Below are 54,858 nucleotides of genomic sequence, written 5' to 3' on the forward strand. Positions count from 1 at the left end.
CTGCGCTCGGCGTCAAGGACGCGGCGGCACAGGAAGCCGGCGAGCCGGTCTTTCGGCGTGCCGGCCGGGTAGTCGCGGTAGGAGATGATGTGGTTGTCGGCTGCGGGTGCTTCTTCTTCAAAGCGTTTCGCCAGCATTTCGCCGGTTTTGGCGTAGGCTTTCCAGGCGATGTGCTGCACGGGCATGCCGTCTTGGTGTGGCTGCAAATAGGCGGGTTCGTCGCCGCCCTGCGCGGGGCGGCGCTCCGTGCTTTCGCCGCTGTCGCGCGGGGCGGCGGCGGGCGGCGCGTGGTCGATGGGGGCGGGGTAGACGACGGCGTCGCTCGGCCAGTGCCACACGCATTGCGATACGGTGAGGCCGAAGGGGGCGACGGAGGCGGTGCGCAGCGGCGGCACGCGCAGGCGGCCGCGCAGCAGGGCGGGAATGCGCCACTCGTATGCGCCGCCGCTTTTGCCGATGCGCCAGGGCTGCCAGATGTTTTCAGACGGCCTCTGTGCCAGATAGTCGTCTTCGCTGCACAGCCAGAGGAAGCGGCTGCGGCCGCCGTGGTCTGCGGTGAGCCGCAATACGGCGTTTTGTCCCGCAAACACTTCCTGCGGCATGGCGACGTCGATTTGCAGGGCGAGGAGCTGGCGCAGGTTGAGCAGCACGCCGACCATCAGAAAACCAAACAGCCAGAAGGCGGCGACGTAGGCAAGGTTGACCTGATAGTTGACGCCGACCAGCCACAGCAGGCCGACGACGGCGAGCAGGCCGACGCCCGGCCGCGTCGGGCGGCAGCGGATGGCGGCGAGGGTGGGCGAGCGGCTGACGGAGGCCGCTTGAACGGGTTTACTGAACGGCCACATGGCTGAGGATGCCTGCGAGAAGTTGCGCCGAGCTTGCGCCCTGCTGCACGGGCTGCAAACGGTGGTTGGCAACGGAAACCCACACGGCCTTGATGTCGTCGGGCAGCACATGGCCGCGTCCGTGCATAAACGCCCAAGCCTTGGCGGCGTTTACCACCGCCAGCCCGGCGCGCGGGCTCAGGCCGGTGACAAACTGCCCCGGGCGGCGCGTCGCTTCGACGAGGCGGTAAACATAGTCGGCGGCGGCCTGGGCAAAACGCACATGCGCTGCATGCTGCTGCCAGCCGCGCAGGGTTTCGGCGTTGCAGACGGCCTGAATCTGCGGCAGGGCGTTGCGGCGGTCGCCTTGGAGGTAGAGCGTTTTTTCCGCTTCGGGCGCGGGATAACCCATGCTCAGGCGCATCATAAAGCGGTCGAGCTGCGATTCGGGCAGGGGGAAGGTGCCGAGCTGCTCGGTCGGGTTTTGCGTGGCGACGACGATAAAGGGCTGCGGCAGGCGGTAGGTTTTGCCGTCGGCCGACACCTGCCGCTCTTCCATGGCTTCGAGAAGGGCGGATTGCAGCTTGGGCGAGGCGCGGTTGATTTCGTCGGCCAGCAGGAAGGAATGGAACACGGGGCCGGGGTGGAACTCGAATTTGCCGTCGTTCGGGAGGTAGACGCTTACGCCCAAGAGGTCGGAGGGCATCATGTCGTTGGTGAACTGGACGCGGCGGTAACCCAGGCCCAGTACCGCCGCCAAACCGTGCGCCAGCGTGGTTTTGCCGACGCCGGGCACGTCTTCGAGCAGGACGTGGCCGTCGGCGAGGATGCAGGCCATCAGTTGTTTCAAAACGGCTTCTTTGCCTAAAATGAGCCGGTTGAGCTGCGCAAGCGCGGCCTGTATGTTGTCTGTCATATCCGTAATGCGTTCAATCGGTTGAAAAGGCGAGGATTGTAGCATGAAGGCCGTCTGAAACCCGTTTCAGACGGCCTTGTTTTTCAGACGGCCTTTCGGATGCGCGTTCTGCGGAATGGTTGAGGCCGTCTGAAAGGATGGTTTCAGACGGCCTCAAAGGTTCGGCTGTGTTTCACTTCGTTGAAGCTGAGCTTTCAGACGGCCTTTGGCATGAATTCTGCGGCAGAGAGGCCGTCTGAAAACGGGCGGCTAGCGGTAAATCTGCGCGCCGTTTTTGACGAACTCGACGGCCTTTTGCGTCAGGCCTTTTTGTCGGTCTGCGTAGTCGCGCACTTCCTGCGTGATTTTCATCGAGCAGAATTTGGGGCCGCACATCGAGCAGAAATGGGCGGTTTTCGCGCCTTCGGCGGGCAGAGTGGCATCGTGGAAGCTCTCGGCGCGTTCGGGATCGAGGCTGAGGCGGAACTGGTCGCGCCAGCGGAATTCGAAACGGGCTTTGGACAGGGCGTTGTCGCGCAGCTGTGCGCCCGGCCAGCCTTTGGCGAGATCGGCGGCGTGGGCGGCGAGTTTGTAGGTGATGATGCCGGTGCGCACGTCTTCTTTGTCGGGCAGGCCGAGGTGTTCTTTGGGGGTGACGTAGCAGAGCATGGCCGTGCCGTACCAGGCGATGTTGGCCGCGCCGATGCCGGAAGTGATGTGGTCGTAGCCGGGTGCGGTGTCGGTGACGAGCGGGCCGAGGGTGTAAAACGGGGCTTCGAAGCAGTGGCGCAGTTCTTCGTCCATATTGGCGCGGACGCGTTGCAGGGGGACATGGCCGGGGCCTTCTATCATGACCTGTACGTCGTGCCGCCATGCTTGGGCGGTGAGTTCGCCCAGGGTGTGCAGCTCGGCGAACTGGGCTTCGTCGTTGGCGTCGGCGATGCAGCCGGGGCGCAGGCCGTCGCCGAGGCTGAACGACACGTCGTAGGCTTTCATGATTTCGCAGATTTCGTCGAAATGCGTGTAGAGGAAGTTTTCCCGATGGTGTGCCAGACACCATTTGGCCATGATCGAGCCGCCGCGCGAGACGATGCCGGTGAGCCTGTCGGCGGTGAGCGGAACGTAGCGCAGCAGCACGCCTGCGTGGATGGTGAAGTAGTCCACACCCTGTTCGGCCTGTTCGACCAGGGTGTCGCGGAACAGCTCCCAGGTCAGGTCTTCGGCGATGCCGCCCGTTTTTTCCAGCGTCTGGTAAACGGGGACGGTGCCGACGGGCACGGGGGCGTTGCGGATAATCCATTCGCGGGTTTCGTGGATGTGCGCTCCGGTGGACAAATCCATAATGGTGTCGGCGCCCCAGCGCAGCGCCCAAACCATTTTTTCCACTTCTTCGGTAAGGCTCGACGTGACGGCGGAGTTGCCGAGGTTGCCGTTGATTTTGACTCGGAAGTTGCGGCCGATAACCATCGGTTCGAGTTCGGGGTGGTTGATGTTGGCGGGGAGGATGGCGCGGCCGGCGGCGATTTCGCGGCGCACGAATTCGGGCGTGATTTGGTCGGGATGAGCGGGAATGTTGGCGCCGAAGCTGTGGCCGGGGTGCTGTTTGAGCAGCTTTGCGTATTCCGGCCGTCTGAACAGTTCGTCCAGCCTCATGCGCTCGCGCAGGGCGGCAAATTCCATTTCGGGCGTGACGATGCCGCGGCGCGCGTAATGCAGCTGGGTGACGTTGCCGCCGGATCGGGCGCGGCGCGGACGGGTGATTTGGCTGAAACGCAGATGGGCTGTTTTCGGGTCACAGGCGCGTTCGCTGCCGTAGCGGCTGGAAAGCCGCGGCAGGATTTCGCTGTCGCCGCGTTCGTCTATCCAGGCGGTGCGTATCTGCGGCAGGCCTTTTTTGAGGTCGATGGCAGCGGCAGGATCGCCGTATGCGCCGCAGGTGTCGTATACGGGAATCGGCGGATTGTGCTCCGTGCCCTGCGCGGTGACGGTGTCGTCTTGATCGATTTCGCGCAGCGGCACGCGGATGTCGGCCCTGCTGCCCGTTATATAGACGCGGCGGGAGTTGGGATAGGGGAAACGGATGCCGATGTCGCGGCTCAAATCGGCCAAATCTTGTGCTTCACGGCCGGTGTTTTTGTTTTTGGCGGTCATAAAAATGCTCCTGTTTTCTCGCTTGAAGGGGAAACAGGAGCGTTTGTTTTTCAGACGGCCTCAGTCTTACCTATATATAAGGTAATACGGATGGAGGCCGTCTGAAAAGGCAAAACCGCGAAACTCCCCACGCAGGCATTATCCTGATCGGGTGTGAAGGGTGATTCTCAGCCGCCCGCACGCGGGCGGCACCCCTGTTTCATCGAAGGCGGAGATTAGAGCACGGGCGGCTTGTTTTGTAAAGATATGCAATCTGCCGCCGAAAAAGCCCTCGGGTCGCTTTCGGGCGCTTGACAACGTTCGGGGCGGTCTGTATAGTGCGCCAATTCTGACGCGGGGTGGAGCAGCATGGTAGCTCGTCGGGCTCATAACCCGAAGGTCGTAGGTTCGAATCCTGCCCCCGCAACCAGACACCCAAACCGCCTCGCAGCGGTTATTTTTTTATCCGCGTGAAAAGCGGCCGGCCAAAAGCCGCGTGCCGCCGTCTTGCGAAAAATTCCATCAGGCCGTCTGAAAACCGCCAACGCCGTTTTCAGACGGCCTCTGTCAAACAACGGCCGTCTGAAAATACCTTACCGATTATGCTGATTTCCAATCCCGTCTTTTTACAGGAAGCGCCGCCGCGCAAGGTTGTGGCGGCGGTGCTGCTGGCGCTTTTGTGGTCGTCGCTGCCGCTGCTGGCCGAACTGCCCGCGGGAGTGACGGCGGTGTTTGGCGGTTTGCTGCTGCTGCGCTTTGCCCTGTTGCGCGCGGGCGTTGCCAAGCTGCCTTTGGCGGCCGTGGTGCTGCTGGCGGCGGGGGCGGGTTTGCTGGTGTGGCAGCAGCTGGGTACGGTAATCGGCCGCGACGGCGGCATTTCCTTTCTGCTTTTGATGGTGATGCTGAAATCCTTCGAAGGCAATGCGATGCGCGACTGGCAGGTGTTGCTGCTGGCCATGCTGTTTTTAATCGGTTCGGCGGTGCTGTTTGGGCAGACGCTGCTGACGGGCTTGTGGCTGCTGGCGGCGTTGCTGGCGGTGGGGCTGTGTTTTGCAGTGCTGTGCGGGCTGGATGCGCGCAGCGCGTTGAAACAGGGTTTGCTGGCATTCGGTTTGACGCTTCCGCTGGCGGCGGTGCTGTTTGTCGTGATGCCGCGGCGCAGCGAACCTTTGTGGAGCATCCCCCAGCCGCAGCAGGAGCAGGCGAAGACGGGTTTGTCGGACACGATGCAGCCGGGCAGTATCGGCAATCTGGTGCAGAGCGACGAGCTGGTGGCGAATGTGACGTTTTCAGACGGCCTCAAGCCCGGTGCGGGGCAGCTGTACTGGCGTGCCATTGTGATGGCGGATTTCGACGGGCAGACATGGCGCGCCATGCCGGATTTCGAGGAAATGAGTGCGCCCGGGGTTTCAGACGGCCTCAAGTTGTCGTATCAGATGATTTTGCGTGATCAGAAAGGCGTTGTGCCTGCGTTGGATTATCCCGTCGTGCGCGAAGGCTCGGGCATGAGCGTGCGTTTGGGCGATGTGGTGCGCGTGCGCAGCAGGGAAGGGTTGCGCCGCGTCGTATTGCAGTCGCGCGCCGGCGGTATGCTGCCGCAGAAACTGAAGGAATTTGAAAAGAAACTGTATATGCGTCTGCCGCAGTCGGGCAATTTCCGCACGCGCCGCCTGGCGCAGACGCTGGCGCAGCAAAGCCGTTCGGTCGGAGAGTTTTCGCAGAAGGTGTTGGACTATTACCGTAATGGACGGTTTGCGTATACCTTGCAGCCGCCGCTGTATCGGGGAGCCGACAGCATCGACAATTTTATGTTCGAGGGCAGGCAGGGTTTTTGCGAACATTACGCGCAAAGCTATGTGGTGATGATGCGTGCCGCAGGTGTGCCCGCGCGGGTGGTGACCGGCTATCTCGGAGCGGATTATCAGGAAAGCGGCAATTTCTGGCAGATACGCAGCAAAAACGCCCATGCATGGGCGGAAATCTGGCTGGAGGGCGAACAGGCTTGGTTACGCGTCGACCCTACGGCAGCTGTGTCCGAGCAACGTATCACGGCTGGTTTGAGCGAAGCGCTGCCTGAAAGCGATCGGGCGATGGTTGCCGGAAACCATAACGGAAAAATGTGGGGCGGCTGGCTGGAAAGCGGCCAGTTTTACTGGCAGCAGTGGGTAGTGAATTATGACGAAAGCAGCCAAAACAATCTGTTCGCCGGGCTGGGGCTGGGACGTTTCCGATTCGGCACGGCTTTGCTGGCGGGCATTGTCGGCATTTTCGCGGCCTTGCTGCCCGTGGTTTGGTGGTGGAGAAGAGGCCGTCTGAAAGAGCGCGAACCGCTGGCCGAAGGCTTTGCGCTGCTGAAAAGCATCTTTATCGGCGATGAAGATGAAACAGCCGCAGCCGTTACTGCCTCCGAGCTGATCGAAATGCTGCGGCAAAACGAAGTGGAAGACCGGGAATTGCAAGACTTGCTGCGGCAATATGAGGACTGGCAGTTTGCCGCCGAAATCATGCCGGATAAAAGGACTCAGCGGGCGTGGTTTGGCCGGGCGGTTCGAATTGCACGGCGTTACAAACAATAGTGGTACGAGGTTTCGGTGGATGATGAGAAAACAAAATTTCTTTTCTGTTCATTGATATGACGATTTTGCATTGTTTTTTTCCGTTTTTCCTGCTTGACTGAAGTTTTCCGGGTTCTGTATAGTTCACATCTTCGCTGCTTCGGCGGCGCTGTTCTTTAACAAAACGATTACCGATAAGTGTGAGTGCGCGAGCCTCACACTGCGACAAAAACAGACAGAAGATGTTTTCATTGACTGTCGGTTTCTTTGAAGCAGACCAGAAGTTATAAGTTAGAGATTGAACATAAGAGTTTGATCCTGGCTCAGATTGAACGCTGGCGGCATGCTTTACACATGCAAGTCGGACGGCAGCACAGAGAAGCTTGCTTCTTGGGTGGCGAGTGGCGAACGGGTGAGTAATGTATTGGAACGTACCGAGTAATGGGGGATAACCAATCGAAAGATTGGCTAATACCGCATACGTCCTGAGGGGGAAAGCGGGGGATCTTCGGACCTCGCGTTATTCGAGCGGCCAATATCTGATTAGCTGGTTGGTGGGGTAAAGGCCTACCAAGGCGACGATCAGTAGCGGGTCTGAGAGGATGATCCGCCACACTGGGACTGAGACACGGCCCAGACTCCTACGGGAGGCAGCAGTGGGGAATTTTGGACAATGGGCGCAAGCCTGATCCAGCCATGCCGCGTGTCTGAAGAAGGCCTTCGGGTTGTAAAGGACTTTTGTCAGGGAAGAAAAGGCTTTTGATAATACCAGGAGCTGATGACGGTACCTGAAGAATAAGCACCGGCTAACTACGTGCCAGCAGCCGCGGTAATACGTAGGGTGCGAGCGTTAATCGGAATTACTGGGCGTAAAGCGGGCGCAGACGGTTTGTTAAGCAGGATGTGAAATCCCCGGGCTCAACCCGGGAACTGCGTTCTGAACTGGCAGGCTAGAGTGTGTCAGAGGGGGGTAGAATTCCACGTGTAGCAGTGAAATGCGTAGAGATGTGGAGGAATACCGATGGCGAAGGCAGCCCCCTGGGATAACACTGACGTTCATGCCCGAAAGCGTGGGTAGCAAACAGGATTAGATACCCTGGTAGTCCACGCCCTAAACGATGTCGATTAGCTGTTGGGCAGCTTGACTGCTTAGTAGCGTAGCTAACGCGTGAAATCGACCGCCTGGGGAGTACGGTCGCAAGATTAAAACTCAAAGGAATTGACGGGGACCCGCACAAGCGGTGGATGATGTGGATTAATTCGATGCAACGCGAAGAACCTTACCTGGTCTTGACATGTACGGAATCCTCCAGAGACGGAGGAGTGCCTTCGGGAGCCGTAACACAGGTGCTGCATGGCTGTCGTCAGCTCGTGTCGTGAGATGTTGGGTTAAGTCCCGCAACGAGCGCAACCCTTGTCATTAGTTGCCATCATTAAGTTGGGCACTCTAATGAGACTGCCGGTGACAAACCGGAGGAAGGTGGGGATGACGTCAAGTCCTCATGGCCCTTATGACCAGGGCTTCACACGTCATACAATGGTCGGTACAGAGGGTAGCCAAGCCGCGAGGCGGAGCCAATCCCAGAAAACCGATCGTAGTCCGGATTGCACTCTGCAACTCGAGTGCATGAAGTCGGAATCGCTAGTAATCGCAGGTCAGCATACTGCGGTGAATACGTTCCCGGGTCTTGTACACACCGCCCGTCACACCATGGGAGTGGGGGATACCAGAAGCAGGTAGGCTAACCGCAAGGAGGCCGCTTGCCACGGTATGCTTCATGACTGGGGTGAAGTCGTAACAAGGTAGCCGTAGGGGAACCTGCGGCTGGATCACCTCCTTTCTAGAGAAAAAAGAGGCTTGTGCATTCACACTTATCGGTAATCGAAAGAGCGTTACAAAGGGTTTGTAGCTCAGGTGGTTAGAGCACACGCTTGATAAGCGTGGGGTCGTAGGTTCAAGTCCTACCAGACCCACCAAAAAAACCGTACGGACAAAATCCGATGCAGCAAGACGGGGGCATAGCTCAGTTGGTAGAGCACCTGCTTTGCAAGCAGGGGGTCATCGGTTCGATCCCGTTTGCCTCCACCACATACTTTACAAATCAAAAAGGGTTGCTATAATGCGCAGCCCGTTTTGATTTGCGAAGTAGACAAAATCGAACGCATAGATCTTTAACAAATTGGAAAGCCGAAATCAACAAACAAACGAAGTAAGGTTTGTGTCTGCATGAAACAGCCGGAAGGCCGTCTGAAAGCAGGTAGTTTTAAATAACAGACAAACCGAATACAGAAATTTGGGTGATGATTGTATCGACTTAACCCTGAAACACAAAAGGCAGGGTTAAGACACAACAAGCAGTAAGCTTTATCAAAGTAAAGGCCTTAAGGAACGTAGCTAGTCAACGGCGAAACTCCAAAGTCAGAAAGGTGCTTCAAATGATAGAGTCAAGTGAATAAGTGCATCAGGTGGATGCCTTGGCGATGATAGGCGACGAAGGACGTGTAAGCCTGCGAAAAGCATCGGGGAGCTGGCAATAAAGCTTTGATCCGGTGATGTCCGAATGGGGAAACCCACCGCATTCAGTGCGGTATCCTTGTCTGAATACATAGGACAAGAGAAGCGAACCCGGAGAACTGAACCATCTAAGTACCCGGAGGAAAAGAAATCAACCGAGATTCCGCAAGTAGTGGCGAGCGAACGCGGAGGAGCCTGTATACGATAGCCGTCGGGATAGAAGAAAGAATTGGAAACTTCTGCCATAGTGGGTGATAGCCCCGTATTCGAAATTCCGGCGGTGGTACTAGGTATACGACAAGTAGGGCGGGACACGAGAAATCCTGTCTGAAGATGGGGGGACCATCCTCCAAGGCTAAATACTCATCATCGACCGATAGTGAACCAGTACCGTGAGGGAAAGGCGAAAAGAACCCCGGGAGGGGAGTGAAATAGAACCTGAAACCTGATGCATACAAACAGTGGGAGCGGATTTATTCCGTGACTGCGTACCTTTTGTATAATGGGTCAACGACTTACATTCAGTAGCGAGCTTAACCGGATAGGGGAGGCGCAGGGAAACCGAGTCTTAATAGGGCGATTGAGTTGCTGGGTGTAGACCCGAAACCGAGTGATCTATCCATGGCCAGGTTGAAGGTGCCGTAACAGGTACTGGAGGACCGAACCCACGCATGTTGCAAAATGCGGGGATGAGCTGTGGATAGGGGTGAAAGGCTAAACAAACTCGGAGATAGCTGGTTCTCCCCGAAAACTATTTAGGTAGTGCCTCGAGCTAGACACTGATGGGGGTAAAGCACTGTTATGGCTAGGGGGTCATTGCGACTTACCAACCCATGGCAAACTAAGAATACCATCAAGTGGTTCCTCGGGAGACAGACATCGGGTGCTAACGTCCGGTGTCAAGAGGGAAACAACCCAGACCGCCAGCTAAGGTCCCAAATGACAGATTAAGTGGTAAACGAAGTGGGAAGGCACAGACAGCCAGGATGTTGGCTTAGAAGCAGCCATCATTTAAAGAAAGCGTAATAGCTCACTGGTCGAGTCGTCCTGCGCGGAAGATGTAACGGGGCTCAAATCTGTAACCGAAGCTGCGGATGTACTTTTAGTGCATGGTAGGGGAGCGTTCTGTAGGCCTGCGAAGGTGTCTCGTAAGGGATGCTGGAGGTATCAGAAGTGCGAATGTTGACATGAGTAGCGATAAAGCGGGTGAAAAGCCCGCTCGCCGAAAGCCCAAGGTTTCCTACGCAACGTTCATCGGCGTAGGGTGAGTCGGCCCCTAAGGCGAGGCAGAAATGCGTAGTCGATGGGAAACGGGTTAATATTCCCGTACTTTGATTCAATGCGATGTGGGGACGGAGAAGGTTAGGTTAGCAAACTGTTGGAATAGTTTGTTTAAGCCGGTAGGTGGAAGACTTAGGCAAATCCGGGTCTTCATAACACCGAGAAGTGACGACGAGTGTCTACGGACACGAAGTAACCGATACCACGCTTCCAGGAAAAGCCACTAAGCTTCAGTTGGATCAGAACCGTACCGCAAACCGACACAGGTGGGCAGGATGAGAATTCTAAGGCGCTTGAGAGAACTCGGGAGAAGGAACTCGGCAAATTGATACCGTAACTTCGGGAGAAGGTATGCCCTCTAATGTGAAAGACTTGCTCTGTAGGCATAGGAGGGTCGCAGAGAATCGGTGGCTGCGACTGTTTATTAAAAACACAGCACTCTGCAAACACGAAAGTGGACGTATAGGGTGTGACGCCTGCCCGGTGCTGGAAGGTTAATTGAAGATGTGAGAGCATCGGATCGAAGCCCCAGTAAACGGCGGCCGTAACTATAACGGTCCTAAGGTAGCGAAATTCCTTGTCGGGTAAGTTCCGACCCGCACGAATGGCGTAACGATGGCCACACTGTCTCCTCCCGAGACTCAGCGAAGTTGAAGTGGTTGTGAAGATGCAATCTACCCGCTGCTAGACGGAAAGACCCCGTGAACCTTTACTGTAGCTTTGCATTGGACTTTGAAGTCACTTGTGTAGGATAGGTGGGAGGCTTAGAAGCAGAGACGCCAGTCTCTGTGGAGCCGTCCTTGAAATACCACCCTGGTGTCTTTGAGGTTCTAACCCAGACCCGTGATCCGGGTCGGGGACCGTGCATGGTAGGCAGTTTGACTGGGGCGGTCTCCTCCCAAAGAGTAACGGAGGAGTTCGAAGGTTACCTAGGTCCGGTCGGAAATCGGACTGATAGTGCAATGGCAAAAGGTAGCTTAACTGCGAGACCGACAAGTCGAGCAGGTGCGAAAGCAGGACATAGTGATCCGGTGGTTCTGTATGGAAGGGCCATCGCTCAACGGATAAAAGGTACTCCGGGGATAACAGGCTGATTCCGCCCAAGAGTTCATATCGACGGCGGAGTTTGGCACCTCGATGTCGGCTCATCACATCCTGGGGCTGTAGTCGGTCCCAAGGGTATGGCTGTTCGCCATTTAAAGTGGTACGTGAGCTGGGTTTAAAACGTCGTGAGACAGTTTGGTCCCTATCTGCAGTGGGCGTTGGAAGTTTGACGGGGGCTGCTCCTAGTACGAGAGGACCGGAGTGGACGAACCTCTGGTGTACCGGTTGTCACGCCAGTGGCATCGCCGGGTAGCTAAGTTCGGAAGAGATAAGCGCTGAAAGCATCTAAGCGCGAAACTCGCCTGAAGATGAGACTTCCCTTGCGGTTTAACCGCACTAAAGAGTCGTTCGAGACCAGGACGTTGATAGGTGGGGTGTGGAAGCGCGGTAACGCGTGCAGCTAACCCATACTAATTGCTCGTGAGGCTTGACTCTATCATTTGAAGGACTTTAAAACCTTTAAGATAATGCTTACATCGGACTTGTTCCGATACTTTCATCACAGTTGATTTGACGACGGTTTGTAACCGTCCGGCTTTACCGATTTGACAGTTTACGTCTGGCGGCCATAGCGAGTTGGTCCCACGCCTTCCCATCCCGAACAGGATCGTGAAACGACTCAGCGCCGATGATAGTGTGGATTCCCATGTGAAAGTAGGTCACTGCCAGACACTTATTCCGAACCCCCGCAAAAAGCGGGGGTTTTTGTTTGTTCATGCCGGAGTAAGAATTCGTGCCTGTTTGTTTGTGCCGTAGTAGGGGTTTGAGGCTTTATCCCGGGTATGCGTCATTCGGGCCGGGTATGCATCATGGTGTAGGTTTCGGTCTGCTGCTATCTTTATCTTAAGCTTCTTCTGTCGGATAAAACAGAATGTTGCTCCGGGAAAATGCTTGCCGATTCGGCAGTTTTTAATTATGATATCCGTTCTTGATTGTGCCGGCCCGTCCGGTGTGTGTGCCGGAACATTATTTCGGTTGTGTGCAAAAAGAAACCGGAATGGTGTGCCGCTTATGTGTCAGAAAGGAAAATTATGATGAAGAAAATCCTGTTCGGATTGGCAGCCTATGCGCTGGCGGCTCTGGCCGCCGCTGCGGTTAATATCAATACGGCAACGGTGGAGGAGCTGAAAGCCCTGCCGGGCATCGGCCCGGCCAAAGCCCAGGCCATTGCCGACTACCGTAAGGAAAACGGTGATTTCAAATCGGTTGAGGATTTGAAAAAGGTCAAAGGCATCGGCGAGGGTATCTTCGGCAAGCTCAAGGATGAGGCTACCGTCGGTTCCTCACCCAATGCCAAAGCAGCCAAACCCGCCGCACCTGCCGCCAAAAACGTACCGCCCGCTCCCGCCGCCAAAAAGTAGACAGACACATCCGTCCGTAACAAAAGCCGCCGGTGCCTGTCAGCATCCGGCGGCTTTGTCATTTGTAGCGATGGGAGCAATTCAGACTGTTAAACCGTCTGTGTAGGGCTAACCCAGACATACGGTTGTCTGAGTTGACCTTTTGGTGGAATTTATACGGGGGAGATGTCCTACGGTAGAAATTGTTCGTTCACAGGAATAATGGAATAGCCACCTCAGTGAAAATCAAATCGGCGTGTTCGTGGCGTTATGCAGTTGTTACCTGCTGTTTTATAGATTCGTTCAAAATTTAAAAACGTATAGGAGTAAGGAACTTTGGGTATTTTTCCTTACTGATATCCAAAAATTCAAAGATACGGATTATGCCGTTTTTCATGCCCGACGGTAGTCATGCGTCCGTGACCGGTGATGATTTGGGTATCGTCAGGGAGTGCGAAAATCTTTTCTCTGATGTTGCGGATCAAATCTTCGTGATTGCTGCGTTCGAAATCGGTTCGGCCTATGCTTTCGTAAAAAATGACGTCTCCCGCAATCAGTAATTCTGCTTCGGCGCAATAAAAGACGACATGACCGGGCGTATGTCCCGGAACATGAAGTACTTTGAACGCATATTTTCCAACTTTCAGAGTGTCGCCGTCGGAGAGCCATTGGGTTGGCATAAAGGGTTTCGCGGGGGGGAAATTATATTGTTTGGTGATGGAGGCGAGGTCGGCGAGCAGAAAGCGGTCTGCTTCGTGGGGACCGAAAACCTGAATTTCGGGGTTGAGCGCGGTGATTTCCGATACGCCGCCGATATGATCGAGATGTCCGTGTGTGAGCCAGACGGCTTTTGCTTTCAGATTCCGTTTTTCCGCTTCTTCCATCAGTCGGGGGATGTTGCCTCCCGTATCGGTGAATACGGCTTCCCCGCTTTCGTCGTCCCACATCAGCGTGCAGTTTTGGCGGAACAGGGTAACGGGTATGATTTCAACATGTAGCGACATTGTTTTCCTTGGCTGGATATTGTTATGGGTTTGCATGGCCTGCAATCTGCTGAATTATATGTGATAATCGCATGCAAACCAATTATTTGGAGGTATATGCGGTGAAAGACCTTATTTTCTGTGGGCTTTTTTCCATAAGCTGCGCTGCCCATGCCGCTCCGTCGCTGATGCTGGCCGAGGAGTACCGCAACCAAAACGTGGAAAACTGGGCGGCAAGCGAAAAATTGGACGGCGTGCGCGCCTATTGGGACGGCAAAAAACTGCTCAGCCGTCAGGGATACGCTTTCACACCTCCGCCGGGGTTTACCAAAAATTTTCCCGATTATCCGCTGGACGGCGAGCTTTATGCCGGACGCGGACGTTTTGAGCAGACTTCGGCCGCTGTCCGCTCCGCATCGGGCGATTGGTCGGGCATACGCCTGTATGTTTTCGATGTACCGCAGGCGCAGGGTAATCTTTACAAACGGTTGGCGGTTATAGAAGGCCGTCTGAAAAAATACCCCGCCAATATTTCAGTCGTCAGGCAGACGCCGGTAAAAGACATCGTCCAAGCGCGCGCCATGATGGAAAAAATCGTTGCGGAAGGCGGCGAGGGCGTGATTTTGCGCGATCCTGCCGCACCTTACGCGGCGGGGCGCAGCAGCAGCTATCTGAAACTGAAACCGCAGCAGGATGCGGAATGCACCGTCACCAAACATTACGAAGGAAAGGGCAAATACGCGGGCAAACTCGGCTCCGTCGGCTGCCGCAACAGTTTGGGCGAATTCAAAATCGGCAGCGGATTCAAGGATGCCGACCGCGCCAATCCGCCGCCTGTCGGTTCGGTTATCACCTACCGCTATCGCGGTTTCACACAAAAAGGCCTGCCCCGTTTCGCCACGTTTATGCGCGTCCGCAAAGATTGAGCGGAGGCCGTCTGAAACCGCTCTGCCATACCGAGGCCGTCTGAAAACGAAGCAGTCCGTTTTTTCAGACGGCCTCAACTGTTTTTCCGCGGCATTCAGCCCTGTTCCCGCCGTGCCGCCGCAATCAGTTCGCCAACCAGTTGCGGCACCCCTTCCGCCGCCTTTTTCGCCAACACCTCCGCCCGCACGCCGTTCAAATTCGGTTTCGGATCAACCAGATAAACCGGCGCGTCGGAGCGGGCATAATGAAGCAGCGACGCGGCGGGGTAAACCTGAAGCGACGTGCCCACCACCATCACAATGTCGGCACCGCACACCATGCCCGCCGCCTTGTCCATCAGCGGCACGGCCTCGCCGAACCAGACGATGTGCGGCCGCAGCGGATTGCCGTAGCGGTCGCAGTCGGACGGCTTCTGATCGCCGCTCCACGGCATCACGTCGGTTTCGTCGGCCGTGCTTCTGAGCTTGTCCAATTCGCCGTGCAGATGCAGCACCTTGCTGCTGCCCGCCCGCTCGTGCAGATTGTCCACGTTTTGCGTGATGATTTGCACGTCGTAATATTTTTCCAACTCGGCCAAAGCCTTGTGTGCGGCATTCGGTTTGGCTGCCGCCGCTTTGCGCCGCCTCTTGTTGTAAAAGTCGATTACCACCTGCGGCTGGCGGGCGAAGGCTTCGGGCGTGCAAACGTCCTCGATGCGCCAGCCCTCCCACAGCCCGTCGCTGTCGCGGAAGGTTTGCAGGCCGCTTTCGGCGCTGATGCCCGCGCCGGTCAGCGCCACGCATTTTTTCATTGTTTGTTCCTTTCGGTATTCTGTTTTGGCAAGCCACAATATGGGAAACCGGTATGCCGTCTGAAGACGTCTCGGATTTTCAGACGACCTTTTATATTTCGGAATCCCGCAGCAACGCGTCATCCCCTCAAACAGGCAAAAACGCGATGTTCAGATTGTTGGCAAGCACCAATTCTTTGAATTTCTCCGTAAACACCCAAACCAGATTGTCCGAATCCTCTTTGGCGCAATACTCAAACCCGCCCGCGTGTTCAAGGAAAACGGGCGGGTAGTCGATAAACCGTTCGCCGTCGATTTCGTAACAATCGGATTGTTCAAAATCAACCAAGGCAAGCGACGGTTTGATTTTGCCCAAAAAGCACCTCAATTCCACATTTCGGATTTTGAGCACCGCAGGGAAAAATGCCAGCTCCTGTTCCAAATGCCCCGCCAGCTTGTGCACGAAACGCTCGGAAAACAAAGGCATTTTGGGAATGGTTTGGATAAAGTCGGTTTGCGAAATATTGTCGGGCGTATATCCTTCCTGCGCGATAAAAACCGCTTGTTGCCGGTAACCGCCCTCGCCGTACACAATAAAATCGTCAATGCCTGCGTCGGTTTGCTGTAAATTGGCATACGCGGCTTCGTTGTTCACGGCGGAATATAAATTGTAGTATTTCATGCGTTTTCCTTTGTTCGGAATGGGTTTGAAGGCAGCCTGAAAACGGTTTGTCCGCTTTTCAGGCTGCCTTCTGCCGTTTACTTTGCGTCTTTAAACCCACGCTTCAAATGCACCATCAGCAGCGCGACGGCGGCGGGGGTTACGCCGGAAATGCGCGATGCCTGCCCCAGCGTTTCGGGGCGGTGTTGGTTGAGTTTTTGCTGCACTTCGGCGGATAAGCCTTTGACTTTGGCGTAATCGATATTTTCAGGCAGGCGCAGGGTTTCGATGTCGCGGCGGCTGTTGATTTCTTCCTGCTGGCGGTCAATGTAGCCTTGGTATTTGACTTGGATTTCCACCTGCTCGGTAACGTCGTCTGCAAGGCTTTCAGACGGCATGGCATCAGGCAGGGTCATCAGGGCGGCGTAGTCGAGATTGGGGCGGCGCAGCAGGTCGTGCAGGTTGGCTTCGCGGCTTAATTTTTGCCCGAATACGCGCATTTGTTCGGACTCGGGCAGCTTTTGCGGCGTGTACCATGTGGCTTTGAGGCGTTGGATTTCGCGCTCGACGGCTTCGCGTTTTTCGTTGAACGCGCGCCATTGCGATTCGCCAATCAAGCCGATTTTGCGACCGTCTTCGGTGAGCCGCATATCGGCGTTGTCTTCGCGCAGCTGCAATCGGTATTCGGCGCGGCTGGTGAACATTCGGTAGGGCTCGTTCACGCCTTTGGTAATCAAATCGTCTACGAGTACGCCGAGATAGGCCTGTTCGCGGCGCAAAATCAGCGGCTCTTGTTCGCGCACGTATTGCACGGCGTTGGCACCCGCGAGCAAGCCTTGCGCGGCGGCTTCTTCGTAGCCCGTTGTGCCGTTGATTTGCCCAGCGAAAAACAGCCCCGCGATGGTTTTGGTTTCCAAGCTGGCTTTGAGGTTGCGCGGGTCGAAATAGTCGTATTCGATGGCGTAGCCGGGGCGCAGGATGTGGGCGTTTTCCAAGCCTTTCATGCTGCGCACGAGCGCGATTTGGATGTCGAAGGGCAGGCTGGTGGAGATGCCGTTGGGGTAGTATTCGTGGGTGGTCAGGCCTTCGGGTTCGAGGAAAATCTGGTGGCTGTCTTTGTCGGCGAAGCGGTTGATTTTGTCTTCGATAGACGGGCAGTAGCGCGGGCCGACGCCTTCGATTTTGCCGGTGAACATGGGGCTGCGGTCGAAACCTGAGCGGATGATGTCGTGGGTTTGCAGGTTGGTATGCGTAATCCAGCAGGACACTTGGCGCGGATGCATTTCGGCGTTGCCGCGCACGGAAAAGACGGGCACGGGCATGTCGCCGGGCTGTTCGGTGAGCTGGGAGAAATCAATCGTGCGGCCGTCGATGCGCGGCGGCGTGCCGGTTTTTAATCTTCCTTGCGGCAAGTTCAATTCTTTCAGGCAGCCTGAAAGCGACTGCGCGGCAGGGTCGCCCGCGCGGCCGCCTTCGTAGTTTTCCAAACCGATGTGGATTTTGCCCGCCAAAAACGTGCCGGCGGTCAAGACCACGGCGCGGGCTTTAAACTCAACATTCATCGCGGTTTTCACGCCCGATACGCGGCCGCCGTCCAAAGTAATATCGTCCACCGCCTGCTGGAACAAGTCCAAATTCGGCTGGTTTTCCAGCATTTCGCGGATGGCGGCTTTATAGAGAATGCGGTCGGCCTGGGCGCGGGTGGCGCGTACCGCCGCGCCTTTGCTGGCGTTGAGTCGGCGAAACTGGATGCCGCTCATATCAGTCGCCAGCGCCATCGCGCCGCCGAGCGCATCCACTTCGCGCACCAGATGGCCTTTGCCGATACCGCCGATGGAAGGGTTGCAGGACATCTGCCCGAGCGTTTCGATATTGTGGGTGAGCAGCAGCGTTTGCGCGCCCATGCGCGCGGCAGCCAGCGCGGCTTCCGTGCCTGCGTGGCCGCCGCCGACGATGATCACGTCGTAGGTTTTGGGGTAAACAATGGTGGACATTTGGGTGTGTGCTTTCCGGGTTTCAGACGGCCTCTGTTTGGGATGGAGGCCGTCTGAAAAGGTTGTTCGTAAAAAAGAAAGGCGCGGATTGTACGCGCTTTTGTCAGGGAGGCGGAAGGCCGTTTCCGTCTGTGTGAAAAGGCCGTCTGAAAATGCCCGCGCTGTTTTTCAGACGGCCTTTTCGCTCCATGCCGCCAGAGCGGCCATGTTTTGCGCGGCGCAGTCGGCGAAGGGCAGGGGATGGGCGTGTTCTCCGTACCAGACGGTGCGCATGCCGAGTTTTTTCGCGGCGGCGAGGTTGGCGGCGGAGTCGTCGACCATGATGCAGTTTTCGGGCGCAGCGTTCAGGGCGGTGCAGGCGGAGAGATAGGCGGCGGGATCGGGCTTGCAGGCGTAGCCGCAGTCGTCCGTGCCCAGCAGGGCGCCGAAAAAGCCGTTCAGGCCGAGGGCGGACACGAGGCTGCGCACATAAAACGACGGCGCATTGGAGAGCACGGCCTTGCGTCCTTTCAGACGGCCTAAGGCCTGCGCCGCGCCTGTTTCGCCGCAGAGTTTGGGCAGGATGTCGTCCATCGGGTGCGAAAAACGCAAAAAGTCGGCGGTGTCGGCTTCGGGGCGGTGCAGGCGCAGGCCGGCGAGCGTCGCACCGTGTTCGTGCCACCACTGCCGCCGCAGGCAGTCGGCCTCGGTTTCAGGCAAACGCATTTCGGCGGCCAGCCATTCGGTCATGCGGCGGTTGATAAGATAAAAAATGCCCGCGTCGGCGCGGTGCAGGGTGTTGTCGAGATCGAACAGCCAAATCGGCTCTGTGTCTTTATTCATGGCGGTTTTGCGGGTATCATCCGCGCCCGATTATAACCAAACGGAGAATGTTGCATGAAACAGGTTTTGCAGGCGGCAGCGGCCGCTTTTTTGTTCGCGTCGACACAGGTGCAGGCGCAAACCGAAGTACGGCTGGCGGTGCACAAATCGTTCAGCCTGCCCAAAGACGCTTTTGCCGCCTTCGAGCGTGCCAACGATGCGAAGGTGTCCGTGATCAAGGCGGGCAGCGGCAACGAAATGGTGAACAAGCTGGTGCTCAGCCGCGCCCGCCCGATTGCCGATGCGGTATACGGCCTCGACAACACCACGGTGCTCAAAGCCCGCGAAAGCGGCATACTCGCGCCGCGCCAGCCCGCTTCCGCCGCCGTGAACGCAAGTCTGCCGCACGCGCTGGCGGTAGACTCGGGCTACATCACGCTCAATTACGACAAAGCCTGGTTTGCCAAGCACAAGCTGCCGCTGCCGCAGACTTTGGACGACTTGGCCAAGCCGCAGTATAAAAACCTGCTGGCCGTGCCCAATCCCGGCATGTCCAGCGCCGGACTGGGTTTTCTGCTCGCCAACATTCAGGGCTTGGGCGAAAAGCAGGCGTTTGACTGGTGGGCGAAAATGCGCGCCAACGGCGTGAAAATCACCAAAGACTGGAGCGAAGCCTACTACACCGAATTCACGCAAAACGGCGGCGCGCGCCCCATCGTCGTCGGCTACGCGTCCAGCCCCGCCGCCGAAGTGCACTACGGCAAAGGCAAATACAGCACGCCGCCCACCGCCAACCTGTTCCTCAAAGGCGGCGTGTTCCGCCAGGTGGAAGGCGCGGCGGTGCTTGGCGGCGCGCAAGAGCCCGAGCTGGCGGCCAAACTCGTGCAATACCTGCAAAGCCCCGCCGTGCAAAAAGCCATTCCCGGCGAAATGTGGGTTTACCCCGCCGTGAAAAACACCCCGCTGCCCGAGGTCTTCAAATATGCCCAAGCGCCGCAGCACGCCGACAACCCGCCCGAAGCGGCCATCGCCAAAAACCAGCGCCGCTGGGTCAGCCACTGGATACGCGTCGTGCTCAAATAAACCGCGAATCCGCCGACAAAGGCCGTCTGAAAAGACAGAAACACCGCTTTCAGACGGCCTCCCCTTGATCAGGACACAACCATGGACAACAAACAAAAACTCCAAGCCGGCCTCGCCGAAATGGGCATCGCCCTCGACCCCGCCCGCCAGCTCCTGCTGCTCGAATACACCGCCCTTTTGGGTAAATGGAACGCCGCCTACAACCTCACCGCCCTGCGCGACGAGAGCCGCGTTATCAGCCACCACATCCTCGACAGCCTCACCCTGCTGCCTTATATAGAAGGCGCGTCCTCCATGATGGACGTCGGCTCGGGCGGCGGCATGCCCGGCATCCCCGCCGCCATCTGCCGCCCCGATCTGCCCATCACCCTGCTCGATGCCAACACCAAAAAAACCGCCTTCCTGCAACAGGCCGCCATCGAACTGGGTCTGAAAAACATCACCGTCGCCTCCGGCCGCGTCGAAGCCATGCACGACAAAAAAGCCAACGTCGTCACCAGCCGCGCCTTTGCCGAGTTGCGCGACTTCGCCGCCCTCACCAAACACCTGCTCGGCGAAAACGGCTACTGGGCGGCCATGAAAGGCGTATACCCCTACGAAGAAATCGAACAGCTCCCCGACAGCATCGAAGTGGTGAAAGTGGAAAAACTCCACGTTCCCATGCTCGACGCCGAGCGGCATATGGTGATCATGCGCTCCAAGGCCGTCTGAAAAGGCCGTCTGAAAGCGAAGTTTGGCGGAATACCGGTATTCCGTATATTTAGAAAACAGAACACAAAGAGGCCGTCTGAACGTTTTCAGACGGCCTCTGCCGTAGCGGCAGGGTGTGATGCCTGCGGGATCTTCGCTTTCAGACGGCCTATTAACGGGCGGCGGGGGCATGGAACGCGTGCGCCGCTTTGTGGCGGCACACCCTGCGCGCTTATGGCCGTATTTCAGACGGCCTTTGTGCAATGCGGGGCTGACAAAATCCGTCAGTTGCCGAACTGCGGCTTTATGCCGATACCCTAAAAAGGCAGAAGTGCCGCAAAAATACACTCTTTTGTCATGACGGATTTTCGTGCCATGATAAATGAATCGAAATTTAAACCGATTAAAAACATAAAATTAAAAACGAAAACACCTGAAACCGAGCCGTTGGCACAAGCCGTGCTTGATACATTTCATCCGCGGCAGGCAGCAGCCAGCCAAGGAAACGAGTTTTAAAAGATATGCGCCAAACGCATTATGGGAAATGAAGCAAACAAGACTGCGCCGCATGGGGCGGCAAAAGTCAGATTTTTTGATAAACGGCAATTGTGCCGGTACTAACTTGGAGTTAAAACATGAAAGCAATGCAAAAAGGTTTCACCCTGATCGAGTTGATGATCGTAATCGCCATTATCGGTATTTTGGCTGCCATCGCCATCCCCCAATACCAAAACTACATTACCCGCTCGCAGGCTTCCCGCGTAATGGGTGAAACTTCCCAGATCAAAACTGCCGTTGAAACCTGTATCTTGGACGGTCGTACTACCACTGTTCAACACGACGGCAACCCCACTGACCCGAGCACAACCTGTGTGACCGGTGCTACCCAATCCAACCTGCTGGGTGCGGCTACTACAGCTAAAGCTGGTTACCCCTTGGTAACTATTGGCGATGATGGTACTGCTTCTATTGCCGCTACATTCGGTACCAATGCTGCTACCGCGCTGAAAACCAAAACCCTGACTTGGTCTCGTGATAAACAAGGTACTTGGTCTTGCGCCACTACTATCGACGCCAAATACCAGCCTGCTGGTTGTGCAACTAAAGCTGCTGCTGCAGCTACTCCTAAACCTTAATAATCAAGATATTTCTTATTCTGGTTATTCAAGAAACGCACCCCGCGCGGGTGCGTTTTTATCATTAGTGCCGTCGAAAGCAGGTTTCTACGATGTCCGCCAAACGAACCAAAGATATGCTCACCGTGGCCGTGCTGCTGGCTGCTGCCGCCACCGCCATCCATTTTTATGTCGACAATATGGCGCGCAATGCGGCATGGCATGCCCTCTATCCCCTGCGTGCCAAGCTGGCTTTGTCCAAACTTTCGTGCAGCCCGGGCAGCCCCGCCTGGATGGAGGGCGCGCTGCGGCTTTCCGTCGAGCGCCAAGTCGCCCCTGCCAACCAAATCGCCTATATCGACGCGCAGGGCAGGGAATTCCATTGTGAAAACGGCTTTTTCGACAAGCCTTATCTTTCCGATGCGGTGACGGAGCAAACGCGTTTCCGCTATGCCAGCATGACCAAGCTGTGGACGGCCGATGCCGTGCTGGCGCTGGTCAACGAAAACAAAATCGGCCTGGATACCAAAGCCGTCGACATCCTGCCTGAAATCCGCAACCAAACCGATCCGCGCATGAACGACATCACGGTTGCCCATCTGCTGCTGCATCAGGGCGGCTTCGACCGCTATTCCATGCTCGGCATCGATATGTTCAACCCGAACGAAGAACCGCTCTGTCCCAACCGTTTGGCCGAACTGGGAACAATCCGTTTGAATTTCACGCCCGGCAGCCGCACCAGCTATTCCAATTTGGGCTATTGCCTCTTGGGCGAAATCGTGGCGAGAAAATCGGGCGGCGGCACTTATACCGAGGCGATGGGCAGGCTTTACCCTCTGGCGCAAGACGGCCTGAAATTCATCCGCCAACAGCAGGAAAGTGACGAAGTTAGTTACAATTATGTCGAAAAAGGGCTTACCGGCCTTGCAGACATTTATTCTTCTTTCGATTACGCTGCGGCGGCCTCGGCCGCAGGCCTGTCGGGCAGCGCATTGGGTGCGGCAAAAGAAATCCGCGCCATGTTGGCACGGGAAAAGCTTAATATCACTTCTATGCCGGAAAACGTAAGCTGCAACTTGGCGCAAATGCGCGATTGTTACGGCTATGCGATGTTTCCCTATCGGGAGGGCAATCGTCCGGCAGTTTGGTTTCGCGACGGCAATCTGCCGGCGGCATCGTCTGTAGCCATGGTTGACGATCAGGGCGGGGTGACCGTGTTGCTCGCTTCCGGTTGGGCGGAGTCTCCCGCCGAAGGGGCGGACGAAATCAAACGTTTTATTTATCGGAACAAATTTTAACCGTGTCAGGCCGCGCCAAGCTGCCGCCGAAACGGCACAATCAGGAATTAGTATGAAAAACGCAAATAAAACAAAAGGTTTTACCCTTATCGAATTGATGATTGTGATTGCAATCATCGGCATTTTGGCGGCCATCGCCATTCCGCAGTATCAGAACTATATCGTCCGCACGCAGCTCAACCGCGCTTATTACGAAGTGAAATCCACGGTAACCAGCATTGAAACCGTGTTGGGCAACGGCAATTTCCCGACCCTGCGGCCGGAAGAGGACAATACGGTGGCCGACGGCGTCAAACGCGAATACATCGGCCTCAATTCCACCATCCCGCAATCCAACATCATCAGCTCGGCCGACATCACGAAGGATGCGTCTAAAAATTTCAAAGACATCAGCATTGTTTTGGGAAAAAACGCGACCAACACCCTGCACGGTACAACCATCACGCTGACCCGCGATGCGGAAGGCGGATGGACGTGCAGCATCAAAAAGCCCAATGGTTCTTCCGTAAACCTGCCTTCGATCAACAGCTTGTGCACGCTTTCTTAATCAACATCCGCATGATATGAAAATCTTCGCAATCTGCCGGCTTTGCGAAGATTTTTACTGTAGGTGTGATTTCCTTAATGAATTGAAATGGTTTGAGAAACAGTATGACCCAACCCAAACTTTCCCGATGGCGTTTTGCCCTTCGGCTTGCATCCATACATCTGCTTATCAATATCTTGGTGGCGGCCGTGGTTGCCGCATTGGTGTTTTTCGTCTGGTATCCGCAGCCTTATCCGGATTTGATGGGCGGTTTGCAGATTTTCGGTTTGATTGTGGCCGTGGACATTATCTGCGGGCCGGTATTGACGTCGGTTTTGGCTAATCCGGCCAAGCCGAAACGGGAAACAGTAACGGATTTGCTGTTGGTTGGCATGATACAGGCGGCGGCGCTGCTATACGGGTTGTATACGGTGACTGCGGTGCGCCCCGTTTGGGTGGTGTTTGAAAACGACCGCTTTACGACTGTGAGCGCGGCAGAAATCGACAAAAACAGGTTGAATGAGGCTTTGCCCGAATTCCGGCAGCTGCCCTGGACGGGCGTGAAACGAATCGCCGTGCGGGATTCCAAAAGCGGAGACGAGGAGCAGGCGAGAATCGAAATGTCCATGCAGGGGATAGAACCGCGCATGCTGCCGGCTTGGTGGGAAGCGGAAAACGAAACCCACCGCGACCGCATCCGCAGCAAAATGAGGCCGGTGGCCGAACTGGAAAAACGGTATCCCGGCCATCCCGCTTTGGCTCAGGCCATCAGTAAAAGCGGGCTGCCAAGCGCCGATTTGTATTATCTGCCGTTTACCTCACAGGAAAACAAAGACTGGACGGTGCTGCTTGATAAGAACACCGATTTCAAAGCTTTTGCGCCACTGGATGCGTTTAAGAAATAAGTTCGGCAAAAGGCCGTCTGAAAACTTGGTTTTCAGACGGCCTTTTGCCGTTTGCCCGCTTGGGCGAAAGCGCTTTATTCCACCACAATCTTCGGAAACGCCTTGCTGTAATCGCGGCCTTTGTCGGCCACGGCCAGCGCGATTTGGAAAGCGGCGCCGGTGTAGATTTCGGCAACGGCCGGATGCGTGTCGAAAAGCTGCGCGGCCGATCCGTTGTCCATCGCTTCGCGCACGGCCATTTGCAGGGGGAGCCGGCCAAGCAGGGGCACGTTCAGACGGCCTGCCAGTTCTTTGCCGCCTTCGCTGCCGAACACGGCTTCGGCATGGCCGCAGTTGGAGCAGATGTGCACCGACATATTTTCCAGCACGCCGAAGATGGGAATGTTGACCTTTTCAAACATATTCACGGCCTTGCGCGCGTCGATCAGGGCAATGTCCTGCGGCGTAGTGACAACCACCGAGCCGGTGACGGGGATTTTCTGCGACAGGGTAAGCTGGATGTCGCCCGTGCCCGGCGGCAGATCGACGAAGAGATAGTCCACATCGTCCCATTCGCTTTGGAACAAAAGCTGCTGCAAAGCCTGGCTGACCATCGGCCCGCGCCAGACGACGGCCTGGTCGGTGTCGACGAGAAAGCCGATGGACATGACTTGGATGCCGCCCTGCGCTTCGACGGGAATCAGCTTTTTGTTCTGCTGGTCGGGCTTGCGTTCGGCCACGCCGAGCATGGTGGGCTGGCTGGGGCCGTAGAGGTCGGCATCGAGCACGCCGACGCGCGCGCCCATGCTTGCCATGGCGGTGGCGAGATTGGCGGTGGTGGTGGACTTGCCGACGCCGCCTTTGCCGGAGGCAACGGCGATGATGTTTTTCACGCCTTTGATGGTGGCGATGCCGGGCTGGACTTTGTGGGTGACGATGTCGGCGGACAGGTGCAGATGGATGGTGTCGCCGCAGCCCGCGTCGGCCAAGGCCGTCTGAACCGACTCGGCAAGCTGCGCTTTGATGTGGTTGTAGGGAAAGCCGAAAACGATTTCGACGTGCAGGCCGTCTTTTTCGTTGCGCACGTCTTTCACGGCCTTTTCGCCGCCCAGCGTGCGCTCCGTGCCGGGGATGGCAACGGCGGCGAGGGCTTGGCGGTAAGTTTCTGTATTCATTTTGTTATCCTTTCCTGTTGACGGTTTGCCGCAAGCGGCACGACGCGGCGCATTTTAGCAGATTCCCCGTGTTTCAGACGGCCTTGGGCGAGACGCGGCGGCGCGGCAAAAGGCCGTCTGAAAACCCTGTTTTGGGTTTTCAGACGGCCTCTTTGCTGCCAACAATCTTTAGTCAAACTGCTTTTGCCCGTTGCGTACAAACGGCAGTTTCAACACGCGCACATCGGCTTCTTTGCCGCGAATGACGACTTTGGCCGCATCGCCGTCAAAATCTTTGGGTACGCGGGCGATGGCGATGGATTGTTTGAGGCTGGGCGAGAACACGCCGCTGGTGGTGATGCCGCGCCCTGCGTCGGTTACCACTTCCATATGGTCGCGCAACACGCCGCCTTTGGCGAGCAGCAGACCGACCTGTTTTACGGCTACGCCTTTTTCTTTCAGGGCAAGGAGCGCGGCTTTGCCGACGAAATCGCGCGCTTCGTCTTTCAAATCCACCGTCCAGCCCATGCCGGCTTCCAGCGGGCTCACGTCGTCGTCCATATCGTTGCCGTAGAGGTTCATGCCCGCTTCCATACGCAGGGTGTCGCGCGCGCCGAGGCCGCAGGGTTTCACGCCTGCCGCTTCGAGGGCTTTGAAAAACGCGGTGGCTTCGCTGCCAGGCAGGATGACTTCCACGCCGTCTTCGCCGGTGTAGCCGGTGCGGGCGACAAACCAGTCATTGCCCAAATCCGCGCCTTGGAAGGGTTTGAGATTGTTCACCACGTCCGCCCATTCGGGTTTGACGGTCAGGAGTTTTTCAACCGCTTTTGGGCCCTGCACAGCGAGCATGCCCAAGTCGTAGCGCGGATTAAACGCCACGCCGAACTCAGCGCCGATTTTGTGGAACTGGGCGGTGTCTTTTTCGCGCGTCGCGCCGTTGGAGACGATGCGGTATTGGGTTTCGGCTTCGTTGGTGCGGTATACGATTAAGTCGTCAATCACGCCGCCTTTGTCGTTGAGCATGGCGGAGTAGAGGGCTTTGCCGACGAAGGCGAGCTTGGCCACGTCGTTGGCAATCAGTTTGCGGAAAAAGGCTTTGGCGTTGGCACCGGCCACGTCGGTAACCAGCATATGCGATACGTCGAACATACCCGCGTCGGTACGCACGGCTTCGTGTTCGGCGATTTGCGAGCCGTAGTGGATGGGCAGCTCCCAGCCGGCAAAGTCGATGAGTTTTGCGCCCGCGTCGATATGGGCTTGATGAAAAGGCGTGGTGTTCAGGGTCATGGGTTTCTCCGTTTGCGGTTTCAGACGGCCTGATTATAGCGGCGCGCCCTGCGGAAACAAGCGTTTCTTTACATTTGGCGGCAATGTGGCGGCAAATGCGGTGTTTTATGCGTCAAAGGCCGTCTGAGAGACATTTAATTTTTAAAGAGGGCGGAAATTTAATCTATTGTGCGTTAACGGAATTTACCTTATATTCTCCCAACGCCCCGGGCTGTTGACATTCGGCTTGCAAGGCTGATTGTCAGCAGACCCTGAGGCGGCCTACAACAGAAGAAAAAAAGGAAAAACTGCATGACACAGATTACTTTGGACAAAACCGACCTGAAAATCCTGCAAGTGCTGCAAAGCAACGGCAGGCTCTCCAATGTCGAACTCTCCGAGCGGGTGGCGCTGTCGCCCTCGCCCTGCCTGCGCCGCGTCAAGCATCTGGAAGACGCGGGCGTGATCCGCTATCACGCCGCGCTTTTGTCGGCAAAAACCCTGCAACTGGATTTGCAGGTGTTTATCCGCGTTGCCATCGACAAATCCGTCGACGCGCGGGCACGGTTTTCGCAGGCCGTCAAAGGCTGGCCGCAGGTGCTCAGCTGCTTTGCGCTGACGGGGGAAACCGATTATCTGCTGCACGCCTTTTTCCCCGACATGGCCGCCTTCTCCCATTTCGTGCTCGACACGCTGCTATCGCATCCCGGCGTTCAGGACGCCAAATCCAGCTTCGTGCTCGACGAGCTGAAAAACACCACCGTCCTGCCGCTGGCACACCTCCAACCCGCGCAGTAACCGTTTTCCGATGCCGCCTGATTTTCTTTAGACGGCCTTTTCAGACGGCTTCTTTCCCATAAGGAGCATTCCCATGAGCAGCAAAATCGTTTTTTTAGACCGCGGCACGCTGCCGGACGACTATGTTTTCCGTTTCACCTTCCCGCACGAAATTTCCGACTACGCGCAAACCGCCGCCGCCGACACCGCCCCGCGCTTGGCAGGCGCGCGCATCGCCGCCACCAACAAAGTCCGCATCAGCGCCGAAGACATCGCCGCCAATCCGCAGCTGGAAATGATCGCCGTGTGCGCCACCGGCTGCGACCATATCGACCTGGCCGCCGCCCGCGCCGCCGGTATCGCCGTCTGCAACGTGCCCGCCTACGGCAGCGAATCCGTTGCCGAACACGCCTTTATGCTGATGATCGCCCTGATGCGCAACCTGCCCGCCTACCGCCGCGACATCGCCGCCGGTATGTGGCAGCAGTCGCCCTTTTTCTGCCATTTCGGCGCGCCCCTGCGCGATTTGAACGGCACAACCCTGGCCGTGTTCGGGCGCGGCAGCATCGGCCGCACGCTGGCCGGATACGCCCGCGCCTTCGGCATGGAAGTGCTGTTTGCCGAACACAAAAACGCCGCCGCCGTGCGCGAGGGCTACGTTTCCTTTGCCGAAGCCCTGCGCCGCGCCGACGTGCTGTCGCTGCACTGCCCGCTCACGCCCGACACGCGGCTGATGATAGGCGAGGACGAATTGCGCGCCCTGAAACCCGGCGCCGTCCTTATCAACTGCGGGCGCGGCGGCCTGGTGGACGAAACTGCCCTGCTGGCCGCGCTCAAATACGGCACGCTCGGCGGCGCGGGCATCGACGTGCTCTCGCAAGAGCCGCCCGCAGAGGGCAACCCGCTTTTGTCGGCCAATCTGCCGCACCTGATTGTCACGCCGCACATCGCCTGGGGCAGCAGCGAGGCGCGGCGCAAAATGTGCGAAATCATCGCCGCCAACATCGAAGCCTTCGCCGCAGGCAGGCCGCAAAACGTCGTTGCCTAGACAAAACTCCGTGACAAAAGGCCGTCTGAAAGTTTCAGACGGCCTTTTCGCATCCGCTTTTTGTTAAAATCGCGCCTTTCCAACCATCCCTTTAAAGCAGACAAAAATGGACAACTCTTTGGAAAACGCTTCCGATCGCGAAAAACAGCGCAATTTCCTTTATCTGATTTACGCCCTGTATATCGTCACCATCTTTACTGCCGGTCTGGCGGCGCTGATCGGCGTCATTGTCGCCTACGCCAAGCGCGACACGGTGAGCGACGCCGTCTGTTCTACCCACATCCCCTATCTGATCCGCACCTTTTGGGGCTCGATTTTCGGCTTTGTCGGCGTGCCGATACTGCTGATGTTTTTGAGTTATGTGGTTGAGTTTCCCCTGTTTTTCCTCTATCCGCTGGTCGGCCTCACCGGCCTGTGGTATCTCTTCCGCGTCATTTACGGCCTGGTGCGCCTGATCGACAACCGGGCGGTCAACCCCTACGGCTGGCTGGTGTAAACCGCCTTTCAGACGGCCTTTCCCATGAACATCCTGATCGCCGCCCCCTTCTGCTCGCTGCCCGGCGAGCCTTATTTCAACCGCTTCCGCTATCTGGCCGAGCGGCTTTCCGAGCGGCACGGCGTCACCCTGCTCACCAGCCGTTTCCGCCATTTCGACAAATCTTTCAGACGGCCTGAGGACGCCGCCGCCGCGTCGCAAGGCCGTCTGAAAGTCGTGTTGCTCGACGAAACGGGCTATGAGAAAAACGTCTCGATAGGCCGTCTGAAAAGCCACCACGCCTTTGTCCGCCACCTCGACCGTTGGCTGGCATCACAGGCGGCGGGGGCGTTTGACGCGGTGTATTCCGCCTACCCGCTGATTGCCTCCAACCTCGTACTCGGGCGGCACAAAGCCCGTTTGGGCTATAAGCTGATTATCGATGTGCAGGACGTGTGGCCGGAATCGTTTTCCGCCGTGCTGCCCGCGCTGAAAAAACTGCCGCCGCGCCTTGTCCCCTTTGGCCGCAAGGCCGACCGCGCCTATGCCTGCGCCGACGCGCTGGCCGCCGTGTCGCACACCTATCTTGCCCGCGCCCGCGCCGCCAATCCCGCCGTGCCGCACGAAGCCGTGTACATCGGCGCCGATTTCGCCGCCGTCGCCGCCGCGCCCGCGCAAACCTTCGCCGACAAGAAAACCTGCCTGTTCTACCTCGGCACGCTCAGCCACAGCTACGACGTCGAAACCGTCTGCCGCGGCGTGCGGCTGGCGCAGGCGCGCGGCGAAGCGGCCGAACTGCACATCTGCGGCGGCGGCGGCGATTTCGACCGCCTGCGCGCGGCCTACGGCGGCGGGGGCATCGTCTTCCACGGCTACCTGCCCTACGGCGATATGCTGTCGCTGGCCAAAGGCTGCGACATCGCCGTCAACGCCATCCACGGCCACGCGCCGCAAACCGTCACCAACAAACTGTCCGACTACATGGCGCTGCAAAAACCGATACTCAACAGCCAAGAAGACCCCGAAGTGCGCCGCCTGCTGCACCTGCTGCCGCACGAACACTACACATCGGGCGATGCCGAAAGCTTCGCCGCCGCCTTAGGCCGTCTGAAAAACAACGCTGCCCCCTTTCAGACGGCCGAAATCGCCCGCCTGTTCGACCGCGAACAGTCCTACCGCCGCCTGATCGGCCTGATAGAAGGAAGCCTGCCGTGAACGACGCCGCCAAACGCACCTTCGATATTGCCGCCGCCGCCGCCCTGCTGCTGTGCCTCGCGCCGCTCTTCGCCCTCCTCGCCTGGCTGATCCGCCGCCGCCTCGGCTCGCCCGTGCTGTTTTGCCAAACCCGCCCGGGCAGGCACGGCCGCCTGTTCACCATGTACAAATTCCGTACCATGCGCGACGCGGCCGACGAACACGGCCATCCCCTGCCCGACGGCGAACGCCTCACCCCCTTCGGCCGCAAACTGCGCGCCGCCAGCCTCGACGAGCTGCCCGAATTGTGGAACGTTTTGAAAGGCGACATGAGCCTGGTCGGCCCGCGCCCGCTGCTGCCTGAATACCTGCCGCTCTACAACGCCGAACAAAGCCGCCGCCACGAAGTGCGCCCCGGCATCACCGGCTGGGCGCAGGTCAACGGCCGCAACGCGGTTTCCTGGCCGGAAAAATTCCGCCTCGACGTGTGGTATGTCGACCACCGCTCCTTTTGGCTAGACATCGGAATCCTGCTGCTGACCGTGAAAAAAGTCTTCGTGCGCGAAGGCATCAATGCCGAGGGCGAGGCCACGGCGGCGAAGTTTGAGGGCAACGGCGAAGAGGAGTGAATCCTTGCCGCGACAGACAAACGGAAACAAAAATGACCGCAGACGAAATGTGGCAGGCATTCCGCCAAGCCAACCCGCACGTCACCGATAAAATGCAAAGCTGGCAGTTTGGCGAAAAAGCCGACCTGCTGGCCGATCTGGTGCTGCGCGGCGAAAAAACCGCCACTTCCTCGGCGCACGCGCTGTATGCCGCCGAGGGCGAACCGCTGCCGCAGGCGGGCAGCTTCCATGTGATAGAAGACAGCGGCGGACGCGCCGTGTGCATCGTCGAAATCACCCGCGTGCGCGTCGAAGCCTTCTGCCGCGTACCGGCGGAACACGCCGCACGCGAAGGCGAGGGCGACAAATCTTTGGAATACTGGCGGCGCGTCCACCGCGCGGCCTTTACGCAATGGCTGGCCGAAGCGGGTTTGGCGTTTGCCGAAAACAGCCCCATCGTGCTGGAAGAATTCCGCAGGGTCTGGCCGCTTGCGCAGGCCGTCTGAACGCGCAGCCAAAAACCGCACAAAGCACTTTTCAGACGGCCTCCCGAGCGCAACAGATGTAGGGTGTGTGCCGCAGGCACGCACGCGGATACGGAAAATTTAAGCGGCAACAGCAGCCGAAACCGCCAACTGCTTCCCCAAGCGGCGTCATTCCCGCATAGGTGGGAGTCTTGTTTCCATTCCGTCAACCGATTGTTTATTCAAAAAATGTAGGATATCAACCAAGATTCCCGCCTACGCGGGAATTACGGCAGTCGGGGGAACGGCCTTCCGCCCCGACAGACAAACAGAGAAGCGTTTTATGGACAGCAAAAACCTCGTCATTATCGGCGCGGGCGGCCACGGCAAAGTGTTGGCGGCCACCGCGCTGGCTGCCGCGCAGTGGGCGCGGATTGTGTTTCTCGACGACGCCCGCACCGCAGGCGGCAGCGTTGTCGGCCTGCCCGTTTTGGGCGGCACGGAACTGCTCGGCAGCCGCGTTGCCCCCGACGCATACCAAGCCGCCGTGGCCGTCGGCGACAATGCGGCGCGGCGGCGGCTGTTCGGCCGTTTGAAAACGCTGGGTTTCGCCTTGCCCGACATCGTCCACCCGAGTGCCGTTGTCGCCCCGTTTGCCGAACTCGGCGGCGGCTGCGCGGTGTTCGCCCAAGCCGTTGTCCAGCCCGGCAGCGTGCTGGGCGAGGGCTGCATTATCAACACCGCCGCCACGGTCGACCACGACTGCACGCTGGGCGGCTTCGTCCACATCAGCCCGGGCGCGCATCTGGCGGGCGGCACGGCGGTCGGCGAAGGCAGTTGGATAGGCATAGGCGCGTGCACCCGCCAGCAGGTGCGTATCGGTAGCGGCGTCACCGTCGGCGCAGGCGCGGCGGTGGTGGGCGATGTGGCAGACGGCCTGACGGTCGTCGGTGTGCCTGCGCGGACTTTGCGCTGAATATTAAAAGAGGCCGTCTGAAAGGGTTCAGACGGCCTGTTACAGGAAACTCGAAATGTGGCTGATTGATGTATTGCTGACTTTGGCCGACGCGGCCTTGCAGGTTTTCGATATTGCGCCGTCTGACAAAAACGACGGATAGGCCGTCTGAAAAAAGAAAGAACCTTATGCTGAACACTTCCCTCTCCCCCTGGCCGAGCTTCACCCAAGAAGAAGCCGATGCCGTATCGCGCGTTTTACTGTCCAACAAAGTCAACTACTGGACGGGCAGCGAATGCCGCGAATTTGAAAAAGAATTCGCCGCCTTTGCCGGCACGCAATACGCCGTCGCCCTCGCCAACGGCACGCTGGCGCTGGATGTCGCCCTCAAAGCGATGGGCATCGGCGCGGGCGACGATGTGATTGTTACTTCGCGCACCTTTCTCGCCTCCGCCTCCTGCATCGTTACCGCAGGCGCAAATCCCGTGTTTGCCGATGTCGATTTAAACAGCCAAAACATCACCGCCGAGACGATTCAGACGGCCTTAACCCCCAACACCAAAGCCGTCATCGTCGTCCACCTTGCCGGTATGCCCGCCGAAATGGACGCGATTATGGCGCTGGCCGAAAAACACAATCTGTGGGTCATCGAAGATTGCGCCCAAGCCCACGGCGCGCGTTACAAAGGCAAATCCGTCGGCTCAATCGGCCACGTCGGCGCGTGGTCGTTCTGCCAGGACAAAATCATGACCACCGGCGGCGAGGGCGGCATGGTAACGACCAACAGCAAAGAATTGTGGGAAAAAATGTGGTCGTACAAAGACCACGGCAAAAGCTACGACGCGGTGTACCACCGCCAACACCCGCCCGGATTCCGCTGGCTGCACGAGAGCTTCGGCACCAACTGGCGCATGACGGAAATGCAGGCTGTAATTGGCCGCATCCAGCTTCGCCGTATGACCGAATGGACGGCGCGCCGCCGCGAAAACGCCGCAAAGCTGGCCGAAACGCTGGCGCGGTTTGACTGCATCCGCCTAGTAGAAATCCCCGACTACATCGAACACGCGCAATACAAGTTTTACGCCTTTGTGCGCCCCGAAAAACTCAAACAGGGCTGGACGCGCGACCGCATCGTAAACGAATTAAACGCGCGCAAAGTGCCCTGCTATCAGGGCAGCTGCTCCGAAGTGTATCTGGAAAAAGCCTTCGACGGCACGCCGTGGCGACCCGCAGGCCGTCTGAAAAACGCGGCCGAGTTGGGCGACACCAGCCTGATGTTCCTCGTGCACCCCACGCTCACCGACGACGAAATCGCGTTCTGCCGCGACAACACCGCCGCCGTTTTGGCCGAAGCCTCGGCCTGAGGCCGTCTGAAAAGCGCCGCAGACTTTTCAGACGGCCTCTGTCTGTATCAAAAAGGCCGTCTGAAAACCCCGTGCGGGCTTTCAGACGGCCTTTTGCGCTATGCGGTACTCAGCCCGTCAGCTGGTGGGTAATCAGTTTTTTCACCGGCGGCAGGTTGTTGCTGACGCGCAAAACGAGGCCGCGCAGCAGTTTGGCGGGGGCGGCTTCGTTGGTGAAGAGTTTGACCATCGCATTCGTGCCGTGATAGAGCGGGCGGGTGTTGAGCTGGTGTTTGGCGTTGTAGCGTTCCAAAAGGGAGGCCGCGCCGATGTCCTGGCCGTTTTGCGCTGCCTGCAAAACGAGTCTGCCCAAAATGTCGGCGCTTTCGAGGCCGAGGTTGAAACCGTGGGCGGTGACGGGGTGCATGCCGACGGCGGCATCGCCGATCAGGGCGGCGCGCGGGGCGTAGAAGCGGCTCGCGTGCACGCCCACCAGCGGATAGGTGTGCAGCGTGCCGGTTTTTTCCATTTTGCCCAGTTTGAAGTTGAGCTGTTTTTCCAAATCGGCGGCGAGTTCTTCGTCGCTCAGCGCCAGCAGGCTGCCTGCTTTGTCGCTGTCGATGGTAATCACGCAGTTGGTGAGATGCTCTTCCAGCGGCAGAAGGGCGAGGGTGCGGCCGTATTGGAAAAATTCGACGGCGGTGTGGCCGTTGGAGATTTCGTGTTTGAAACGGCAGACGATAACGGTGCGGCCGAAGTCGTGCATATCGGCGGAAATGCCGATTTGGCGGCGGGTTTGCGAGAAACGGCTGTCGGCGGCCACCAGCAGGCGGGCGGTGAGGGTTTCGCCGTTGTCAAGGGTGACATAGGCTTGGGTGTCGGTGGTGCGCGCTTCTTTGACGCCGACGCCCGTCAGCAGGGTAACGTTGTCCTGCTCTTTCACGGCTTCGTAGGCGGCGCGGCGGATGTTGTGGTTGGAAATCAGGTTGCCCAAGCGGTCGGTTGCGCCGCCGCGCGCCTGTTTGGGCTGCGGGAAATAGAGTTGGTAGGACGAAGTGCCGTTCCACACTTTGGCGTCTTTGAGTTGGTAAATCTCGTTTTCCGGCACGCGCTGCCACATGCCCAGCCGCTCCATGATTTCTTTCGACAGATGGGTGAGGGCGATTTCGCGGCCGTCGTAGGCGGGGTTTTCGATGCTCTCGAGCGGCGCTTTTTCAACGATGGTGACGGAAAGGCCGCTGTCGGCCAGAGTGCGGGCGAAGCTCAGGCCGGCAGGGCCTGCGCCGACGACAATAATGTCGGAATGGCTGTTCATCTTGGTTCTCCTGGGTTGGGCGGTGCGGAAGATGCGGGTGAAAGTTTCATCTGAAATTCCGCTTTGCAAAACGGCGGCAAGGATAACAAAAAAACGCCGCCCTGTGGCGGCAGCACGGGAAAATTTGGCCTGAATCAAGCGCATCCCCTTTCAGACGGCCTTTCTTGCTATACTCCGCCGCCACCGCAACCGATAACAGACAAACAGGAAACCGCCATGTCCGAACTGCGCCCCTATCCCGCCCCGACCTACCGGCAGCGCCTCAAAACCGCCTTCCATTATCTGCTGCCGCAGCTGGCAGTCACCCGCGTCGCAGGATGGCTGGCCGAACGCCGCTGGGGCGTGCTCACCCGCGCTGTTATCAAAACCTTCGCCGCCTGCTACAAAATCAACATGGCCGAAGCGAAAAAAAGCCGCGCGGCCGACTATGCCAGCTTCAACGAATTTTTCATCCGCCCCCTCAAAGACGGCGCGCGGCCGATAAACGCCGAGCCGCAAACCCTTGTTTTGCCCGCCGACGGCCGCGTCAGCGAAGCAGGCGCCATCGAAGCGGGGCGGCTGATACAGGCCAAAGGCCACGACTTCACCGCCCTCGAACTGCTGGCGGGCGACGAAGCGCTGGCCGCAGAGTTTTCAGACGGCCTCTTCCTCACCACCTACCTCTCCCCGCGCGACTACCACCGCGTCCATATGCCCTGCGATGCCGCCCTGCGCCGCATGATCTACGTTCCGGGCGAACTCTATTCCGTCAACCCCTTTCTCGCGCAGCACATCCCCAACCTCTTCGCCCGCAACGAGCGCCTGATCTGCGTGTTCGACACCGAGTTCGGCACAATGGTGCAGATACTCGTCGGTGCAACCGTCACCGCCAGCATCAGCACCGTATGGGCGGGCATCATCAACCCGCCGCGCAGCAAAAGTGTTTTGCAATGGCTCTATCCCGCCGAAGGCGAAGGCGCGGTGCGGCTGGCAAAAGGGCAGGAAATGGGCGCCTTCCGCCTCGGTTCGACCGTTATCAACCTGTTCCCGAAAAACAGCATCCGCCTGAACGGCAGTCTTGCCGCAGGAGCGCCCGTACGCATGGGCGAAGCCCTCGGCGTGCGCGCTGATGCGGGCTGACATATATATAAGGAGAAGAGGCCGTCTGAATATTTTCAGACGGCCTCTTGGTTTTTCAGACTAGGGTTCGGACTGCTCTGCCGTATCTTCGTCCGCATAGGGTTGGCTGGCGGACAGTTCGGCGGGTTCGGATGCTGTTTGGGCGGCTGCGCCGCTTGCGGGCGGGGCGGTGTCGGGGGCGACGAGTTCGTCGATGTCGATGTCTTCGGCGCTGCCTGCGGCGGCGGTGTTGCCGATTTGTTTGTCACGCATCTGCATATAGCCGTCGCGCACCATGATGTAGGGGTCGAGGGCGGCGTCGCCGATGCTGTCGGTGAGGTCGAGATATTCTTCGCGGGTGTTGACGGCCTGCAAGGCGGTGGAGGAGACGCGGCCGGCGGTGGTGTGAAAAATGGCGTTTTTCACGGGATAGGCCATCAGGGCGGTGTTGCCGACGCTGTCGCGCAGGGTGGAGGGGCCGGTAAGCGGGTAGACGAAGTAGTGGCTGTTTTTCCAGCCCCATGAGGCGAAGGTGTCGCCGAGGGTGTTTTTGTTGTCGGGGATACCGCCCGCGCCGGCGACGTTGATAAGGCCGCCAAGGCCGAAGGTGGTGTTGACGGCGACGCGCATGAAGTCTTCGCTGGCGCGTTTGGCGTCGAGCCGCAGGACGTTGCTGCCGAAGCTGACGACGTCGCGCAGGTTGTTGAAGAAATTGCGTACGCCGCCGCGCACGGGGGCGGGGGCGACTTTGCGGTAGCCGCGGGCGACGGGGGCGAAGATGTAGCGGTCGGCTTTGTCGTTCACTTTGAACATGAAGCGGTTGTAGCGCTCGTAGCGGTCGCGTACGGCGGGCGTGCCGGCGTTTGTCTGCGCGGTTTGCGCGGCGGGGGCAGGCGTTTCGGTGTTTTCGTTTTGTCCGTCGGCAAAAACGGGGGCGGCGGCCATCAGGAGGGCGAGGGCGGCGGGGAGGGCGTGGCGTTTCATAGGTTCATCCATTCTCGGACTTCGTACAGATCGGCAAGATCGCGCACGGCTGCGGGGATGCCGCGCAGCTGCCCGCCGCTGCCGCGCAGGATTTCCAGCAGCAGGCAGAGGCAGGCGGAATCGGCGCGGCCGACGGCGGAGAGGTCGGCCTCGGCGGGCTTTTGCCCGATCAGGCGGCGCAGGCGGCGCAGAGCGGCTTCGTCTACGGTTTTGACGGTGATGTCGCCCGACAGGCAGAGCACGCCGCCGCGGATTTCGCTGTCCATGGCTTATTTGCCGCCGTTTTTGGTTTTCAGGTCTTGAATCAGGCCGTCGAAACCTTTGTTTTTGATGGTTTCGCCAAACTGGTTGCGGTAGACGGTAACGAGGCTGGCGCCTTCGACGGCAACGTTGTAGACGCGGTATTTGCCGCCGCTTTGGTAGGTGGTGAAATCCATGTTGACGGGTTTGCCGCCGCTTTGGCTGATTTCGGTGCGGATGACGATTTCTTTGCCGCCTTTGTTGACGACGGGGTTGGCTTTCACGTCGACGGTGGAATTTTTGAATTTCAGCATCGTGCCCGAATAGGTGCGGATGAGCAGGGTTTGGAATTCTTTGGCCAGCGCCTGTTTCTGCGCGGGAGTGGCCTGTGTCCACGGCTGGCCGACGGCCTGCGCGGTCATGCGTTGGAAGTCGAAATAGGGCAGGGCGTAGTTTTCCGCTTCTTTGCGCACGGCGGCATCGTTGCTGCCGTTGGCTTTTTTCAGGATGGTGAGCACCTGCGCGGCGTTTTCGCGCACTTGGGCGACGGCCTGCTGCGGTGTGGCATGGGCGCTGCCGACGGCGGCGGCGATGATGGCTGCTGTATAAAGCGTTGTTTTCATATTGGTTCTCTCGTTTTAGGTTATCGGGGTTACGTTATCAGGATTACGGTTGCGGCGCGTCCTGTTTTTCAGACGGCCTCGAATTGCCTTCGGCGAAATTGGTCATGAATTTGCCGATGAGGTTTTCCAACACCAGGGCGGAATTGGTCAGCGTGATGGTGTCGCCTGCGGCAAGGGTTTCCGGGTCGCCGCCCTGCATCAGACCGATGTACTGCTCGCCCAAGAGGCCGGAGGTAAGGATTTGAGCGGACACGTCGCTGCTGAATTTGTATTGGTCGTCGAGGCGGATGGCGACTTTGGCGCGGTAGCTCTGCGGGTCGAGGGCGATGCTTTCGACGCGGCCGACCAGCACGCCCGAGGCTTTGACCGGGGCGCGGGTTTTCAGTCCGCCGATGTCGGTGAACTCGGCGTAGACGGTGTAGCCCGCCGTTCCGCCGCCGCCCAGGCTGCTGCCGCCTGCGGCGCGGAAGGAGAGAAAGCCGAGGGCGGCGATGCCGGCCAAAACGAAGAGGCCGACCCAGAATTCCATAATATTGCGTTTCATATCGTTATCCGGTGAACATAAAGGCGGTGAGGATGAAGTCGACGGCCAGCACGGTGAGGGCGGAGGACACCACGGTGCGCGTGCTGGCGCGCAGGATTCCTTCGGAGGTGGGCGAGGCGTGGAAGCCCTGGTGCACGGCAATCAGCGATACGGCCACGCCGAAGCAGGCGGATTTGATCAGGCCGTTGAGCACGTCGTAGCCGAAGGAGATGTTGTTCTGCATCTGCGACCAGAAAATGCCGCTGTCGAGGCCGAGCCACTGCACGCCGACGAGATACGCGCCGTAAATGCCGGCCACGTTGAAAATCGACGCCAAAAGCGGCATGGAAAACACGCCAGCCCAAAATCGCGGCGCTACGACGCGGGCGACGGGGTTCACCGCCATCACGTTCATCGCTTCGAGCTGCTCGGTGGTTTTCATCAGACCGATTTCGCTGGTCATCGCGCCGCCCGCACTGCTGGCAAACAGGATGGCGGCCAGCACGGGGCCGAGTTCGCGCAACAGCGAGGCGGCCACCATATAGCCCAAAATATCGGCCGATTTGAACTTGGCAAGCTGCGTGTAGCCCTGCAAACCGAGCACCATGCCGACAAACAGCCCCGACACGGCTATAATCAGCACCGACATCACGCCGGAAAAATACACCTGCCGCACCGAGAGGCGCGGCCGCGCGAACGCCGTGCCGGAGCGCGCCAGAATCTGCATGAAAAACAGGCAGACGCTGCCGAGGGAGCGGATAAAGGCCAGCGTTTTCGCGCCGACGGTTTGAATAAAGTCCATAGTTTTGGGTTTCAAAAAAAGGGTTTCAGACGGCCTTTCAGGCTTGTGAGGCCGTCTGAAAACGTGTTTTGCGGGTGAGCAACCACACCCACAGGGCTTTGCCCAGCTCGACCGCCAGCAGCAGGTTGATGAGGGTGCGGGTCTGCCACATTGGCGGCAGCAGGTCGGCGATGCTTTGCGCGGCGGCGGTTTCCCAAACGGGCAGGCTGGGCGAAAAATCCAAAAGGCGCAGCGGCAGTTGCAGCAGCACGACCCAACGAACCCAGCGTCTGCCGCGTGCCAAACCGTAGGCGGAAAGCGGCAGCAGGCAGTAAAGCAGCAGCGACGACAACGGTGCGGCGAGAAACAGCAGGCTCAGCGCGGCATCGTCAAAGGAAAATCCCGCCGCCGCGTCCGCCACGCGCTCCGCCAAAAAGGTGTAAAGAAACGCGCCCGCGTCGGCGTATTGCCAAAGCGCGTAACAGAGCGCAGCCGCATCAAGGATGGCGAGGGCGGCGAGGCAGAAGCGGTTTTTCGTCATGCGGTTTGTTCCCTGCGGCGCGAAAGGCTTTCAGACGGCCTTTCAGTCGATTAGGCCGTTCCCGCCTACGCGGGAATGACGTTACTGAAAACTAGCCGAGCAAATCGTCTTTCAGCGTCGTTGGCGCGGGGTAGCGGAAGGCGACGGGGCCGTCGGCTTCGCCGCCGACAAATTGGCGCACCCACGGCGAATCAAGTTCGCGCATTTCTTGCGGCGTGCCGGAGAACATGATTTCGCCGTGCGCGAGAAAAATCACCTGGTCGACGATTTGCAGCGATTTTTCAATGTCGTGCGTCACCATCACGCTGGTGGAGCGCAGGGCTTTGTTGACGCGGCTGATGAGGTGGGCGATCACGCCGAGCGAAATCGGGTCGAGGCCGGTAAACGGTTCGTCGTAAAGCATGATTTCGGGGTCGAGGGCGATGGTGCGGGCGAGGGCGACGCGGCGCGCCATGCCGCCGGAAAGCTCGGAGGGCATCAGGTTTTCCACGCCGCGCAGGCCGACGGCGTTGAGTTTCAGCAATACCAAATCGCGGATAACGGCTTCGGGCAGGCGGGTGAGTTCGCGCATTGGGAAGGCGATGTTGTCGAACACGGAAAGGTCGGTAAACAGCGCGCCGTGTTGGAACAATACGCCCATGCGGCGGCGGTGTTCGTAGAGTTCGGCATCGGAAAAGGCGGCCAGATCGCGGCCTTCGATGAGCACTTGGCCGGACTGCGGGTGGATTTGGCCGGTAATCAGGCGCATGAGGGTGGTTTTGCCGCTGCCCGAGCCGCCCATCACCGCCGCAAACGCGCCGCGCGCCACGGCAAAGCTGACGTCGCGCAGGATGACGCGGCTGCCGTAGGCGAAGACGACGTTTTTCATTTCGATAAAGGGCTGGGACATGAGGCGGCTCGGTGCGGAAATTGCGGCATTCTAAATATTGGTTGCGAAAGGGGCAAATGTCCGCCGCAGGCCGCCTTTTCAGACGGCCTGCGGCGCGGCAGGACGGCATTATACGGCATAAACATACACTGACGGCATAGGGGCTGTTGACACTCGGCCTTGCCGGCGGTGTTTTTGGTAAAAATCCGCGCCTGCCGCGTCAAAAATGCTCGCAAGGTGTCCAACCTTGCTGCGCTTTTTTCCTTGCATCCGCAGATTTTTCCTCAAAAAACCGCTTCGCAAGCTGATTGTCAACAACCCCAGGTGCGGGTGTTTTGGCGCTGCCGCGTCAGCGTTTTCAGACGGCCTTTCTGCCTGCGGCCGTGACGTGCCGCCGTTTGCCGCGTATCATCCGCCGCTTTGTCCGACAGCCCGAGGGCAGCGAGCCTTTCGGGCGTATCAGAGAGGAGACGACGATATGCACCATTTTTCCGCGCAGGCCGAAAGCAAGGCCGGACGCTACGACGAACTTCTGCCGCAGCTGGCCGCGCTGCTGGCGGACGAGAGCGACCAAACCGCCAATCTCGCCAACACGGCGGCGGTGTTGAAAGAGGCTTTCGGCTGGCTGTGGGTCGGCTTTTATCTGGTTCGCGGCCGCGAGCTGGTGCTCGGCCCGTTCCAAGGGCCTTTGGCCTGCACGCGCATTCCCTACGGACGCGGCGTGTGCGGGCAGGCGTGGCAGAAAAACGAAGTGATGCTGGTGCCCGATGTGGATGCGCACCCCGACCACATCGCCTGTTCCTCGCGCTCGAAATCGGAAATCGTCGTGCCGCTGGCGGATGAAGCGGGCAGGGTGTGGGGCGTGCTGGACGCCGATGCGGAAACCTTGGCCGCTTTCGACGAAACCGACGCCGACGGTTTGACGAAAGTGGCGGCGCTGCTCTCGCGCGGCGCGGGGGCGCGCGAGGCCGTCTGAAAAACGGGCAAACCCGAATCCGACGGTGCGCTTTGCGCCAATCTTTCCGCCTGAAAGCTGGTATACAAAAGGCCGTCTGAAAACCCTTATTCAAGGTTTTCAGACGGCCTTTTTGTTGCGGCGGCGGTTTACAGGCCGTTTTGCGCCGCGCGGTTCAGGCGTTCGGCAAAGGCGGACAAATCGACGCCCGCAGCGGCGGCGGCACGGACGGCATCGTCGACACTCGTGCCGTTTTGCACGGCGTGGTACGCCCACAGCAGCGAACTGCGCGTGCCGGTGCGGCAGTAGGCGAGGACGGGGGCTTCCGACGAAGTGAGCAGGACTTGGAAGTTGTTGACGTCGGCGGCGGAGATGGCGGGCGCGGCGTTGATCGGTTGGTGCACGGTTTCGCCTATGCCCGCGTCGATGAGCCAGCGCTGCACTTGTGCGTAGGAGGGTTGGCCGTCTTCTTCGCCGTCGGGGCGGTTGCAGATGACGCTTTGGATGCCGAGCCGCGCGGCTTCGTGTGCGTCGGCTTCGGTGAGCTGCGGGGCGATGTAGAGCGTGTCGGTGAGTCGGCGGATGGGCATGGGGTTTCCTTTCTCGGTTTCGTTTTGGGGGATGAGAGGCCGTCTGAAAGCAAGGGTTTAACGAAGTTGAAACGGGAAACGGGGGCTTTCAGACGGCCTTTTCGGTTTTACAGCCAGCCTGCGGCTTCGCGGCGGACGATGGCGGCGAGGGCGTCTATCCAGTCGGGGTTGTCGTTGAGGCAGGGAATGTAGCGGAATTGGCGGCCGCCCGCTTCGTGGAAGGTTTCGCGGCCTTCGACGGCGATTTCTTCCATGGTTTCGATGCAGTCGCTGACGAAGGCGGGGCAGATGACATCGAGCGATTCGACACCTTGTTTGGGCAGACTGCGGAACATGTCTTCGGTGGCCGGTTCGAGCCATTTGCCGCCGCCGAAGCGGCTTTGGAAGGAGGCGGTGTATTCGTTGTCGGAGAGGCCGAGGGCGGCGGCGAGCAGGCGGGCGGTTTCGCGGCATTCGTCGGGATAGGGGTCGCCTGCGTCGGCGTGCGCCTGCGGGATGCTGTGGAAACTCATCAGCAGGTGTTTGCTTTTGCCGTGTTCCTGCCAGTAGGCGGAGACTTGGCGGCGCAGGGCTTCGATGTAGCCGGGGTCGTTGTGGAAGCTGCGCAGGGTGCGCAGGGAGGGCTGGCTGCGGGTGCGCAGCATGGCGCGCATCACTTGGTCGAGGGCGGCGCCGCTGCTGGATGCGGCGTATTGCGGGAAAAGGGGGAGGGCGAGGATTTTGTCGACGCCTTGGGCTTTGAGTTCGGCGATGGTGTAGGCGACGTCGGGCAGGCCGTAGGTCATGGCGCAGCGGACGACGGCTTCGGGCAGGCGTTCGGCCAGTGCTTTGGTTTGGCGTTGGCTGTAAACCATCAGCGGCGAGCCTTCTTTGAACCAGATTTTTTTGTAGTGGGCGGCGCTTTTTTTGGCACGGAAGGGGAGGATGAGGCCGCGCAGGATGGGTTGCCAGAGGAGCGGCGGCAGTTCGATGACGCGGGTGTCGGAGAGGAATTGGCGCAGGTAGGGGCGCACGGCTTCGGCGGTGGGGGCGGCGGGGGTGCCGAGGTTGATGAGGAGGATGCCGGTTTTGCCGGTGTGCGGTTTGGCGGGGGCGGGTTCTGCCTGGTAGCGTTTCATGGGTTTCCTTCGGGCGGTGTGCTGACGGGGTTTTCAGACGGCCTTTTCGGCGCGGCTTCGGAGGCGACGGCGCTCATGTCGGGCGCGGAGGCGTCGTTTTCGGGCGCGTCGGCGGGGGCTGTGTAGTCTTTGGTTTGTTCTTTGAACGGGGTGGCGGCTTCCTGCGCGCGCAGTTCGGCGGGTGGCGGTTCGTTGTCGGGCGCTCTGCCGCAGGCGGCAAGCAGGATGAGGAGGAGGGCGGCGGTTTTGTTCATGGCGGGCGGAGGCGGTTTTCGGTTTTTACTTCGTTGCAGTTTCGCTTTCAGACGGCCTTTTCGGGTGCGGCGGCTTGGCGCGTCTGTTTATTGTTGCGCGGCGGTTTGCAGCAGCCATTGTTTGGTTTGCGCGATTTTTTCTTTGGCTTCGGGCGTGCAGCCTTGGGCGGTGAACAGTTTTTCGGAGGTGGCGCGGCCTTTGGCGTAGGCGGCTGCGGCGGTTTCGGCGATTTTCTGCCGGTCGAGGTTCAGGGCGGCGGCGTCGGCGCTGCTTTTGAGGCCGCGCAGCAGGGTGGTGTGCAGTTTGCCGCCGGGGGCGAAGAAGGGGTCGTCTTTTTTCGACAGGCCGCATTGTTCGGCTTCTTTGTGCAGGGTGCCGGTCAGTTGGGCGAGGTCGGTGAAGTTGACGAAGCGGGCGCGGGCGGCGGGATCGGGCGCGGCGGCGGCTGTGGTAGCGAAGAGGAGGGCGGCAAGCGCGGCGGGGATTTTCATGCGGGTTTCCTTTCAGTCGGTAACGGGTTCGCCGTTGTCTTGCAGCCAGCGGCGGTTGTCGAAATCGTATTGGTAAAACTCGAAGGGCAGCAGCGGATCTTTATAGAGGAGGATGTGTTTTTTGGTGTCTTGCCAATAGTTGTAACGGACTTCGAAGCTGTTTTTGACGTAGATGCCGGCATCGTCGAGGGTGTCGGGCAGGCGGCCGTTGGCGGCGCGGTAGCGTTCGACGGCTTGGGCGATGGCGGTCATGTCGCTGCGGGCGGCGCGGACGTATTGCACGTTGGCGGCGACGGCGAATGCGGCGGCAACCGACCAGACGAAGATGCGGAAGTTTTCCAGCCGTTTGGCCTGCGGGCTTTTGCGCGCCTTCCACCATGCGGCGGCGCGGACGATCAGCAGCGGCGGCAGGAAGACAAAGAGCATGAAGCCGGACATTTTCTGCGTGAAGAAAACGGCGGCTAGGGCGGCGCAGGCGAGCGTTCCGAGGTGGGGAAGGTATTTTTTCACGGCGGTTTTGTTACGGTTCGTTTTCGCTTTGTTTTCAGACGGCCTCAAAGCGGCAGCAGGCCGTCTGAAAACAGGCCGTTCCCGCCTATACCCCTTCGGGGCATAAACGCGGGAATGACGTTTCTGAAAACGGGTTTACAAGTCGTCTTTCCTTGCCAGCACTTTGCGCGCACCGCCGACGTCGGCGGCGGAAACGACGCCCGCTTCTTCCAGCGCGTCCATCATGTTGGCGGCGCGGTTGTAGCCGATTTTCAGATGGCGTTGCAGCGATGAGATGGAGGTTTTGCGCGTTTCGATAACGAAGGACACGGCGCGGTCGAACAAATCGTCCGCGCCCGCGTTGGGGTTGACGGCGTTGACGGTTTCCATCGCCGCTTCGCCCGACAGAAGGCCGTCGACATAGTTGGCGGGCGCCTGGCGTTTGATGTGCGACACGACTTCGTGCACTTCGTGGTCGGACACAAACGCGCCCTGCAAGCGGGTGGGCTCGGCGTTGCCCGGCTGCAAAAACAAAAGGTCGCCGTATTTGAGCAGGTCTTCCGCGCCCATTTGGTCGAGAATGGTGCGGCTGTCGATTTTGCTCTGCACGGTAAAGGCCATGCGGGTGGGGATATTGGCTTTAATCAGGCCGGTAATCACGTCGACGCTCGGGCGTTGGGTGGCGATGATGAGATGGATGCCGGCGGCGCGGGCTTTCTGCGCCAAACGGGCAATCTGCTGCTCGACGGCTTTGCGTTCGGTCATCATCAGGTCGGCCAATTCGTCAATCACGACGACAATCAGCGGCAGTTTTTCCAGCGGCTCGGGATCGTCGGGGTTGAGGCTGAACGGATTGGGGATTTTTTTCTCCGCCGCGGCGGCTTCCTCGATTTTGGCATTGTAGCCGTCAAGGTTGCGCACGCCCAAGTGCGAGAGCAGGCGGTAGCGTTTTTCCATTTCGGCCACGCACCAGTTCAGCGCCTGCCCCGCTTCGCGCATGTCGGTAACGACGGGACACAGCAGGTGCGGGATGCCGTCGTAAACCGAAAGTTCGAGCATTTTCGGGTCGATCATGATGAAGCGCACCTCGTCGGGCTTGGCCTTGTAGAGCATGGACATAATCATGCCGTTCACGCCCACCGATTTGCCCGAACCGGTCATGCCTGCCACAAGAAGGTGCGGCATTTTCGCCAAATCGCCCACCACAGGCAAGCCCGCAATATCCTTGCCCAGCGCCACGGTGAGTTTGGATTTGGCGTCGGCAAACACCGGCGCGGACAGGATTTCGCGCAGGGTCACTTCCTGACGGTGCTCGTTCGGCAGCTCGATGCCCATCGTATTTTTGCCGGCGATGGTTTCGACGATGCGCACCGCCTGCAAAGACATCGAACGCGCCAAATCTTTGGCCAGGTTGACAATCTGGCTGCCCTTCACGCCCTGCGCCGGTTCGATTTCGTAGCGCGTGATCACCGGCCCCGATGTGGCCGACACCACTTGCACGTCGATGCCGAACTCCGCCAGCTTGCTCTCGATGCGCTCGGCGGTCTGCTGCAAACGGTCGGGATCGATGGGGCGGACTTCGCCTTTGGGCGCGGAGAGCAGGCCGAGCGCGGGTTTGACGTATTCGCCGTTAGTGGGCGGTTCGGCCGGTTCGCCCTTATTGTCGAACAAGGCCGTCTGAACGGGCGCGGGCGGCGTCACTTCCAGCGGCGCGGATTTGCGGTTGCTGCTGGCGGCAGACAGGCGCGCCAGCGGCTCGGCGGTGATGTTTTCCGCCTCTTTTACCATGCGGCGCGTGGTTTTCGCGTCGGGCAGGTCTTTGACATAGGGCGAATTGCGGCGCGCGATTTTTTCCCACAGCCATTCGATGCGCCCGCCTATGCCTTCGAGCATATCGAGCCAGGATACCTGCGCGACAAAAGAAAACGCCAGCAGCACCAGCACCAGCGTCAGCAGGAAACTGCCGCCGCTGCCCAAGAGGCGGGCGGCGAAACCGCCGAGCACAAATCCCGCCAGCCCGCCCGCACCGACGGGCAGCGAATCGCCCAGCGGCTGCTGCCACAGCGCGTATTCCAAAACGGGGCTGAACAGCAGCAGCACCGCCAGCCCCGCCGCCGCCAGCTTCACGCTGTACGGCTTGGCGTCGGGCAGACGCATCGGGCGGAAGTTTTTCCACAGCGCCACCAGCGCGGCGGCAATCAGCCACCAGGCTGACAGGCCGAACAGGTAATAGGACACGTCGGCGAAATACGCGCCGAACAGGCCGCCCAGATTGTGCACGCCGTCTGAAACCACGCTGCGCGACCACGCGGGATCGTTCATGGCAAAGCTGCCCAGTGCCACGGCGGCATACACCGTGACCGTCAGGGCGGCGAGCCACAGCGTGTCGTGAATCAGATTGGCCAGATGCTCGGCGCGGCGGCGGATGCTTTGGTTGGACGCCGTGCCTGCTTTGGCGGCGGCTCTGCCGTCGGCCTTCCTGACTGCGGAACGGCGCTGCGTGCCGGTAGTTTTGCGCGGATTTTTGGATTTTTCGGGTTTGCTGCTCATAGGGTGGGGGATGAAGGAATGAGGCCGTCTGAAAAGTGCAGGCGGCATAAAAACGCGGAATTATAGAGCATTTTCGCCGCGGGCGCGGTTGAGGCCGTCTGAAAGTGCGGCTGTGGCGCGGCCCAAACGGTTTTGGCTGCGCCGAAGCTGCGCTTTCAGACGGCCTCAAATGTTTACGGATAGCAGCCGCAGCCGAGGATGCAGGCTTGGCGTGCGCCGGTGGCCTGCGGCGGGCTGCTCGGGATGCGGTGTATCCAGCAGGCGGCAAGCCAGGCGAAGGCGGCGGCTTCGACCTGCTGGGGGTCGAGGCCGAGGGCGGCGGTAGACTGGATTGCGGTGTGCGGCAGACGTTCGGCCAGTTCGGACATGATGACGGGGTTGCGCACGCCGCCGCCGCAAACGTAAAGACAGCGGCTTTGCGGCGCGGCGTGGCGGATGTCGGCGGCGGCGGTTTGGGCGGTGAAGGCGGCGAGGGTGCGCGATACGTCGTGCGGGTTTTCGCTGCCGTCCAGCCGTTCGAGCAGGTAGGGCAGGGCGAAAAGTTCGCGGCCGGTGCTTTTGGGCGGGGTTTGCGCGAAATAGGGATGGTCGAGCAGGCGGCCGAGCAGTTCGGGCAGGACGCGCCCTTGCGCGGCGCGTTGGCCGTCGGCGTCGTAGGGCGTTTGCCAGATGTGCTGCGTCCAGGCGTCGGCGAGCATGTTGCCCGGGCCGGTGTCGAAGCCGAAGGCGGGGGCGTCGGGCGGCAGGACGCTGATGTTGGCAATGCCGCCGATGTTGAGCACGACGCGGGTTTCGTCTGGCGCGGCAAACACGGCCTGGTGGAAGGCGGGCACGAGGGGGGCACCCTGGCCGCCTGCGGCGATGTCGCGGCTGCGGAAGTCGCCGACGGCGGTGATGCCGGTGAGTTCGGCCAAAAGCGGCAGGTCGGCGAGTTGGACACTGTATCCGTGTGCGGGGGCGTGGCGCACGGTTTGGCCATGGCAGCCGAGGGCGGTGATGTCGGCGGGGGTGAGTTTGCTTTCGTTAAGCAGGTTTTGTACGACGCGGGCGTAGAGGCGGGAGAGTTCCTGCGCGAGCAGGCGGCTGCGGTGGATTTCGTCCAGGCCGCTGTTTTGCAGGGCGAGCAGGTCGTTTTTCAGACGGCCGGGGTAGGGCAGGAAGGCGTGGGCTTCGGTGGCGAGGAGTTTGGCGGCGTCGGCACGGATGAGGACGGCGTCCGCGCCGTCCATGCTGGTGCCGGACATGATGCCGATATAGATCTGGGTAGTCATAAGAGGAAGCCGTCTGAAAACGGCATGGCGGGAAATCGGACGTGTATTGTAGCGCGATTGGCGGCGGGGGTTGAGGCCGTCTGAAAAGACGGTTGACAAGGTTTTGTGTTGCGGACGGACTGGGTGCTTACGGCTACGTTCGCGTTGGCAGGTAGAACAGGGCGCAAACCGTTCTTCCATTGTAATGGATGTTCAGACGGCCTCTGCGGACGGCAAATTCTTCATTCTGTGCGGCAGCATCCGGCAGCGGTTGGGCAAACAGTGCCAAATCGTCTTGAAAGGCGAGCCGTCCTTGGGCAGGAGACAAGGGGTTGGCAGGGCAGGGTTCGATTTGGATGTAGGTTAGCAGGCCGTCTGAAAAGGCAAATTCGATTTTGTACGGCGCGGCGTAAACGGCATATATCCAGTTGGCGCGCCTGCCGCCGCATACGTCGGCAAGGGCGGCAACGAAGGCTTCATCGGACAGGCGTTGATCCAAACCCCCGCCGTTGGCAAGGTGTGAGGTTTTGAGTGGGGCGCTCATCGCTTGTTTCCTGAAACGGGGCGGTTGTGGTGCGGCGGAAAAACGGCAAGAGGCCGTCTGAAAGGTTTTCAGGCGGCCTCTTTTGCGGGAAGGGTATGCAGGCATACCCTTTTGCTGCGGCGTTTAGAATTTGCCGCCGGATTCGTTCACCATATAGGTTACGGCTGCTTTGACTTCGTCGTCGGAGAGGGCGGTGTTGCCGCCTTTGGCGGGCATCATGCCTTTGTCGGTGAAGCCTTCGATGGCGTGTTTGAACAGGGTGTCTTTGCCTTTTTTGATGCGCGGCGCCCATTCGTCTTTGTGGGTGATGCGCGGGGTGTCGGGGATGGCGGAGGTGGCGGCGTGGCAGCCGAAGCACAGGCCGTCGAACACTTTTTTGCCTTCGGCCATCACGTCCGCGCCGCCTGCGGCGGGGGCTGCGCCGTCTTTGGCGGCTTCTTTCGCTTCGCCTGCGGGGGCGGAGGCGGCAGAAGCGGCGGCGTCGGAAGCCGCACCGGCTGCGGGTGCTGCGTCGGGATCGGGCAGGCTGCCGCCGGATTGGTTGGCCATGTAGACGATGGCGCGTTTGAGTTCGAGATCGGTGAGGTCGGACTGGCCGCCTTTGGCCGGCATGGCGTTAAAGCCGTTCAGGGCGTGGTTGAAGAGGGTTTCGAAGCCTTGTGCCAGGCGGGGCGCCCAGTCGCCGTTGTGGGTGATTTTCGGGGCGTTCGGCGTGGCGCTGTCGGCGCCGTGGCACTGGATGCAGACTTTGTTGAAGATGGAGTCGCCTTTGCGCTCGCCGACGGGAATGCCGTCGCCTTCCAATACGCTGCCTTGTGGCTGGATGCGTGTCTGGGTGGCTGCGGCGGTGGTTTGCTCTACCGTGCCGGGTTTGTAGCCGCCGGAGGCAAGCTGCACGAGGAAGTAGAGGGTGGCCAGTAGAATGACGATGCCGCCTATCAGGGTTGTGAGGGCGGAACCGCGGGCGTTTCGGTTGGTAAGGTGGTTCATGTTATTTAAGCCTCGCCGTTTTTTTGTGTAGTGATGAGGGGTTTGTGTCGGGTCGCGAAACCCGATTGTTAATATCAATTAACAATAATTTGCGGATTATACTGAATTCAACCCTGCTTTCCAATCTTTAAAATTTGGTTTATCTCAAAATTTGTGGGGATTGCGCGACGGCGTGCGGCGGGGCGCGAGCCGGTGGCTGTCGGGCGATAAGGTTTGCGAAACGGCGTGTTTGTGGGATAATGCGCACTTTACGTACCCGTAGCTCAGTTGGAAGAGTGTCGGTTTCCGAAGCCGAAGGTCGCTGGTTCGATCCCAGTCGGGTGCGCCATATACGAGGCCGTCTGAAATATCCCTGCGGAGCGTTTTCAGACGGCCTTTTCCGCGTTTGTTGCCGCGGGGGAATCTGTGCTTGCCTGTTAACGGAGTTTGCGCTATCTTATGCGCTCTTTACTTTTTTAAACACTTTGCGCTCCAAGCCGATTTTGAAATCCTCCGGTTGTCGCCGGCTCATCCGTTCGCGTACCTCAAACCGCCGTTCGGAAAACCGACATTACCGTTGTGTTGCGAAGCCCGGGTTTATTATTGGTTTGCAGGCAGAATAAAAGAGGCCATCATGCAATTATCAGGTGCACAAATCCTTGTGCAGAGTCTGAAGGCGGAAAACGTGGAATACGTTTTCGGCTATCCCGGCGGCGCGGTTTTGGAAATCTACGACGCGCTCTTCCAATTAAACAAATTCAAACACATTCTGGTACGCCACGAGCAGGCTGCGGTTCACGCGGCGGACGCCTATGCGCGCGTCAGCGGCAAAGTGGGCGTGGCGCTGGTGACGTCCGGCCCGGGCGCAACCAACGCGATCACAGGCATTGCCACGGCCTATTCCGATTCGATTCCGCTGGTGGTGATTTCCGGACAGGTCGGCTCGCCCGCCATCGGTTCGGACGCATTTCAGGAAATCGACATGGTGGGCGTGTCGCGCCCGTGTGTGAAGCACAACTTTCTCGTCAAAAACATCGACGATCTGACCGTTACCATCAAAAAAGCCTTCCAAATCGCCCGCACCGGCCGCCCCGGCCCGGTGGTAATCGATATTGCCAAAGACGTGACACAGGCAATGGCGAAGTTCAGCTATCCGCAGGAAGAGGTTTTCATCCGCTCCTACCAGCCCGTGTTGAACGGCCATACCGGCCAGATTAAAAAAGCCGTGCAGATGCTGGCGGCGGCCAAGCGCCCGCTGGTGTATTTCGGCGGCGGCGTGGTGCTGGGCAACGCGTCGGACGAGCTGGCCGAGTTCGTCAAACTGACCGGCGTGCCGTGTACGGCGACGCTGATGGGCTTGGGTGCGTATCCGTCCGACAACAAACAATACCTCGGCATGCTGGGGATGCACGGTACTTACGAAGCCAATCTGGCGATGCAGAATGCCGACGTGGTGCTGGCGGTGGGCGCGCGTTTTGACGACCGCGTGGTGTCCGTTCCGGCCAAATTCCTCGAAAAGCCGAAAAAAATCATCCATATCGATATCGATCCGTCGAGCATTTCCAAGCGCGTCCGCGCCGATGTGCCGATAGTCGGCGATGTGAAAAACGTGCTGCGCGAGATGGTGGCGCTGTGGAAGAAGCAGGAGCTTTCCCTCAACGAAGCCGCTTTGGACAAATGGTGGCACACCGTCGAAGCATGGCGCGCACGCGACTGCCTGCGCCTGCCCGAAAGCGACATCATCCTGCCGCAGATGGTAGTGAAAACGCTGGCGCAGGTCACCAATAACGACGCCGTTATCACCTCCGACGTCGGTCAGCACCAAATGTTTGCCGCCCAGTTCTATCCTTTCAGACGGCCGCGGCAGTGGCTCAACTCGGGCGGACAGGGCACAATGGGCGTCGGCCTGCCTTATGCCATGGGCGCGTATCTTGCCGATCCCTCGAAAGATGTGTGCTGCATCACCGGCGAAGGTTCGATTCAGATGAACATTCAGGAACTTTCCACCTGCTTCCAATACCGCCTGCCCATCAAAACCATCTGCCTGAACAACGGCTATCTGGGCATGGTGCGCCAGTGGCAGGAGCTTTATTACGGCGAGCGCGAATCGGAAACCTATTTCGACTCCCTGCCCGATTTTGTCAAACTGGCCGAAGCCTACGGCCATGTCGGCATGCGGATTGACAAGGCTTCCGATGTCGAAGGCGCGCTGCGCGAAGCACTCGCCATGAAAGACCGTTTTGTATTTATGGACTTCATTACCGACCGCAAGCAAAACGTCTTCCCGATGGTGGGCAACGGCAAAGGTTTGGACGAAATGGTGCTGCCGCCGCACATGCGCGAAAGCAAAGCCGACAGCGACGTCAACGACGTACACGACCGCGATTACGACACAAGGAGCGTGCCATGAGACGGATTTTGTCTATCCTGATGGAAAACGAAGCGGGCGCGATGAGCCGCGTGGTCGGCCTGTTTTCCGCACGCGGCTACAACATCGACTCCCTGTCCGTGGCCGCCACCGAAGACCGCACCCTGTCGCGCATGACCATCGTCACCAACGGCGACGATATCGTGATTGAGCAGATTACCAAGCAGCTCAACAAGCTGATCGAAGTGGTGAAAGTGGTTGATTTGAACGAAAGCCGCTTCGTCGAGCGCGAACTGATGCTGGTGAAAGTGCGTGCCCTCGGCAAAGACCGCGACGAAATCCTGCGCCTTGCCGAAATCTACCGCGGCCACATTGTCGACGTCAGCGACAAGAGCTACACCGTCGAAGTAACCGGCACCACGGAAAAACTCGATTCCTTCCTCGAAGCCGCCGGAGGCCACCTGATACTCGAGACCGTGCGCACCGGCGCGGCGGGCATCGGACGCGGCGAGCGTATTCTCAAAATCTGAGCGTTCAGACGGCCTCAAAGCACACAGAGGCCGTCTGAAAACCCGAATACCGAACGAAAGGACAAACAGCATGGCCAACGTCAAAATCGCCGCCACCATCGCCGTCAAACCCGAACACCGCGCCGAACTCGCCGCCGTGTTCGCCGATCTCGTCGCTGCCAGCCGCGCCGAAGCAGGCAACCTGCGCTACGACCTCCATCAGGACATCGCCGACGAAAACCGCTTCGTCTTTTTTGAAAACTGGCGCGACCAAGCTGCCGTCGACAGCCACAACGCCAGCGCCCATTTTCAAAACTTCCTCAAAGCCATCGACGGCAAAACGCAAGCCGTAGACATCGTGCTGATGCATGACGTGTCCGACAACGGCAACTGATCCCCCATCCTTTATCCAACCCAACTCCAAGGAAACAAAATGCAAGTTTATTACGACAAAGACGCCGATCTCTCCTTAATCAAAGGCAAAACCGTCGCCATCATCGGCTACGGCTCGCAAGGCCACGCCCACGCCGCCAACCTGAAAGATTCCGGCGTCAACGTGGTTATCGGCCTGCGCCAGGGCGGCTCGTGGAAAAAAGCCGAAGCCGCCGGTTTTGAAGTATTGTCTGTGGCTGATGCCACCAAAAAAGCCGACGTGGTGATGATTCTGCTGCCAGACGAAAACCAGCCCGTCGTGTACAAAAACGAAATCGAGCCGAACCTGAAACAGGGCGCGGTATTGGCGTTTGCCCACGGCTTTAATGTGCACTACAACCAAATCGTGCCCCGCGCCGACTTGGACGTTGTCATGATCGCCCCCAAAGGCCCCGGCCACACCGTGCGCAGCGAGTTCCTCAAAGGCGGCGGCGTGCCCTCGCTGATTGCCGTTTACCAAGACCAATCCGGCAAAGCCCGCGACATCGCCCTCTCCTACGCCGCAGCCAACGGCGGCACCAAAGGCGGCGTGATTGAAACCAACTTCCGCGAAGAAACCGAAACCGACCTCTTCGGCGAACAGGCCGTATTGTGCGGCGGCGCGGTCGAGTTGGTGAAATGCGGTTTTGAAACCCTCGTTGAAGCCGGTTACGCCCCCGAAATGGCCTACTTCGAGTGCTTGCACGAGTTGAAACTCATCGTTGACCTGATGTACGAAGGCGGCATCGCCAACATGAACTACTCGATTTCCAACAACGCCGAATACGGCGAATACGTTACCGGCCCCGAAGTGATTACCCCGGCCACCAAAGAAGCGATGAAAAAAGCGCTCTACCGCATCCAAAGCGGCGAGTACGCCAAAATGTTCATCCAGGAAGGTGCAACCAACTATGCCAGTATGACTGCCCGCCGCCGTCTGAACGCCGACCATCAAATCGAAAAAGTCGGCGCGCAACTGCGCGGTATGATGCCGTGGATTGCCAAAAACAAACTGGTGGATTTGGATAAAAACTAATCCCGCAGGCTAAGCAAAAAGGCCGTCTGAAAACTCCGAAACAGGGTTTTCAGACGGCCTTTTTTGTTTTGCCTGACCTGTCAGGGGGCGTTGTGGGGACGGGAAAGGCCGTCTGAAAGTGCGGCGGCGCTTTCGGAAACGGTATGTCCGCATTTGTGTTCCGAAGGGGCAGGCGGATACGGTTTTTGTACATGGTGTCCTTCCGCCGCGCCGATGTCTGCTTTGCCGAGTGATTCAGAAACGGATTGCATGGGTTGTCTGCCGCGTTGCCAATGCATGAGGCCGTCTGAAAACTCCTGTTTCGGGGTTTCAGACGGCCTCTTTTGTGCAGAGCCGTTTAACGGGGTTGGCAGGTGGTGTCCACACGGTTGCCGTAGGGGTCTTTGAAGCTGAAATAGGCATCGCCGCTTTTTTCGTGCCATTCGGCGCCGCTGCCGAACAGGCCGCTGTTGCCGACGTAGCGCTCGCCTGAGGCGGAAGAAGTGCGGTGGAGGCGCGCCTGTTTGTTGTCGAGCGTCAGATACAGCGTGTCGCCTTCGCGGCGGAGGTTGACGGTCGAGCCGTTTTCGCAGCTGTAACGGGCTGCGCGGCGGTTGCCGACGTAAGCGCCGTCGTCGCGGCGCGGTCTGTCGTAGCGGCTGCGGCGCTCTTCACGGCGCTCGTCGCGGTCGAAATCGCGGCCTTGTTC

At 59.0% G+C, this 54,858-nt stretch carries 54 protein-coding genes, 4 tRNA genes, 3 rRNA genes and 1 riboswitch (2 of these 62 cut by a window edge); of the genes, 31 read left to right on the top strand and 30 right to left on the bottom strand.

Going from position 1 to position 54,858, the window contains the following annotated elements; genetic code table 11:
- The 4 genes from ACG2K1_RS01180 to thiC form a co-directional block, all read right to left on the bottom strand.
- Positions 1–848 carry the 5' portion of a DUF58 domain-containing protein gene (locus tag ACG2K1_RS01180; protein WP_395428944.1) on the bottom strand. Its footprint begins 94 nt before the window's first position, so 848 of the gene's 942 nt are visible here — the first part of the coding sequence; the start codon lies at positions 846–848; its stop codon lies beyond the left edge, outside the window.
- The gene (locus tag ACG2K1_RS01185) at positions 832–1,743 is read right to left on the bottom strand and encodes a MoxR family ATPase (protein ID WP_094030830.1); all 912 of its coding nucleotides are present in this window, start codon (positions 1,741–1,743) and stop codon (positions 832–834) included. Before ACG2K1_RS01185 ends, ACG2K1_RS01180 begins: the two co-directional genes overlap by 17 nt.
- A 13-nt stretch (positions 1,744–1,756) precedes the next feature.
- Positions 1,757–1,900, bottom strand: a complete 144-nt coding sequence (locus ACG2K1_RS01190; RefSeq protein ID WP_157697471.1) for a hypothetical protein — start codon at positions 1,898–1,900, stop codon at positions 1,757–1,759.
- A gap of 92 nt (positions 1,901–1,992) precedes the next feature.
- Positions 1,993–3,873, bottom strand: coding sequence for a phosphomethylpyrimidine synthase ThiC (gene thiC, locus ACG2K1_RS01195; protein WP_009427641.1), 1,881 nt, complete (start codon positions 3,871–3,873; stop codon positions 1,993–1,995).
- A 107-nt stretch (positions 3,874–3,980) separates the two neighbouring features.
- Positions 3,981–4,079, bottom strand: a riboswitch (TPP riboswitch).
- Between the two features lie 126 nt (positions 4,080–4,205).
- Between thiC and ACG2K1_RS01200 the strand changes: the two genes are divergently transcribed.
- From ACG2K1_RS01200 to ACG2K1_RS01235, 8 genes are all read left to right on the top strand, one after another.
- Positions 4,206–4,282, top strand: a tRNA-Met gene (locus tag ACG2K1_RS01200).
- A 40-nt stretch (positions 4,283–4,322) separates the two neighbouring features.
- Positions 4,323–6,428 (top strand): transglutaminaseTgpA domain-containing protein, encoded by a 2,106-nt coding sequence (locus ACG2K1_RS01205; RefSeq protein WP_395428945.1) that lies wholly within the window; start codon positions 4,323–4,325, stop codon positions 6,426–6,428.
- A 279-nt stretch (positions 6,429–6,707) separates the two neighbouring features.
- A 16S ribosomal RNA gene (locus ACG2K1_RS01210) occupies positions 6,708–8,248 on the top strand.
- A gap of 59 nt (positions 8,249–8,307) precedes the next feature.
- Positions 8,308–8,384, top strand: a tRNA-Ile gene (locus tag ACG2K1_RS01215).
- A 36-nt stretch (positions 8,385–8,420) separates the two neighbouring features.
- A tRNA-Ala gene (locus tag ACG2K1_RS01220) sits at positions 8,421–8,496 on the top strand.
- A 354-nt stretch (positions 8,497–8,850) separates the two neighbouring features.
- Positions 8,851–11,742 (top strand): 23S ribosomal RNA (locus ACG2K1_RS01225).
- A 123-nt stretch (positions 11,743–11,865) separates the two neighbouring features.
- A 5S ribosomal RNA gene (gene rrf / locus ACG2K1_RS01230) occupies positions 11,866–11,978 on the top strand.
- Together the 16S, 23S and 5S rRNA genes with 2 tRNA genes alongside form the textbook arrangement of a ribosomal RNA operon.
- A gap of 363 nt (positions 11,979–12,341) precedes the next feature.
- Positions 12,342–12,668 carry a ComEA family DNA-binding protein gene (locus ACG2K1_RS01235; protein WP_395429613.1) on the top strand — a complete coding sequence of 109 codons (327 nt, stop codon included), beginning with the start codon at positions 12,342–12,344 and terminating at the stop codon, positions 12,666–12,668.
- Between the two features lie 347 nt (positions 12,669–13,015).
- On the opposite strand, the gene ACG2K1_RS01240 is transcribed toward ACG2K1_RS01235, so the two are convergent.
- Positions 13,016–13,651 (bottom strand): MBL fold metallo-hydrolase, encoded by a 636-nt coding sequence (locus ACG2K1_RS01240; protein ID WP_036496562.1) that lies wholly within the window; start codon positions 13,649–13,651, stop codon positions 13,016–13,018.
- A 167-nt stretch (positions 13,652–13,818) separates the two neighbouring features.
- Between ACG2K1_RS01240 and ACG2K1_RS01245 the strand changes: the two genes are divergently transcribed.
- Positions 13,819–14,556, top strand: coding sequence for a DNA ligase (locus ACG2K1_RS01245; protein WP_369799228.1), 738 nt, complete (start codon positions 13,819–13,821; stop codon positions 14,554–14,556).
- A gap of 95 nt (positions 14,557–14,651) precedes the next feature.
- Here the strand turns inward: ACG2K1_RS01245 and ACG2K1_RS01250 are convergent, their stop codons facing one another.
- The 4 genes from ACG2K1_RS01250 to ACG2K1_RS01265 all read right to left on the bottom strand — a co-directional run bounded on the left by ACG2K1_RS01250 (position 14,652) and on the right by ACG2K1_RS01265 (position 18,803).
- Entirely contained in the window at positions 14,652–15,347 is a 696-nt protein-coding gene (locus ACG2K1_RS01250; protein ID WP_009427033.1) for a Sir2 family NAD-dependent protein deacetylase, read from the bottom strand.
- A gap of 127 nt (positions 15,348–15,474) precedes the next feature.
- Entirely contained in the window at positions 15,475–16,008 is a 534-nt protein-coding gene (locus ACG2K1_RS01255) for a hypothetical protein (protein ID WP_395429265.1), read from the bottom strand.
- Positions 16,009–16,085: 77 nt separating this feature from the next.
- Positions 16,086–17,981 (bottom strand): tRNA uridine-5-carboxymethylaminomethyl(34) synthesis enzyme MnmG, encoded by a 1,896-nt coding sequence (mnmG, locus tag ACG2K1_RS01260; protein ID WP_395429266.1) that lies wholly within the window; start codon positions 17,979–17,981, stop codon positions 16,086–16,088.
- A gap of 168 nt (positions 17,982–18,149) precedes the next feature.
- Complete coding sequence (locus ACG2K1_RS01265; protein ID WP_395429267.1) at positions 18,150–18,803, bottom strand: pyrimidine 5'-nucleotidase; 654 nt, start codon at positions 18,801–18,803, stop codon at positions 18,150–18,152.
- Between the two features lie 54 nt (positions 18,804–18,857).
- Between ACG2K1_RS01265 and ACG2K1_RS01270 the strand changes: the two genes are divergently transcribed.
- From ACG2K1_RS01270 to tfpZ, 7 genes are all read left to right on the top strand, one after another.
- Positions 18,858–19,865, top strand: a complete 1,008-nt coding sequence (locus ACG2K1_RS01270) for a thiamine ABC transporter substrate binding subunit (protein WP_009427037.1) — start codon at positions 18,858–18,860, stop codon at positions 19,863–19,865.
- A gap of 81 nt (positions 19,866–19,946) precedes the next feature.
- Positions 19,947–20,576, top strand: a complete 630-nt coding sequence (gene rsmG / locus ACG2K1_RS01275) for a 16S rRNA (guanine(527)-N(7))-methyltransferase RsmG (protein ID WP_395429268.1) — start codon at positions 19,947–19,949, stop codon at positions 20,574–20,576.
- Positions 20,577–20,930: 354 nt separating this feature from the next.
- A complete protein-coding gene (locus ACG2K1_RS01280; protein ID WP_395429270.1) occupies positions 20,931–21,071 on the top strand; it encodes a hypothetical protein in 141 nt (46 codons plus the stop codon).
- 119 nt (positions 21,072–21,190) lie between these two features.
- Positions 21,191–21,691 (top strand): pilin, encoded by a 501-nt coding sequence (locus ACG2K1_RS01285; protein WP_395429271.1) that lies wholly within the window; start codon positions 21,191–21,193, stop codon positions 21,689–21,691.
- A 92-nt stretch (positions 21,692–21,783) separates the two neighbouring features.
- Positions 21,784–22,968, top strand: a complete 1,185-nt coding sequence (locus ACG2K1_RS01290) for a serine hydrolase domain-containing protein (protein WP_395429272.1) — start codon at positions 21,784–21,786, stop codon at positions 22,966–22,968.
- A 52-nt stretch (positions 22,969–23,020) separates the two neighbouring features.
- Positions 23,021–23,515 (top strand): pilin, encoded by a 495-nt coding sequence (locus ACG2K1_RS01295; protein WP_009427044.1) that lies wholly within the window; start codon positions 23,021–23,023, stop codon positions 23,513–23,515.
- Positions 23,516–23,619: 104 nt separating this feature from the next.
- Complete coding sequence (gene tfpZ, locus ACG2K1_RS01300; RefSeq protein WP_070455291.1) at positions 23,620–24,399, top strand: TfpX/TfpZ family type IV pilin accessory protein; 780 nt, start codon at positions 23,620–23,622, stop codon at positions 24,397–24,399.
- Positions 24,400–24,473: 74 nt separating this feature from the next.
- Here tfpZ and apbC read toward each other — a convergent pair whose 3' ends face one another.
- Positions 24,474–25,553 (bottom strand): iron-sulfur cluster carrier protein ApbC, encoded by a 1,080-nt coding sequence (apbC, locus tag ACG2K1_RS01305; protein WP_395429273.1) that lies wholly within the window; start codon positions 25,551–25,553, stop codon positions 24,474–24,476.
- 168 nt (positions 25,554–25,721) lie between these two features.
- Entirely contained in the window at positions 25,722–26,819 is a 1,098-nt protein-coding gene (gcvT, locus tag ACG2K1_RS01310; RefSeq protein WP_395429274.1) for a glycine cleavage system aminomethyltransferase GcvT, read from the bottom strand.
- 291 nt (positions 26,820–27,110) lie between these two features.
- Here gcvT and ACG2K1_RS01315 point away from each other — a divergent pair, with 291 nt between their 5' ends.
- From ACG2K1_RS01315 to ACG2K1_RS01350, 8 genes are all read left to right on the top strand, one after another.
- Complete coding sequence (locus tag ACG2K1_RS01315) at positions 27,111–27,596, top strand: Lrp/AsnC family transcriptional regulator (protein ID WP_009427050.1); 486 nt, start codon at positions 27,111–27,113, stop codon at positions 27,594–27,596.
- A gap of 73 nt (positions 27,597–27,669) precedes the next feature.
- A complete protein-coding gene (locus ACG2K1_RS01320; protein ID WP_395429275.1) occupies positions 27,670–28,623 on the top strand; it encodes a D-2-hydroxyacid dehydrogenase in 954 nt (317 codons plus the stop codon).
- 106 nt (positions 28,624–28,729) lie between these two features.
- Positions 28,730–29,119: a membrane protein gene (locus ACG2K1_RS01325; RefSeq protein ID WP_036496564.1), complete on the top strand. Its 390-nt coding sequence runs from the start codon at positions 28,730–28,732 to the stop codon at positions 29,117–29,119.
- Between the two features lie 24 nt (positions 29,120–29,143).
- The gene (locus tag ACG2K1_RS01330) at positions 29,144–30,313 is read left to right on the top strand and encodes a glycosyltransferase (RefSeq protein ID WP_036496566.1); all 1,170 of its coding nucleotides are present in this window, start codon (positions 29,144–29,146) and stop codon (positions 30,311–30,313) included.
- A complete protein-coding gene (locus ACG2K1_RS01335) occupies positions 30,310–30,921 on the top strand; it encodes a sugar transferase (RefSeq protein WP_395429276.1) in 612 nt (203 codons plus the stop codon). Before ACG2K1_RS01330 ends, ACG2K1_RS01335 begins: the two co-directional genes overlap by 4 nt.
- Before the next feature lie 32 nt (positions 30,922–30,953).
- Positions 30,954–31,406 (top strand): ASCH domain-containing protein, encoded by a 453-nt coding sequence (locus ACG2K1_RS01340; protein WP_395429277.1) that lies wholly within the window; start codon positions 30,954–30,956, stop codon positions 31,404–31,406.
- A gap of 301 nt (positions 31,407–31,707) precedes the next feature.
- Positions 31,708–32,340 carry an acetyltransferase gene (locus tag ACG2K1_RS01345; protein WP_395429278.1) on the top strand — a complete coding sequence of 211 codons (633 nt, stop codon included), beginning with the start codon at positions 31,708–31,710 and terminating at the stop codon, positions 32,338–32,340.
- 167 nt (positions 32,341–32,507) lie between these two features.
- Complete coding sequence (locus ACG2K1_RS01350; protein WP_395429279.1) at positions 32,508–33,683, top strand: DegT/DnrJ/EryC1/StrS family aminotransferase; 1,176 nt, start codon at positions 32,508–32,510, stop codon at positions 33,681–33,683.
- A 109-nt stretch (positions 33,684–33,792) separates the two neighbouring features.
- On the opposite strand, the gene ubiM is transcribed toward ACG2K1_RS01350, so the two are convergent.
- Positions 33,793–34,977 (bottom strand): 5-demethoxyubiquinol-8 5-hydroxylase UbiM, encoded by a 1,185-nt coding sequence (gene ubiM, locus ACG2K1_RS01355; RefSeq protein ID WP_395429280.1) that lies wholly within the window; start codon positions 34,975–34,977, stop codon positions 33,793–33,795.
- Positions 34,978–35,193: 216 nt separating this feature from the next.
- On the opposite strand from ubiM, the gene asd reads away from it, so the two are divergent.
- Positions 35,194–36,096: an archaetidylserine decarboxylase gene (asd, locus tag ACG2K1_RS01360; RefSeq protein WP_395429281.1), complete on the top strand. Its 903-nt coding sequence runs from the start codon at positions 35,194–35,196 to the stop codon at positions 36,094–36,096.
- A gap of 60 nt (positions 36,097–36,156) precedes the next feature.
- On the opposite strand, the gene ACG2K1_RS01365 is transcribed toward asd, so the two are convergent.
- The 7 genes from ACG2K1_RS01365 to ACG2K1_RS01395 all read right to left on the bottom strand — a co-directional run bounded on the left by ACG2K1_RS01365 (position 36,157) and on the right by ACG2K1_RS01395 (position 40,656).
- On the bottom strand, positions 36,157–37,059 hold the full coding sequence (locus tag ACG2K1_RS01365) for a VacJ family lipoprotein (protein WP_094031026.1): 903 nt from the start codon (positions 37,057–37,059) through the stop codon (positions 36,157–36,159).
- Positions 37,056–37,325 (bottom strand): lipid asymmetry maintenance protein MlaB, encoded by a 270-nt coding sequence (locus ACG2K1_RS01370; protein WP_009427062.1) that lies wholly within the window; start codon positions 37,323–37,325, stop codon positions 37,056–37,058. Before ACG2K1_RS01370 ends, ACG2K1_RS01365 begins: the two co-directional genes overlap by 4 nt.
- A 3-nt stretch (positions 37,326–37,328) precedes the next feature.
- A complete protein-coding gene (locus ACG2K1_RS01375; protein WP_009427063.1) occupies positions 37,329–37,922 on the bottom strand; it encodes a phospholipid-binding protein MlaC in 594 nt (197 codons plus the stop codon).
- Between the two features lie 43 nt (positions 37,923–37,965).
- Complete coding sequence (gene mlaD, locus ACG2K1_RS01380; RefSeq protein ID WP_009427064.1) at positions 37,966–38,466, bottom strand: outer membrane lipid asymmetry maintenance protein MlaD; 501 nt, start codon at positions 38,464–38,466, stop codon at positions 37,966–37,968.
- A 4-nt stretch (positions 38,467–38,470) separates the two neighbouring features.
- On the bottom strand, positions 38,471–39,247 hold the full coding sequence (gene mlaE / locus ACG2K1_RS01385) for a lipid asymmetry maintenance ABC transporter permease subunit MlaE (RefSeq protein WP_009427065.1): 777 nt from the start codon (positions 39,245–39,247) through the stop codon (positions 38,471–38,473).
- Positions 39,248–39,284: 37 nt separating this feature from the next.
- Positions 39,285–39,767 (bottom strand): hypothetical protein, encoded by a 483-nt coding sequence (locus ACG2K1_RS01390; protein WP_395429282.1) that lies wholly within the window; start codon positions 39,765–39,767, stop codon positions 39,285–39,287.
- 91 nt (positions 39,768–39,858) lie between these two features.
- Positions 39,859–40,656 (bottom strand): ABC transporter ATP-binding protein, encoded by a 798-nt coding sequence (locus ACG2K1_RS01395; protein WP_395429283.1) that lies wholly within the window; start codon positions 40,654–40,656, stop codon positions 39,859–39,861.
- Between the two features lie 457 nt (positions 40,657–41,113).
- On the opposite strand from ACG2K1_RS01395, the gene ACG2K1_RS01400 reads away from it, so the two are divergent.
- Positions 41,114–41,611: a GAF domain-containing protein gene (locus ACG2K1_RS01400; protein ID WP_395429284.1), complete on the top strand. Its 498-nt coding sequence runs from the start codon at positions 41,114–41,116 to the stop codon at positions 41,609–41,611.
- Between the two features lie 128 nt (positions 41,612–41,739).
- Here ACG2K1_RS01400 and ACG2K1_RS01405 read toward each other — a convergent pair whose 3' ends face one another.
- From ACG2K1_RS01405 to ACG2K1_RS01445, 9 genes are all read right to left on the bottom strand, one after another.
- A complete protein-coding gene (locus ACG2K1_RS01405; protein WP_395429285.1) occupies positions 41,740–42,180 on the bottom strand; it encodes a TIGR01244 family sulfur transferase in 441 nt (146 codons plus the stop codon).
- A 107-nt stretch (positions 42,181–42,287) separates the two neighbouring features.
- Entirely contained in the window at positions 42,288–43,298 is a 1,011-nt protein-coding gene (hemH, locus tag ACG2K1_RS01410) for a ferrochelatase (protein WP_395429286.1), read from the bottom strand.
- The gene (locus ACG2K1_RS01415) at positions 43,295–43,552 is read right to left on the bottom strand and encodes a hypothetical protein (RefSeq protein WP_009427072.1); all 258 of its coding nucleotides are present in this window, start codon (positions 43,550–43,552) and stop codon (positions 43,295–43,297) included. The genes hemH and ACG2K1_RS01415 overlap by 4 nt, the downstream gene beginning before the upstream one ends.
- Before the next feature lie 87 nt (positions 43,553–43,639).
- Positions 43,640–44,044: a hypothetical protein gene (locus tag ACG2K1_RS01420; protein ID WP_395429287.1), complete on the bottom strand. Its 405-nt coding sequence runs from the start codon at positions 44,042–44,044 to the stop codon at positions 43,640–43,642.
- A gap of 12 nt (positions 44,045–44,056) precedes the next feature.
- Positions 44,057–44,554 carry a hypothetical protein gene (locus tag ACG2K1_RS01425; RefSeq protein ID WP_395429288.1) on the bottom strand — a complete coding sequence of 166 codons (498 nt, stop codon included), beginning with the start codon at positions 44,552–44,554 and terminating at the stop codon, positions 44,057–44,059.
- A 135-nt stretch (positions 44,555–44,689) separates the two neighbouring features.
- The gene (locus ACG2K1_RS01430) at positions 44,690–47,083 is read right to left on the bottom strand and encodes a DNA translocase FtsK (RefSeq protein ID WP_395429315.1); all 2,394 of its coding nucleotides are present in this window, start codon (positions 47,081–47,083) and stop codon (positions 44,690–44,692) included.
- A gap of 173 nt (positions 47,084–47,256) precedes the next feature.
- Positions 47,257–48,354, bottom strand: coding sequence for an anhydro-N-acetylmuramic acid kinase (locus ACG2K1_RS01435; protein WP_395429289.1), 1,098 nt, complete (start codon positions 48,352–48,354; stop codon positions 47,257–47,259).
- A 133-nt stretch (positions 48,355–48,487) separates the two neighbouring features.
- Positions 48,488–48,877: a hypothetical protein gene (locus ACG2K1_RS01440; protein WP_395429290.1), complete on the bottom strand. Its 390-nt coding sequence runs from the start codon at positions 48,875–48,877 to the stop codon at positions 48,488–48,490.
- Between the two features lie 123 nt (positions 48,878–49,000).
- A complete protein-coding gene (locus tag ACG2K1_RS01445) occupies positions 49,001–49,867 on the bottom strand; it encodes a c-type cytochrome (protein WP_395429291.1) in 867 nt (288 codons plus the stop codon).
- Positions 49,868–50,119: 252 nt separating this feature from the next.
- On the opposite strand from ACG2K1_RS01445, the gene ACG2K1_RS01450 reads away from it, so the two are divergent.
- From ACG2K1_RS01450 to ilvC, 5 genes are all read left to right on the top strand, one after another.
- Positions 50,120–50,195: transfer RNA gene (locus ACG2K1_RS01450), tRNA-Arg, on the top strand.
- 285 nt (positions 50,196–50,480) lie between these two features.
- Positions 50,481–52,256, top strand: coding sequence for a biosynthetic-type acetolactate synthase large subunit (ilvB, locus tag ACG2K1_RS01455; RefSeq protein ID WP_395429292.1), 1,776 nt, complete (start codon positions 50,481–50,483; stop codon positions 52,254–52,256).
- Positions 52,253–52,744, top strand: a complete 492-nt coding sequence (gene ilvN, locus ACG2K1_RS01460; protein ID WP_395429293.1) for an acetolactate synthase small subunit — start codon at positions 52,253–52,255, stop codon at positions 52,742–52,744. Before ilvB ends, ilvN begins: the two co-directional genes overlap by 4 nt.
- A 70-nt stretch (positions 52,745–52,814) precedes the next feature.
- On the top strand, positions 52,815–53,117 hold the full coding sequence (locus ACG2K1_RS01465; protein ID WP_395429294.1) for a putative quinol monooxygenase: 303 nt from the start codon (positions 52,815–52,817) through the stop codon (positions 53,115–53,117).
- Between the two features lie 39 nt (positions 53,118–53,156).
- The gene (gene ilvC, locus ACG2K1_RS01470) at positions 53,157–54,170 is read left to right on the top strand and encodes a ketol-acid reductoisomerase (protein ID WP_009427083.1); all 1,014 of its coding nucleotides are present in this window, start codon (positions 53,157–53,159) and stop codon (positions 54,168–54,170) included.
- An 80-nt stretch (positions 54,171–54,250) separates the two neighbouring features.
- Here the strand turns inward: ilvC and ACG2K1_RS01475 are convergent, their stop codons facing one another.
- The gene (locus tag ACG2K1_RS01475; protein ID WP_157058152.1) at positions 54,251–54,421 is read right to left on the bottom strand and encodes a hypothetical protein; all 171 of its coding nucleotides are present in this window, start codon (positions 54,419–54,421) and stop codon (positions 54,251–54,253) included.
- Between the two features lie 86 nt (positions 54,422–54,507).
- A protein-coding gene (locus ACG2K1_RS01480) for an MliC family protein (protein WP_009427085.1) crosses the window boundary here: on the bottom strand, positions 54,508–54,858 show its 3' portion. The gene runs 153 nt beyond the window's last position; only the last 351 of its 504 coding nucleotides appear in the window; the start codon falls outside the window, past its right edge; it ends in the stop codon at positions 54,508–54,510.

Origin of the sequence: Neisseria sp. 23W00296, assembly GCF_044772855.1 — a bacterium.
Classification (GTDB): Bacteria; Pseudomonadota; Gammaproteobacteria; order Burkholderiales; family Neisseriaceae; genus Neisseria.

What these genes read in the sequence shown, in the direction of transcription:
- ACG2K1_RS01185 (WP_094030830.1), bottom strand. Translation starts at nt 1,743, where the DNA reads ATGACAGACAACATACAGGCCGCGCTTGCGCAGCTCAACCGGCTCATT.
- thiC (WP_009427641.1), bottom strand. Translation starts at nt 3,873, where the DNA reads ATGACCGCCAAAAACAAAAACACCGGCCGTGAAGCACAAGATTTGGCC.
- ACG2K1_RS01235 (WP_395429613.1), top strand. Translation starts at nt 12,342, where the DNA reads ATGAAGAAAATCCTGTTCGGATTGGCAGCCTATGCGCTGGCGGCTCTG.
- ACG2K1_RS01240 (WP_036496562.1), bottom strand. Translation starts at nt 13,651, where the DNA reads ATGTCGCTACATGTTGAAATCATACCCGTTACCCTGTTCCGCCAAAAC.
- ACG2K1_RS01245 (WP_369799228.1), top strand. Translation starts at nt 13,819, where the DNA reads ATGCTGGCCGAGGAGTACCGCAACCAAAACGTGGAAAACTGGGCGGCA.
- ACG2K1_RS01250 (WP_009427033.1), bottom strand. Translation starts at nt 15,347, where the DNA reads ATGAAAAAATGCGTGGCGCTGACCGGCGCGGGCATCAGCGCCGAAAGC.
- ACG2K1_RS01255 (WP_395429265.1), bottom strand. Translation starts at nt 16,008, where the DNA reads ATGAAATACTACAATTTATATTCCGCCGTGAACAACGAAGCCGCGTAT.
- mnmG (WP_395429266.1), bottom strand. Translation starts at nt 17,981, where the DNA reads ATGTCCACCATTGTTTACCCCAAAACCTACGACGTGATCATCGTCGGC.
- ACG2K1_RS01265 (WP_395429267.1), bottom strand. Translation starts at nt 18,803, where the DNA reads ATGAATAAAGACACAGAGCCGATTTGGCTGTTCGATCTCGACAACACC.
- ACG2K1_RS01270 (WP_009427037.1), top strand. Translation starts at nt 18,858, where the DNA reads ATGAAACAGGTTTTGCAGGCGGCAGCGGCCGCTTTTTTGTTCGCGTCG.
- rsmG (WP_395429268.1), top strand. Translation starts at nt 19,947, where the DNA reads ATGGACAACAAACAAAAACTCCAAGCCGGCCTCGCCGAAATGGGCATC.
- ACG2K1_RS01280 (WP_395429270.1), top strand. Translation starts at nt 20,931, where the DNA reads ATGATAAATGAATCGAAATTTAAACCGATTAAAAACATAAAATTAAAA.
- ACG2K1_RS01285 (WP_395429271.1), top strand. Translation starts at nt 21,191, where the DNA reads ATGAAAGCAATGCAAAAAGGTTTCACCCTGATCGAGTTGATGATCGTA.
- ACG2K1_RS01290 (WP_395429272.1), top strand. Translation starts at nt 21,784, where the DNA reads ATGTCCGCCAAACGAACCAAAGATATGCTCACCGTGGCCGTGCTGCTG.
- ACG2K1_RS01295 (WP_009427044.1), top strand. Translation starts at nt 23,021, where the DNA reads ATGAAAAACGCAAATAAAACAAAAGGTTTTACCCTTATCGAATTGATG.
- tfpZ (WP_070455291.1), top strand. Translation starts at nt 23,620, where the DNA reads ATGACCCAACCCAAACTTTCCCGATGGCGTTTTGCCCTTCGGCTTGCA.
- apbC (WP_395429273.1), bottom strand. Translation starts at nt 25,553, where the DNA reads ATGAATACAGAAACTTACCGCCAAGCCCTCGCCGCCGTTGCCATCCCC.
- gcvT (WP_395429274.1), bottom strand. Translation starts at nt 26,819, where the DNA reads ATGACCCTGAACACCACGCCTTTTCATCAAGCCCATATCGACGCGGGC.
- ACG2K1_RS01315 (WP_009427050.1), top strand. Translation starts at nt 27,111, where the DNA reads ATGACACAGATTACTTTGGACAAAACCGACCTGAAAATCCTGCAAGTG.
- ACG2K1_RS01320 (WP_395429275.1), top strand. Translation starts at nt 27,670, where the DNA reads ATGAGCAGCAAAATCGTTTTTTTAGACCGCGGCACGCTGCCGGACGAC.
- ACG2K1_RS01325 (WP_036496564.1), top strand. Translation starts at nt 28,730, where the DNA reads ATGGACAACTCTTTGGAAAACGCTTCCGATCGCGAAAAACAGCGCAAT.
- ACG2K1_RS01330 (WP_036496566.1), top strand. Translation starts at nt 29,144, where the DNA reads ATGAACATCCTGATCGCCGCCCCCTTCTGCTCGCTGCCCGGCGAGCCT.
- ACG2K1_RS01340 (WP_395429277.1), top strand. Translation starts at nt 30,954, where the DNA reads ATGACCGCAGACGAAATGTGGCAGGCATTCCGCCAAGCCAACCCGCAC.
- ACG2K1_RS01345 (WP_395429278.1), top strand. Translation starts at nt 31,708, where the DNA reads ATGGACAGCAAAAACCTCGTCATTATCGGCGCGGGCGGCCACGGCAAA.
- ACG2K1_RS01350 (WP_395429279.1), top strand. Translation starts at nt 32,508, where the DNA reads ATGCTGAACACTTCCCTCTCCCCCTGGCCGAGCTTCACCCAAGAAGAA.
- ubiM (WP_395429280.1), bottom strand. Translation starts at nt 34,977, where the DNA reads ATGAACAGCCATTCCGACATTATTGTCGTCGGCGCAGGCCCTGCCGGC.
- asd (WP_395429281.1), top strand. Translation starts at nt 35,194, where the DNA reads ATGTCCGAACTGCGCCCCTATCCCGCCCCGACCTACCGGCAGCGCCTC.
- ACG2K1_RS01365 (WP_094031026.1), bottom strand. Translation starts at nt 37,059, where the DNA reads ATGAAACGCCACGCCCTCCCCGCCGCCCTCGCCCTCCTGATGGCCGCC.
- ACG2K1_RS01370 (WP_009427062.1), bottom strand. Translation starts at nt 37,325, where the DNA reads ATGGACAGCGAAATCCGCGGCGGCGTGCTCTGCCTGTCGGGCGACATC.
- ACG2K1_RS01375 (WP_009427063.1), bottom strand. Translation starts at nt 37,922, where the DNA reads ATGAAAACAACGCTTTATACAGCAGCCATCATCGCCGCCGCCGTCGGC.
- mlaD (WP_009427064.1), bottom strand. Translation starts at nt 38,466, where the DNA reads ATGAAACGCAATATTATGGAATTCTGGGTCGGCCTCTTCGTTTTGGCC.
- mlaE (WP_009427065.1), bottom strand. Translation starts at nt 39,247, where the DNA reads ATGGACTTTATTCAAACCGTCGGCGCGAAAACGCTGGCCTTTATCCGC.
- ACG2K1_RS01390 (WP_395429282.1), bottom strand. Translation starts at nt 39,767, where the DNA reads ATGACGAAAAACCGCTTCTGCCTCGCCGCCCTCGCCATCCTTGATGCG.
- ACG2K1_RS01395 (WP_395429283.1), bottom strand. Translation starts at nt 40,656, where the DNA reads ATGTCCCAGCCCTTTATCGAAATGAAAAACGTCGTCTTCGCCTACGGC.
- ACG2K1_RS01400 (WP_395429284.1), top strand. Translation starts at nt 41,114, where the DNA reads ATGCACCATTTTTCCGCGCAGGCCGAAAGCAAGGCCGGACGCTACGAC.
- ACG2K1_RS01405 (WP_395429285.1), bottom strand. Translation starts at nt 42,180, where the DNA reads ATGCCCATCCGCCGACTCACCGACACGCTCTACATCGCCCCGCAGCTC.
- hemH (WP_395429286.1), bottom strand. Translation starts at nt 43,298, where the DNA reads ATGAAACGCTACCAGGCAGAACCCGCCCCCGCCAAACCGCACACCGGC.
- ACG2K1_RS01415 (WP_009427072.1), bottom strand. Translation starts at nt 43,552, where the DNA reads ATGAACAAAACCGCCGCCCTCCTCCTCATCCTGCTTGCCGCCTGCGGC.
- ACG2K1_RS01420 (WP_395429287.1), bottom strand. Translation starts at nt 44,044, where the DNA reads ATGAAAATCCCCGCCGCGCTTGCCGCCCTCCTCTTCGCTACCACAGCC.
- ACG2K1_RS01430 (WP_395429315.1), bottom strand. Translation starts at nt 47,083, where the DNA reads ATGAGCAGCAAACCCGAAAAATCCAAAAATCCGCGCAAAACTACCGGC.
- ACG2K1_RS01435 (WP_395429289.1), bottom strand. Translation starts at nt 48,354, where the DNA reads ATGACTACCCAGATCTATATCGGCATCATGTCCGGCACCAGCATGGAC.
- ACG2K1_RS01440 (WP_395429290.1), bottom strand. Translation starts at nt 48,877, where the DNA reads ATGAGCGCCCCACTCAAAACCTCACACCTTGCCAACGGCGGGGGTTTG.
- ACG2K1_RS01445 (WP_395429291.1), bottom strand. Translation starts at nt 49,867, where the DNA reads ATGAACCACCTTACCAACCGAAACGCCCGCGGTTCCGCCCTCACAACC.
- ilvB (WP_395429292.1), top strand. Translation starts at nt 50,481, where the DNA reads ATGCAATTATCAGGTGCACAAATCCTTGTGCAGAGTCTGAAGGCGGAA.
- ilvN (WP_395429293.1), top strand. Translation starts at nt 52,253, where the DNA reads ATGAGACGGATTTTGTCTATCCTGATGGAAAACGAAGCGGGCGCGATG.
- ACG2K1_RS01465 (WP_395429294.1), top strand. Translation starts at nt 52,815, where the DNA reads ATGGCCAACGTCAAAATCGCCGCCACCATCGCCGTCAAACCCGAACAC.
- ilvC (WP_009427083.1), top strand. Translation starts at nt 53,157, where the DNA reads ATGCAAGTTTATTACGACAAAGACGCCGATCTCTCCTTAATCAAAGGC.
- ACG2K1_RS01475 (WP_157058152.1), bottom strand. Translation starts at nt 54,421, where the DNA reads ATGCAATCCGTTTCTGAATCACTCGGCAAAGCAGACATCGGCGCGGCG.